Origin of the sequence: uncultured Chitinophaga sp. (assembly GCF_902168175.1) — a bacterium.
In the GTDB taxonomy this organism is placed as follows: Bacteria; Bacteroidota; Bacteroidia; order Chitinophagales; family Chitinophagaceae; genus Chitinophaga.
Genome location: NZ_CABHOU010000077.1, coordinates 1 through 57,671, shown reverse-complemented (window position 1 = coordinate 57,671; position 57,671 = coordinate 1). Strand labels below are relative to the sequence as shown.

Genomic DNA, 57,671 nt, shown 5'->3' with positions numbered 1-57,671 from the left:
AAAAGCACCTGTAATATTAAAATCTTCCGTAGCGGGCGCCGATATATAATAAACGCCCGTTTTCATCGGAAAAGAGTCGACGATCATATTATAAGTGCCGCCGGCAGACTTCACATCTTCGCGAACGCTGAAAACCACTTCCTGCGATGCTGCATTTTCCTGTTTGGCAGTACTTAATTCCCGGAACCGTCCATTCTTTTTACCAGACAGGTAAAAGGTTAAGCTATCGTTGCTGGCGGCCTGTAAAGATGGTTTGTGTTGCCAGGTATTAGTGCCCATCAGCTGGTAGTTGATTTTATCTTTCAGTAACGCGGGTTTGCCTTTGTCTTTCAGTGTGTAATCAAACCAGTCGAATACCAGTTGGTTTATATCCACTATGGCAGCTTCGTCTATCTGATATCCATTAATCTTGGGGGATGGGCTACCCTGAGCGCCGGTGTGGTCGTAGGGGCCTATCACCACATAATGATTAGCTGCGGGGTTCCATTTAAAATGTTCTTTCACATAATAGAGGCTCCCCAGTTGCTCGCCATCAAAGTAGCCCGCAATAGTCAGTACAGGGATATTGATATTTGCGAATTCCTTTTGATAAGGGATCATTTGCTGCCAGTATGGGTCGTAGGAGGGGTGCTTTAGCCAGCGCTGGAATACTTTGCTGGGTTTACCGGCTACGCTGTCAAGTTTAGAATAAGCGAGGCCGCTGGTGTACCATCTGGCAAACACATCGTCCCAGTATTGTGTATTGGAAAACTCCGCCCAGTCGGTGAGCCGGTTATTGGTCACGTTACGGATCCAGCGGAGCATGTAGGTGCTGTAAATACCGTTGTGCATCGGGAAATCGATGCCTGGCGCGGCAGCCACCTGTGGTACAATGGTTTTAAGTATGGGGTGCATGTATTTCGTGGCAGCCCACTGCGTAAATCCAACATAACTGCCGCCGTACATGCCCACTTTACCGTTGCACCAGCTTTGCCTGCTCAACCAGTCGAGCGCATCGTAAATATCTTTGGCATCGTGTTCCCAGGGCGCTATATCGGCCGTGGAAACGTATTTGCCACGGGTGTTCAGCATCATGCCTGTGTAACCGTGGGTTACAATCTCCTTTAACTGTTGCACTTCATCGGCACTGGCGTATATGTTGGCTTTCAGGATCACCGGCTGCGGCGAAGTCTGCTGCTTGTCCCGCACAATGACAGCGGCCAGCTGCACGCCGTCGCGCATGGTAATCATCACACTGTCCTGTATAACCAGGTTGTTATTGTCGATGGTGCGCAGCAGTTCTTTGCCCGCTGTTAGAAACGGGGTATACACCGTTAACTTCGCGTAAGCCTGGCAAAAGCTGATAGCCGCCGCTATGGGCACGGAGTCGTTTTTAAGGGCGCAGATGCGGGTACGTTCGTTCTCCCATCCGGTTTGCAGTACGGCAGCACTTTCCTGGTAGGGAGCAGTGGCATATTGCATACCCTGTCCGCTAAACTGCTGCATCACCACGGGAAACGACCATTTAAATAATGCCAGGTCCGACCGGCTGTCGCCATCGGCCTGCATCAGTCTAATATTGTTATAAATATCGAAGATGTTGTAGTAGCCTTCTGCATCTGCTCTTTTGATACCGGTTTCTTTTACCATGGCTACACGCAACCTTTCGGTGCTTTCCAGGCTTTCGTTGTATTGCCCGGCAAGGGTTTGCAGGGAGGCGAGTGCCTGGTAAAACAGGCTGCCTTCCTCATTTTTGATCTTTGAAAGTACATCTTTAGCCAGTGATGGCATGTATTTTCTCAGCGTAGCGGTGTCGTTAATTGTTTTGCATGGCAGGTATACCACCTGTGCGTTCGCCGGGTTAAAGGTTAACAGTATTATAGGAATGAGAAGTATTCGTATCATGTGGTGCCCGTAGAATTGTTTGTCGGCTAATATCAGGTAAAAAGCTGAGTGAAGCAATAGGGGGCGGAACACATGATAAGTATTATCCTCCCACAATATCATTCAGTGCCACCAGTAAGTTAATCGGATGCTCGGCTATCCTGTTGCACACGTACAAATACCACTCCGCCCCATATACAAAATACACTTTAGCAGGATGACCTTCGTCCCTCAGCGTAGCCAGTTGCCCGCCCTGTATACCGTACAAGCTTTCAAACTCGTACAGGCTTTTATCCGCGTTGTGCTGCTGCACGAGTTTCTTCACTTCCTGTTGAATATAATCGTGATGGGTAGCAATGGCGCATAAATGCCGTTCACGGAGCAGGGTATCTACATACTGCAAATACACATTGTCCAGCGCTGTGCCTCTTGGCATCGATAATCCTGCCGCTGTTTCGAAAGCGCCCTTCACCATTCGTATACGCCCCGGACTTTTAATTATTTCCTTAAAATCATCGGCTGTGCGGTACAGGTAGGCCTGCAGGGTGATCGATATATTAGAGAAAGACCTGGCCGCCTGCTGGTACACCGCCAGCACATCATCTGTTCTTTCGGTGCCTTCAGCGCTAATGATCACTTCTATATTCCTGGCAGCAGCGTCGGTACAAATCGCGTGTAAATGCTCTTCGCAAAGTGAACGCGATATGGCCAGACCTATATGCGACAGGTCCAGCGAAACGGTGGAATGTAAGCCATGTTCTTGTATGCCTTTTGTTATGTTGATGAATTCTGCTGTGGCTGACTGTGCTTCGGCAACCGTGGCGGTGTTTTCACCCATAAATTCAATCGAACACTTAAAGCCCTGTTGGTTTTGAACGGTGGCTTTGGCAATGGTTTCTGCAAGGGTTTCGCCGCCAATATAACGGTCGGCTGCTTTTTTAAGGGTATTAAAAAGAGGGGTATTTTGGAGGATGTAGTGTTTCGCCTCCTCATTCAGCGCCGCTTTACGGAGAGATGCGGCGGTAGCGCTAAGTAACTGGTCCATTCCGCAAAGGTACGGATCGGTTGCGGGCGGGAATGTACGGTATCCGTATTTTTTTGAACAAAAAAAGGCAGGCCGAAGCCTGCCCCCTGTATTGATTATCGTTATTGCCTGAAGGAAAAGCCAACCCCAAGGCTGTAATACATATCCTTGAAATCGATCATTTTACCGCCGGCCCTTATATTGAAGCCGTTCAGGTCTACTATGAAACCAGCTTCCACCATGGGTGTGATCTTTTTCTCGTCCGAATTTTTTACCCACTCAGTTTCTTTCAGTCCGCCGTTATCGTAGTAGGTCGACATTTCTTCCCATTGCTGGTACCAGTTGATACCGCCGCCTGCATATATCCACAGCGGCCAGGCAATCTTTTTGGTTAAACCGATGCCACCGTCAAAATAACCTTTGCGGATGCTGTTGGTGGCACGGATGTCTTCGTATACGTTACCATCAACTTCTCCCTGATTATTTACCGTATAATAGGCCGATTTGCTCAGGAAATGCTGGTTAAGCCTGCCCGTCATATAAAAACCCAGTTTACGGTTGTTGATGCCGCCAATGGATAAACCAATAGGCGTGAGGGTATCATAAACATACTGTACGAAGAAACGGTCGGGACGGCCATATCTTTTTTCTTTTTTCTTTGCCAGTTTAATATCGCTTTCGAGCGAATAGGCACCCGGGCAGTTAGCCTGGATGCTACTGTAATAGCTCAGTGCTTTTGACTGCGACCATGCATATTTATCCTTTTTTAAAGTATTGGCGTTCTTCAGGTATGTTTCACACATCAGCGTTTTAGCGGTGCCGGTATCGGCGCCATAGGGGTAATCTTTCAGGTATTTTTTGAGATAATAGTCCATCTGCTCAACGTCATTCTTCGCTGCCGATTCTTTACCGAAACGGATCAGTGCTTTTTTGAGTATCTCCTGTGCTTCTGATTTGTGTTTTTTCAGGGTGTTACCGGCCAGGTACGCGTCGAACGATTCGAGTGTGTTGTGCTGGCGTGCAGTACTCCAGGCCAGTTCGTCCTGAGCCAGTCTTTTTTGACTGGCGGCTTCAGCATCATTAGGTCTGAAGCGAAGTGCTTCGTCGATGTTGCTGATGGCCGTACTAAAGTTGCGCCTCTCAAAATTGCTGGCAGCCAGTTTCATGGCATCGTTATACCCGTTTATCTTAAACATCTCCGGCGTTTTGTTGATTTTGGCGCGGAGGTCGCGGGCGCCCTGGTCTTGCGAAAGAGCCGGGTCGTCAAGTATAGCAATAGCCTGGGGATAGTTTTTCTGCTCTACATAAAGCTCCACCGCATTTAATGCATAACTGATTTGTGTTTTATCCATTTCCCACAGCTTCTGCCACTCGTCGGCCGCGCGTTTGTTACCACTTTGTTCCTGCTTTTCGGCGTTTTCAAGTACCGTATGCGCCGTGCGGAATTTTTTGATGTCGGCTTTGAGTTCGTCCAGCTGCTTTTGAAGTTTCTCGTCCGCCAGCGCTTCCGCTTGCTGCAGGTACTCCTCTGCCTTGTCAGGCTGGTTTAATTTCAGGAATGCCAGCGACGTATAATAGTAGCCCTCACCCCTGGAAGGGTCTTCTATCAGCAGGTCGGGTGCAGTTACAAGCACTTCGTCCCACTGGCCGTTTTTAATTTGGTCTTTTATTTTTTTCTCCAGGTTACTAAATTCTTTCGATTGCCCGTAGGTGATGCTCACGCAAAGCATTATTAGGATCGTTAAAATTGACTTCATGCAGTAGGTATTAATTGGTAATTTTTTTATAGATCATGTCGTAACGGGTTTTGGAAGAGGTACGTTGCAAAGCTTCCATATCGGAGTCGCTGAGGCCATTTGCCAGTGAGTTAAAATGCTGGCGGTAAATAGCGCCTTCTTCTACGCAGCCATATACAGGGTCGCCGCTGAAATGTGCATTCTCCATTTCACCAACGCAGCCAAGCGTGCGGTTCCAGTTGCCGTTCACATCGCCCAGGGCGTCGGTGCCGTAGCACGAACAACCTGCTTTCTGACAGGCGCGCATCATACGTATGCGTTCTTCGTCCAGTTTAGCGGCATATTCCAGGTGTTTTTTTCGGTAGCTCTCGCGTTTGCTGCTTAACAGCGGACCAATATTGGAAAGGGAAGCCCTGCGGGCAGATAATGCGTCTTCCAGTATTTTGCGTTTGGTGGCAAAGGCGCTACGTAAGCCTTCCAGGGCCGTTTCCTGGATTTTGGAAAGACCGGTGGTAAGTGTCCATATTTTATCACTCAGTGTTTTGTTCTCGGCAGTTAAGCGCTGATGTTCTTTATTGTAACTGTCTTCGTACTCAGTCAATTGCTGGCGCGCGCCGGTGATCTTTGTTTCCAGGTCTGTTTTTTCTGATTCCAGTGCCGATACACCATCTGCCGAAAACTTTCCCGGATTTAACAGGTCGGCGTTTACGGAGGTAATCCTGGTTTGCCACTGGTTTAACTGGCTTTGAGCGCTGGCAGCTCTTTCGCGGTATGCCTGTAAAATTACTGGCAACTGCTGGTTGTTATCATTGATCTTATCCTGGGCTTTTTGTTTATCCTCGTCGGTTTTTTTCCTCACCTTCTCTTTCAGCGCCTCTGTGGCTTTGCTTTCTTCCTGCTGCAGGTCGCTGATCTTTACATTCAGGATGTTCACCCTGTCTTCTATAAAATGCTTCTCGGCTACCGTGCGCATAAGATCGCCTGCCCAGAAAATGTGCATTTTTTTAGCCTCGTCCAGCACTTTTTGTTTGAAGCTTTTGCTCAGTTCAACGATCTCTTCGCGAATACGGTCGTTGTTGTTTTTTAGTTCGTTTAATTGCCTGTCCCAATCATCCCTGCGGCGCGAAAACTCGTTCTCTTCAAACTCGAACTTTTTCACGGTGGCTTCCAGGGCAGCAATGCGGCGGTCGTATTCGGCCATCTTCTGATCTATTACTTCCTGTTTGGCCGGTACTGCCCGGCCATTCACCGAACGCAGGTGCGCCTGGAAGTTCTCGCCGCGGGCCTCGAATTCGGATTTGGGCGTGTTACACTGACTGCAATAGAAGCCGTTCTGCAACTCATACAAGGCCCTTGCTTTTTCAGCGCGGAGGTCAGAGAGTTGGCGTTTTAATTCCAGTAAACGATCTGCTTCGGCCGCATAAGACCCCATTCTTTTCTGGTTCAGCTCGGCAATCTTTTGGTCATTCTGAGAAATGGAATTGGCTTTGGACTCAATAGTGGAAACGGTTACCGCACCTGCCGTCTGGGAATGTGCATCCAGCAATGATAGCGATAAAACACACGTAAGCAATGCCTTACGCAGGTATAGGAGTAGGTGTAAATTCATGTACAGGGACGTATTTTATGCGTAGGCAAAGTTAAGGCCCCGGACAGGCTTTGCAATACCCAATTATGGGTATTTTATCATATGCATAGATAAGGCTGTTTTACAGTTTTGTGCCGGGCACCTGATGAATTATCATATTTTGATACAGCGTCCCGAATATTATATCGGTGGGTTGGTTTTCGCTTTTCTTTTCTCTGTAAGATACTTTCTCAACGGTTCATCAAAGTACCGCAGCGACAGATACGCAATACCGATCAGGACAGGTAAAGACACGCAAATGATCAGTGCCAGTTCGCCCGTACCAGGTTTGTATCTGGCATAATACCCGGCAAATATCCACATCACCATATAGTGTGTCATGTACAACGGATAAGATATGCGGCCGGAGAAATTACAAATGCCTTTCAGGCCGGTGCTTAAAGTAGCGCCCGCGCCCAACGAAAGCAGTAAGGGGAAATAGAGTACTACAATCCCCAGCTCCACCGCCCAGTTATATTTAAAGTATGGCATGAGCAGCCCTGCGAGTAACAGCAAACCTATCCCCACAAAGCCAAGTTTGTTCCTGATGATAAGGTTAAACCGGTAAACGATCATGCCTGCCAGGAAAGAGTAGGCCACACGTGCGCCACCGTCCCAGAACGTACCCGAGCTCCAGCCACCCACCAGGTTGCCGGCCCTGTACGCAACAATGCCCAGCCCCGCTGCCGCGAAGGCCAGCAGTACGGTGAGTACACGCTTGTCCAGCCGCCACAATACCAATCCGTAGAACATATTGGCCACATATTCCCAAAACAGCGACCAGGACGGGGCATTCAGATTAAAGAGATTATTGTAACGTTCGTTCACAATGGCATAGGGGATAAGGAGTGCAGAGGTGATAAATAACACCGCTGTTTGCCCTGTACTGTAAGCGGCTGCAGTAGGCGTGAACGGGTCGAACAGGAAGGCCAGCAGACCCAGTACGGAACCTAATACGACCAGCGGATGCAGGCGTATCAACCTCGACTTGAAAAACTCACCGACGCCCAGTTTGGCCACGCGATCGCCGCCATAGGCGTACGCAATTACAAAACCCGAAAGGCAAAAGAAGAAATCGACCGCAAGAAAGCCGTGCCCGGCAAAGTTGGTAGCCGGGTCGGTGTACACTATCTCCATAAAATGGAAAATCACCACAACAATGGCGGCAACGCCCCTTAACCCATCCAGTATTTCAAAATGCTGCCTGGTTTTTAACAGGTCCGGTTTTAATGTACCCATAGTTCTTTCTGGAATAAAAGGGGCAATATAGCAGGCGCAACCGGAATGTGCAAACATTTATACACCTGCGGCAAGTGGTCGGCTTTTTGTAAGCATGGTATTATGGCTAAAAAACAAAAGGGTCGTTTCTTTTCGGGTACCAGCGGACTGGTATTGCCCGTGCCCAATAAACTGTCGTACCCGCCGGCGTTCCAGGATAAAAGCCGGCTCGAATACTACGCACATCTGTTCAACAGTATAGAGGTTAACAGTTCGTTTTACAAGGTGCCGCAGGCCAGAACGGTAAAAAAATGGGCAGATATGGTGCCTGCAAACTTTCGGTTTACCTATAAGCTGTGGCGAGATATTACGCACGCAAAGGGGCTTGCATTTAAGGATGAGGACGTAGCCCGTTTTATGTCGGCAATCGACCCTGCAGGTGAAAAAAAAGGCAGCCTGCTCATCCAGTTTCCTCCCTCTGTTACCCTGGAAAAGTTCGGTGTGGTAGAACACCTGCTTGGTTTACTCGGCGAAGGGCACGGCTGGGACGTGGCACTGGAGTTTCGCCATAACTCATGGTACGCTGCTGAAACATATGAGTTGGCAGATGAGTACGACTGTAGCATCGTATTACACGATATCCCTAAGTCGCGAAACAACACCATCAAAAAGAAGACACCGTTTATGTACCTGCGCTTTCATGGGCCTACAGGCAATTACAGGGATAGTTATACGGATGAGCATTTACAGGAAAAAGCGTTGCTCGTAAAGCAGTGGCTGAATACAGGCAAACCGGCCTATGTATACTTCAACAATACAATGGGTGATGCTGTAAAGAACCTCTGCACTTTAAACAGCTTCATTAACAAAACGCGTTAAATCGTTAACCCAATTACCCTTTTCGTTAACCCACCTTCTCCACTTTCAGCGCTGCGCTACATCTTTGCATCATTCCACGAGTAAACCATCGCAGACTGATTAAACAATTTTTATAACCCTCCCCAATTAAAATTCTATGGAGAAGATTAAAACACCCGAAAACACCACAAAGCCCGTTATTTTACAGGGCACCATTGCTACCCCAACTTTGGCCGCCCGCACGCAGCAGGCCAGGGTACTCGAAGACCGGTTGAAAACGCGCTTTGGCTTGAGCAGCGTAAAGGTAGAACCCAGTACAGCTTATACAAAAGAACTGCTGGAACCGGTAAAACAGATCCTGAAAAAACTGGGTATCAAAAAACTCAGCGATCTCCGTGATATCAAGCTCAATGAGCCGGTTAAGATCAACAGGGGCACTCATTTAATTGCGGCAAAAAAGCCTGTCCGAGTAGGCAGGAAAGGTATAACCCCGGAAACGAACGCGCAACAGAAACTGCCGGTAGGTACTTCTGTCATTATCGCGAATGTGCTGGATTTAACTAACACCACGCTGGAAATTCACCCCGAAGTAGACACGCTGCTCATTATTGCAGACAAAATGATTTGCGGTAAAAAAGCACTCATCACCTGGAAACGCCCCGGTGGCAGCACACCCGCCCGCCTCGACGACTCCGATCTCGATGGTCGTGGTTACACTGGTATTCAAACTAAACCGGGCAGCCGTCATGGACTGGATGGTGAAAATGGCAGAGCAGGCAGCGATGGGATCAATGGTTCTTCCGGTACTGCAGCTCCTTCTGTGGAACTGTGGGTGAAAGACCTGTCTAACATTCCCAACTTCGACCTCAACGGTGAAAATGGCATAAAGGGCGGTACAGGGCAGGAGGGCGGCTGTGGCGGCGACGCAGGTGATGGCGCCAATGGTCAGTATTGGACAGTAACTAAAAACTGCATGCGGAAACATCCGGCCGGCGACGGCGGCCATGGAGGTGATGGTGGTCGTGGTGGTAATGGTGGCCGTGGTGGTAACGGTGGCGCTGGCGGCAATGTAACCATCGGTGTACTGGAAAATACCCTGGCCGATTCGGTGAAGGAAGATACATTTAAGATTAAAACACAGGGTGGCAATCCCGGCCGTGGTGGCGACGGCGGCAGTGGCGGCAATGGTGGCGCAGCAGGCCGCAGTGGCAACGGTTCGTATTGTAAAAACGGCCGCGACGGACAAAAAGGAGCAAAAGGACAACCGGGGGCTGATGGCAGCGATGGTAAACTGGCGGGTGAAGATGGTGAGATTGGTTTCTTCGAATTTACGGAAGACGCCTGGGACGAAATGCTTACCCGACCTTATATTACTGAAATCAACCCCTCCACTATATTCCCCGGCGATAAGATCAATATTAGCGGTACCAAATTCGTGAAGAACGATAAGGTGATCATACAGGGAATGAGCGGTTATAAATCGGTGGTGAACGCCGACGAAAGCATCACGGTAACCATTCCTGCCAAAGTAGCGGGAGGCGAGTACAGCGTGCGTATACAAAGGGCGGCAGACAAAACGGAGAGTAATACTTTTTCCATCAGGATCAAACCTTTCATCGATAAAATTCCTGATCAGTTAATAGGAGGTAAAGAATTTACGATTACCGGTAAAGCTTTTTTAGCCGGAGCCACAGTGTTGGTGAATGGTAAAGCTACGCCCGCAATAAAAGTAACGGCCACCGGTATTACGTTCAAAATGCTGCATAGTACTGGCAAGGCCTTTGCCGGTAACGCGCGCAGCCTGCAGGTGCGCAATCCCGATGGACTGGTTAGTAATACCAAGATGGGTGAAGTTGCGAAGGAAGTGGGTATCCCTTTTAAGTACGGTGTACATAACTTCACGTTTTTTAACCCCAACGATGGTGTGCCCAGCTGGAAAACATACCAGGATACCTTTGGTAAAGCTGAAATAGGGATCGAAGCGGCTGTGCTGCACCCGGTACTTACTTTTGCTTTTTATGGTTTCTATAAAAAATACCTGAAGGGAACGGATAATGGCGGTTATGCTACTGGTTTCTGTACGGCTATGTCCAGCCTGATGGCCGATAAATTCTGGCAGGGCCATACAGATGGTTTTAAAATCACCAAGGAAATGATCCATAAGGAACTTACCAGTGTGCACGGCCGCCTGTTAAGCCGCGAAAGTCTTATCCATTTTCATGATCAGAGCCGCGAAGGATTGAAGCGTATAGAACGTACCGCCCGTGAAATAGAAACAATCTTCCTCAAAGGTTGCAACAGGCAACAGGCGCCACTGCTGTTCTTTATTCCTGCCGGTGCAGTGTGGGATGCCGGTTACGTGAAAAGCATTAAATCCACGCATTGTATCATGCCCTACAAATTTGTGTATCCCAAGGGCCATAAGGGCGGCAAGCTCAATGCGGACGGCACCAGCACGATATCAGACCTGAAAGATGTGAAGATGTATTGCTGGGACTGTAACAATCCCACTAACCCGGAATGCTGGATTCAGTTCAGGAAGGTGGGGTCAGTGCTGCATTTCGACTATCATGTAGAAGGTAAGGGCATCAGTTTTAGCAGCAGCAATAACATTACCCTTGGTCACATGAGTAACGGTGCGTACCTGCTCAGCGATCACGATCTGCCGTTCAGTGGTGCTTTTGGTCTTAGCAGTTTTGTGATCGATTTCCTGTTAAGCCCTGCCGATATGCAGATACAAGATGCGGGTAACAGACGTTTGGGCAACTTTAATGGTAAGATTTACGCAGAAATTCCTGACGCACGCCCTTGTTACCTGGCGCCCGGTGCATATATGCTGCCTCTTGGTCAAACCTATAAACGTAAGATCGTAGGCACAGGCACCGGTGTATACACCTTCAACAGCATTATGCCCGACGGCACCACGGTAAAACTGGAGAATGTACAAACCAAACCTGGTCAGCAGGATGTGCTGGAAGTAAACGAAGATGCTTCCGAAATCAGCTTTACTCCGCACGAAGAAAAGGCTTTCACGCTAACTTTTTCAAGGCTGGTAGGCGAGCAGGTGCGCTCGCTGTCCATCAGCGGTGTAGGCGGCGGACCGGGTAAGGAATGTAAAGTAGCCGTAGCGGAAAACTTAAGTGAGTTCCGGTTGGGAAATAAAAGTGCGTTGAAAAACGTAGCCGTAAATGCATATTCGCTGGCCAAAAATGCGAATGCGCCTGTAAATAAACAGTTGGCGGTTAAACTGCCCGTAAACCACAACCTGGTAGTGAAGGTGAATAACTGGGATGTTGTGGATATGCAGGCAGCCACAGAAGCTTTGTAGAATAGCGGTGTTGATTGCAGGCAGCCGTACCCGCACTCCTGTGGGTACGGCTGCCTTTTTTTAATCCCTGTACGGGTCCATAATGTCTGTAGCCCGATGCCCCTCTTTTGTTTTAGGATCAAACTGTTCTTTGTTGATATAGGTTACGATTTCGTTGGAGATGAGCTGTTGTTGCCCGCCTATCGATAATGTATATCGTAGTTTAGTTTTAAAGTTGCCTTTGAATACCGGTGTGGCAAATGACCAGTACTCGTTCTGCGCCAGCGTTATCTCGTGGTAACTGTTGCCACACCAGCTGCTGGGAAAATACATCACCGGTTTCCATTTTCCTTTATCATCAAGCGCCTCGGTCATGATACGGATGTAACTGTCGCTCGCATTCAGGGTGAGGTTTGAATCGGCGGTGTTAACCAGGTACAATACGTTGCCGCGGTAAGTCCTGTCCAGCGTTACCGTTTCTTTTTCATTGATATAGAGATAAATACCTTTACGTTCGAACGTACCATCTACAGGCCGGGCAATATTATCAGAATGCCCTTCGCCATTGGATGGTTTTGCGAACTGGCTGCTGCTGTAAGCGTGTATCATGCTGCGGTGCTGAAATTTAATGTCTGTACTGTCTAACCGGGCGATTTGTGCAGCGGTGAGTTTAGTACTGCGGGCAACACCTTCTACAGGGCCATTAGCCGGCGTGGCGGCAATTGTACAGCTAAACATTGTACCCAGCAAAAGGGTTGGTAAATAGTAATAGGTCATGGTGATGTATTTTCCTGATGATGCGGCGTTTCTTCTGATTCCATAAAAATAACCGGTGCGTTGGCATGATTTTCCTGACACATCAGTAAAACCGATAGCCATGACAGATAAAGAAAAAGAAGAACGCAAATCAGAAAAGGAAAATGCTGATTCTCCTATCCAGCCAGATCCTGAAACACTGGGTCCTAATCCGCAGGAGAAAATGGAAGGCCCTATCTCGTCTTTGATAAAAGGCCTCGCCGAAGAGGGCGACGAAGCTGATCCGGAAGAAGATATTAAGGAGCAGGAGCGGAAAAAGAAGGAGGAAGAATAGCCTTCGTGTTTGAAATGCCAGTTAATGAACACGATAAATAATTTTTGATGCATTAGTGGTGTACACCATGTGTGGAACCACTAATGCAATCTGCTATTACACAGATGTATACACCGCCTCCTGCGCTACAACCCAAAGTGAGGCTTTTCCACCCCATAATTCTCCCTTTTTAATCACCTGTTACACACAGGTTCACAGGACTATAAATTGTTGCCAGCTTTTACTATCTTATCTTCCCATAGGAAAACCATCACGTCATGATCAAACCATTTCTAACTCTTACGCTGCTCGTTGCGGCGGCAATGGGTAGTATTCATTTGCTTAACGGTAAACCTGCATCATCACCTCCCGTAAAACCTAATATCATTATCATCCTAAGCGATGATCTGGGGTATGGAGATATCAGCAGCTTTGGCGGTAAAGTGTTGCCAACGCCCAACATCGATCGCCTCGCTGAAAGCGGAATGAAAATCACCCGCTACTATAGCGCTGCACCTATCTGTTCTCCGTCCAGGGCTGGAATATTAACAGGCATGTATCCCGGCAGGTGGAACTTTGCTACTTATCTCGATAATAAAAAACACAACCGGGAGGCCGAACAAACTGATTTTCTCGATACCGCCGCGCCCACCATGGCCCGGATGTTTAAGAACGCCGGTTATGCAACAGGCCACTTCGGCAAATGGCATATGGGCGGCGGCCGCGATGTGAAGGATGCCCCCGGCTTCGAACAATATGGTTTTGATGCCCACGCCAGCACCTACGAAAGCCCCGATCCCGATCCATTACTTACCGCCACCGACTGGATATGGTCGGATAAAGACAGCATCAAACGCTGGAACAGAACTCAATACTTTGTAGACAAAACCCTCGCCTTTATGCAGCAGCATAAAGGCCAACCCTGCTTCATCAACCTCTGGCCCGATGATGTGCATACTCCCTGGGTGCCGCAGCCCGACGATGAAGCACCATCAGGCCCACAGTCGGAAGTGGCCTTTAAAAACGTATTGAAAGAATATGATGTACAGATAGGCCGCCTGGCAGAAGGTTTGAAAAGGATAGGGGAAGATAAGAATACGATCATCATTTTTACCAGTGATAATGGGCCTTTACCCAGCTTCAGGGGCAGCAGGGCTGCAGACTTAAGAGGTACGAAGTTATCGCTGTACGAAGGTGGTATACGCATGCCTTTTATCGTGAGCTGGCCGGGTCATATACCTGCCGGCCGCAGCGACGAAACCTCTGAAGTACACGCCACTGACCTGTTACCTTCGCTGCTCCATATTGCCGGTATTAAAGTACCTGCGGATTACAAAGGAGATGGTAAGGACAGGAGTGGGGTGTTCTTAGGCAAACCATCTGAAAGAGGAAAAGATATGTACTGGGAGTACGGAAGAAATGATATTGCCTACAAATACCCCGGTGCAAAAGACAAGAGCCCCAGCCTCGCCATGCGCTCCGGTAAATGGAAGTTGCTGATGAACGCGGATGGGAGCGATGTTCAGTTGTACAACATGGATAAAGACCGGAATGAAACAACGAATGTGGCTGCGAGTGAAGTAGCCGTAGCGGCGGGGTTGAAGAGTAAGCTTACGGTGTGGTGGAGGGGTTTGCCGAGGTTGAAGTAATGGTGGGGGCGAGGTTTTGCCCGTACAGGCTTTTATGTTAGTAGCGCTTTTTACTGGAGCGACGGGTTGCTTCGCTTCGCTCGCAATGACGGCGGGGGAGTATTGCCAATGCGGCGTTTCATCGTTTCGCGTAATGTTTTCCATTCACTTAAATGAAATGCTTGTGTCAGAATGAATGGATGCGAAGCGTTACACCTTGTCGTCATTGCGAGCGAAGCGAAGCAACCCGTCGCTCCAGTAAAAAACGTTGCATGCAACGCGCGTACGAAAGCAATATCCCCCTGACTTCTTTACTTCCCCAAATCCACCGGCAACACTCCCAACTGCTGCATAAACATTAGCCGATCAGTAAACACATTCGTAGCCACAACCTTCCCGTCTCTGAAGGTGTATACACCCATGCCGGTGTTGGATACCTTTTTACCGGTAGGGGCGATCTGTTGAAATGTACCGCCTGTATGTGTACCCTCGAATTTCCAGCGGATGTATACCTTTTCTCCTTCGGCAATTACTTCTTCCACTATCCATTGCGCATCGGGGAAGGCTTTAACAATAGCGTCGGTGGTGGAGGCGAAGCCGGTAGGGCCTTTCACACCATTGATGGCGGTGTAATCGGGCGAGATGTAATCGTTTAACAGATCGAAACGATGTTTGTTCAGGCAGTCCTGGTAAAGGCTTAAGATGCTCGGTTTGTTGGTCATAACTTGTTCTTTTTTAGTTGAATGATGCTGCGCAACGGAATACCCGGCTGGCAGTAGCAGTGCAATAAGCAGTAGTGTACGGCTATTCATAAATTGCTTTTTACAAAGCTATTAAGTGGGGCGAAGCTGGAATTGTAAAAAATCAGTGACTTACCAGGAACGGGTGGCAGTAAAGAACTGGCGGGGTGTTTCGCCGGTGAAGAGCTTGAAATCTTTGATGAAGTGGGATTGATCGAAATAACCTGCCTCATAGCTGGCGGCAGTAAGGCTGGCATGGGAAGGGTATTGCGCAATGAGGTGGCGTAAGCGTACGATAGAGGCAAATTGTTTGGGAGATGCGCCTATAAGTGTCCTGAACCGCTTTTCAAAAGCATCCTGGCTGATGTAAAGGGAAGATGCCAGTTCTTTGATCTTCACAATGCCATGCCGCGCTTTAATCACTTCCACGGCGTGAAGTACCAATGCATCGGGTGTGTGATCGGTCAGTTTATCCTGCAAAAATGATTCGATAATATTGATCCGTTGTGAGGGGTGCGTCACATGCGCCAGCTGATCTGCAACGTTATTAAGTTCATCTGCCGGGAACAGGTGACCGGCGGAAATGTGAAGGTCGAATAAGGTGTGTGCGGGCGTTGGTTTAAGCATAAAGGCATTCATGCCTCCCTCCCTGAAAATAACCAGCAGGTTGCCTGAACCTTTAACATACTTAAACAGCCGGAAGGATTTTCGTAATCCGGATAAGGAAAGCGGTGACAGGTTCTCGCCTGTATCCCCGGCCTGCAACTGCACCAGCCCTTTGTACCGGAAAGCCATCACCAGCGAGGTATCTGGCAGCGGCTTATTCCACACATCCTCATCACTCTCAATCAATAAAAACTCCTTGATGTAAGGAGCCAGTTTTGCTGTGGGTGGAAAATGTTTGACGGTCATATCGGCCTAAAAGTACGAAAAATGTAAAAAGGTCGCACCGGTAACGGCGCGACCTTCCTCATTCTATCTTTGAAATGATTATTTCTGCAACTGTATATATACCGGCCCTTCACCAATTGTTACGGCAATCTCGGTATCGCTTTTCTTCTCCCAGTTTGCCTCGGCCGGCGCCGCTGAAGTGGTGGCCATCGCTTTTACACTCACTGGTTTGCCAGGCAAACCGCTCAGGGTAATACGGGCTTCTCTTGGTTTGTAACCATTCTTTTCATGTGACTTTACACCTGTAGGCGACCATGCCACCCAAACGCGGTTGTTGGGGTCGGAGCCATGCCTGAATTCGTATACGAACACATCGCCTGTTTCTTTTTTAATAACCCGTGCAAAACGGTATTCACCCAGCGTGTTGTATAACTGCTTCACCGCGTAGAAACTCATCTTCGGTACAAACTTACGGGTAAGGCCCGATGCTGCATGAAACGCTGCTTCGTCCTCATCGTTAAAGTAATAGAGGTAAGCACGGTTAATGTCCATCGGCGCAAAGGCCAGGAACGAACGTACCAGGTACTGTGCCTGCTGTAAGTCGGTATGACCCTGCCAGTCGAGTTCCAGGAACCAGCCGGTACGGTTTTTCATCGCGGCTTCGGTGGGGGCGTCGTACCCGAATTCGGTAATCCATACCTGTTTGCCGGGGGCGGTGGTATTACGCCAGTCGATTACTTCCTGCGCTACTTTCAGGTAGTTGGCCGAAGCATCTTCGGGGTAAGTACGGTTCCAGGAATTGGGATTACCCGCGCCCTGGGGCAGGGTGGGATAAGTGTGTACGTTTAACACATCGTACAATGGCAGTATGTCTGCCTGCCCGTAAAACGTTCTCACATCCTGCGAGTAATCGTCCGCCGCCCTCGCCTGGATGGTAGGTGTAACGATCTTTGCCTTGGGGTCGCCGTCGCGGATGCCTTTGGCCATCTGTTTAAAGATGGTCTGGAAGGTAGCCGCATCCACCCGTTTGCCTGGCTCATTATCTATTTCAAAGGTGGTAGCCAGTTTCTCCGTACCGGAAGGGCCAAAATACTTAGCCATGGCCTTGGTATAATCGTAACTCCACTGCTCTTTACCTTTCCAGATGGTCTTAAAGTTTTGGTTTTCAGCACCAAAGCTGGCAAACTGGATACAGATATCGGTTTCAAAACCGGCATTCTTCCAGAACAGGTACAGGTCATTTTTCCAGTCAACCCCATTAATGGTGTTGGGAATGGTGATCGGATCGCCGGGTTTGGCTACGTCCCAGTCCACATTATGATAGTTACGTACCTGCTTTACTACCTGCTTGTAAAGGTCTGGTTTAAACTGGAAATGCCCGTTAAGGCCCATAAAATCCTTCATCAGTGGCTTGTTGGCCGCTGCTTCGTCGGGAATGTTGTTGGTGGTGTCCGGAAGGTTAGGTTTGGGCTCTTTGCTATCCGCCTTACGGCAGGATACACTCATCATAACCGCCGCAGCGGCAACTAGCGCTAGCATAAGTTGTTTCATGTTTGACATAGTTAAAATTCTCGCGCACTCGCTCAAAAAAGGTTCTTCAATGTGCTTTATAACGCCACGGTAGTGCCCGTATTGTGTAGCTTATTCCTTTATTTTCCGCGCCAGTGGCTCACTGCAGTAATTATGCAGGGTGAAAAAATAACTATTGTGAAGTTTCTTCATATAAGTATCAGTGCAGACAGAACGGTCCTGCCATACAGTTACATAACTGTCAACACGAACTTACCGGGAAGTAATATAAGGATTCTATCAGGATAACTAACCACCAGTGACGCATCAGCAGCCCATAAGTAGTGTATATACACAACCTTCGGAGTGCGTTTTACGTTGCAGAACAGTGGGTACAATGCACTGGTACTGGCTGATGTGGACGGGCAACCGGAGGAACTGCCGGAAACGAAGGAGGTGCTGCTTTCGGATAGCAATAATTGCTTAATTTGCACGGACGAAAAAATAACTGAACCCTTAGTAATTACTAATAATACACCGATGGCACAGAGCAACGTTTTTTATTCAGCAGCCGATAACCCGGAAATGATTGATGCTTTCGAGAAAGCGCAGGATACGTTTAAATACTTTTGGAGGGAGGTGTCGTGGGAAGCCCGCAGGATAGTACCGGGACTGGACCTGGCCTGTGTAAAGGTGGCCTTCATGCAATATGCACCCGGCCGGCAGGAACCTAAAGTGGAACATATGTGGATCAATGATGTGGAGTTTGATGGCGAGCAGGTGAGTGGTACGCTTATCAACGATCCGGGTGATATTACGAATGTGAAGAAGGGCGATTTTATACGTGTGCCTTTAAGCCAGATCAGCGACTGGTTATTTGCCAGTCAGGATAAGACTTATGGCGGGTTTACGATACATGCTTTACGCGCCGCCATGTCTGAAGAGGAACGCCGCGAACATGATGAAGCGTGGGGACTCGATTTCGGCGACTTTAACAACATTGAAGTGGCCGCCAGGCAGGATGAGAACCCGGATAATCTGATAGAACATCCGATGAGTATCAATATGAAGGAAAGTTTTGTAAAGTTCCTGCAGGAGTACCCCGCGGAAATTACGAACCAGGACGAGGCCGGGTATACGTTGCTGCATCGCGAAACCATTGCTGGTAACAAAAGCATCGTGGAAATATTATTACAGTTCAAGGCAGATAAAAACGTAAAGGCCGCCAATGGTAAGTCGGCGCTTGATTTTGCGAAACAGGTAGGGTGGGAACATATTGTGCCGCTGCTGGAGAACTAACATGCCGTATATTTGCCGTCAATAATAACGGAAATGGCCAAAAAGGAACAACAGCAAATACATCGGTCGGGGTTCGATTTCCTGGCGAAGCTCGGTAAAAATAATAACCGCGACTGGTTTAATAATCATAAAGACCAGTACCTGCAGGAATTAAAACTGGTGGAAGATTTTGCAGATGCATTATTGCACAAGCTGAGCGGGCACGATCTCATAGAAACGGCATCCGGCAAAAAAAGTATTTACCGCATTTACCGCGACACCCGTTTTTCTAACGATAAAACGCCGTATAAAACCCATTGGAGCGGCAGCTTTAAACGTGCTACCCAACAGCGGCGCGGTGGTTACTACTTCCACATTGAAGAAGGGAATAGCTTTGTGGCCGGTGGTTTCTTTGGTCCTGTGCCCGAAGATCTTAAGCTGGTGCGTGACGATATTGCCTTTGATGCCTCGCCCTTGCGGAAAATACTGGCGAACAAAACATTTGTGTCCTACTTTACATCGCTGCGTGGCGAACAGTTGAAAACCGCCCCCAAAGGCTTTCCCAACGATCATGAAGCCATCGATTTGTTGCGTTACAAGCAGTTTTTACTTGTCCGTAATTTTACCGATGAACAGGTGTTAAGCCCTACCTTCCTGGAGGAGGCCGACAAAACGTTTAGAGCCATGCGTCCGTTTTTTGATTATATGAGCGGGGTGCTTACCACGAACGCGAACGGGGAGTAACTTGAGTCTGTTAACGGCAGAGGTACTGTAACATCCTGCTTACGTCGGATGTAGAGGATGGTAACGCTCCACCATTGATAAATGCCTGGTGGCAGGTTAACAGCACCAGTAACAAGATCAGTAAAATTAATATTTTCATGCGCTGCAAGTTTATCGGGGTAAAAACTTATTAGCCGGGCCGGCGTGTTAATACTGAGGGTGCCTTTCCGACAGTTTGTTCGTCTATATCGTCTGTTTAGCCATCATTCTATCCAAATGTACAATAATTGGCATGGCTTACACAGTTAAATCGTAAGGGGGAATGCCTGTTTGTGATAGTTGCCTGTCAACTAATTGTATTATAGTATGTTATGTAAAAATCAAAGGCCCCGTCTTAACGAAGACGGGGCCTTTGATTTTTTTATTGGTCCGATTATTTAGAGATCGTAAATGTGATCGTATTTGCCTTCTCTAATCCGCTCATACCGCTGCCCTGGTAAGTGCCGGTGTATAGTCCGGGAGCAGCGAGGTTGTAGCCCCTGGTAATGTCGATGTCTACACTAACACTGTCTTTCGCAGGCACCTTAATATAAGACTCCGGTGGCGGCGGCATAATGCGTTTGGCCATTGCGCCGCGATAGTCTGCCGGCTGGCCATTGGCTGCTTTAATGTCCAGGAAAGTGCTCATGAAACCTTCAAACGGCGTATGCCATTTGCAGAAGCTTAATTCGCTTTTGGTAGGATTATACACCGTGAAGTGCAGTATTACGGGGTTACCTGTAGGGGTAGACCGTGGTACCGACATGTGGGTGAGTAACTGGCCAGGTTTTCCACTGGTTGTTTTTGTGCTTTTGCAGGCGGCTAACGATAAAAAAAATAGCCCGGTGGCTGCCATGATTCCGTACTTTCTCATGTAATCAAAAAATGGTTTGAGCCGGGAAGGTAGTTTTTTCCTGGCAGATGGGGCTATATCATCTGTTAATTTATTCCGTATTGCGTGCCCTTACAGTCCTACAGGGGAATCGGAGCGATAGCCCTGGTGCGGCATGTTGCCCCGGCTCTCCGGGTAAAAGCAGTATTGTGATCGAAAGGCCGGCAATGTGATGTCGTTTATTTTCATAAGTGGTATGCGTTTTTTTGTAAAAAGAAAGGTAAAGAATATCGTCTGAAATATGGATTGTGGAAAAATAAAAGTTGCCGAAGCGGTGTATATACAGCATGCGATTTCACGCAAAAAGTACAATCAAAAAAAATACTATTTTCGTTAAAACGATAGTAATACATGCCTTACAATCCAACAACTGTAGCCAATTATTTCATATCGAAATATGCCAGGGTGGGTAGTCTTACGCCGATGAAAGTTGTTCAGTTAACCTACATTGCTTATGGCTGGTATCTGGCACTCACCGAAAAAACGGAGAAATTAACTGACGAGCATCCTGCCGCCTGGGATTTTGGTCCGGTGTTTCCATCATTGTTTAACAGCTTGGCAGAATATGGAAAAAAATATATAACAGGGGTGCTGCCTAATGCTGTAGGAAATAACAAAATAGCAGACCTCGACAAGAAATTCCTGGATGTAATCTGGAACAAGTACGGTAGGTATGATGGTGCGTACTTAAATGCAATCACTGGTCAGGAAAACACTCCTTATGAGAAGGTGTATCGCGCGGGTTATAATCTCACAATTCCTGATGACGATCTGTATGCGTTCTATAGGGGGCACATGGAAAAAGTTCCTGCAAATTAAGTTAACCCTGATTATATGTCCATTGATAAGTTAACCAACCTGAACCGAATTTCGGAAGCGGGAGAAAATTCTTGATCCTTTAATTGGAAGTGTTTTAGTGGGTCGAGGTAGAAATGTTGTTATGGATGATCGTTTAACCCATTCCATGATAAAAAGGTTTGATATAGATACTTTACTCCGAAAGCACCTGGCCTATTATTTTGTGCTAATAATATTTCTCTGGTTCGCATCGGTGGTTTGTATTTTATTCTTTAATGATAATCTCTTAGACCTGAATTTGTCTGATGCTGTTTTGATAACATTGTTAACCACAACTTCCTTTAATGTGATCGGTATGATGATCATAATATTGAGGAATTTGTTTCCGCTAACGGGAGAATTTACATGCAGCAAATAGTACTCTTGCTTTGTAAAGTTTCGGCTGGAAACAGAAGCCTCGCAGGCCACCGGCCTGCAAGGCTTTACACATCTACCAGTCGATCTTTTCCTGCTTGTGGAAGAAGCCACCACTAGGGCCATCGTCGGGCAAAGTGGCCAGCCATGAAATGGTTTCCACGCCCTCAGATACTTCCATGGGTGCATACTCCGTACCCATATCTGTTTTAAGCCATCCCGGGTGGGCGGAATTTACCTTTAACGGCGTATCGGCATAGGCGTTGGCCAGGTGAACGGTATAGGCGTTTAAGGCCGTTTTACTGCTGTTGTAGGCGAAGGTCTTCATCAGCGGGGCACGGTTGGAGTGCATGGTAAGCGAGCCAACGTTCGACGATAAATTAACGATACGCGGGGCGACGCTTTTCATGAGCAGGGGCAGCAGGTAATTGGTGAGTTCTACCGTGCCGAAGAAATTGGTAAGGAACGATTGTTTTAAAATACCAGGTTTTACATTGTGGGTGGAATCGGCCATGATGTCTTCGTCCAGCATCACGCCGGCATTGTTGATCAGCACGTCCAGCCGGCCGTGTTGCCCTTCGATGTACGAGGCGGCGGCAGGAAAGGTGCCGGGGTCGGTCAAATCGATTTGCAGCGAGGTAACGGCATGGTCTTTTAAAGTACCGGCGGCCATCTTGCCCTTACGGGCATCCCTGCTACCGATGTAAATAATATGACCCTGCGCGGCAAGCTGCCTGGCGGTTTCCAGGCCTAATCCACGATTGGCACCTGTAATAAGAATAACTCTTTGATTCATAAAGGATATTTGCATTTAAATTAGCATGTACGGCGTGACGGGCAACATTTTACAGCCGGATTGTCAGATACTGCGGTTGAACTGTGGATTATGATGCCGGTGACGTAATTGCCCCTTATATTGCCGCTTTAACCCCCGTTGTATCAACCGGGCAGGCAATAAATTTGCATCATCATCAATATTCCCACTTATGTATCGCCTTTTAATAATTATCTTTTTGCTGATAACAAACCTCGATATGAACGCACAACCCTCTGCCGGCCACTATGCTAAAATAAACGGCCTGGATATCTACTACGAATTGCATGGCAGCGGTCAGCCGCTGGTATTATTACATGGCGGTGGTTCCACCATAGAAAGCAATTACGGCCGGATATTGCCCGTGCTGGCCAAACATTTTAAAGTGATAGCGGTGGAGTTACAGGCGCATGGCCATACGAAAGACAGGGGTACTCCTTTAAGTTTTGAGCAGGATGCGGACGATGTGGCGGCATTACTTAAGCACCTGAACATCGGTAAGGCATCGGTAATGGGCTTCAGCAACGGAGGTACTACCACCTTACAATTCGGTATACGCCATCCGCAGATGGCAGATAAACTGGTGGTAGCATCTGCCATCTACAACCGTGCAGGCGTCATAAAAGGCTTTTTCGATGGCTTTGAAGGCGCTAAACTGGAATGGATGCCTAAACCCCTGGCCGAGGCTTATTTGAAGGCCAACAACGATCCTAAGGGCCTGCAAACTATGTTCGACAGAGATGTGGAAAGGATGAAAGGTTTTAAAGATATTCCCGATGCACTGATTAAAGGAATACAGTCGCCTGTGCTGGTGATTAGTGGCGATAAAGACGTGGCAACTACCGAACACGCGGTAACCTTATCACGCCTGTTGCCTGGTGCAAGGCTCGCGATATTGCCTTCCGGGCACGGCGATTACATTGGTGAAATTTGTGCGGAGAAGCAGGATGAGAGCTTACGTGCATTGGTAACAGCGTTAATTGTGGACTACCTTCAGAAATAGCTGGTGTAACCTATTTCGTGCTTACAAATGCGTGGTGAAACATAGCCTCAAATTCGCGCACACTAATAACTTTCACCAGGCGATGCGTTTCGCTGGCGGTCAGGCCACCTTCTGTGGTGCTGAATACCTCACCTTTGCCTTTGGCAAGTACATGTTTTACGATAACTGTACCTTGTTTATTGCCGTCAGGCCCCGGTATACCCAGTTCAATTTTGGAGATATGAACGACCATAATGCAGTTGCCGGGACTATAAGGCCTGGTTATCGAATGGTCGGTTATGTATTCCACATGCCCCAATGTGGTAAACTTTGCAGGAGCGCCATAGAGTTGGGTGGATGCAGTGAAATTGTAAGTGGAGCTGTCGCTCGTTAATGGTTGTAACCAGGGCACGATCTCTTTGCCGTACGTGATATAAATGGTATCTGTAAGGTTATCTCCCGTGAGTGTGTACCCATTGATCTGTTGAAATCCACCCGTAACATAACGTACGCTTTCAAGGCTGGTTTGCCGGCCGGCACTGTCGTAACTTCTGATTTGCCGGATGGTATCGGCCAAGGTGAATAACTGGTATTTGGTATACTTGCTGATCTCACCGGAGTTGTCGGCATAGCAGAATACTTTGCCCGATACCAGGCTATCGTCAGGCATATAATAGTCGCGGATGTTCACCTGCATGATATCGTTTGCTGGTTCGCCCGCCTGTGGAGCGCATGCGGCAAGGAGTACCAGTGAAAGCGACAGGCCGCGCATGTATTTGTTGGAAAGATTCATGTTAATTTAGTTTGAACGCAAACGGTACGATGTAAAATACTTTGCCAGCACTAACAGCATGGCCGCGCAAACGAGTATGTTCCTGAGCGGCTGCCGGTGGTAATGATTTTTTTATGACGAAGTATTGAAAGGCGTTCCGGTGTAAAGCAGACCACTATATTGATCTTTTTCATATTAAACAGGTTGGGATCAGGTGTTGTTGGCCAGTAATAAAGCGATAGCTTAAACCGAAGTTGCCTGCTGCGAATGGGGAACCTGTGTTTATCCCGACCGGCCAATATGGTGGAATGCTGCTTTAAAGTAGCAAAAAATATCCATAATGCGGGGTAAATGTTTGATATAATGATTTTATATCGATAGCATTTTTTGCATATGTTGGACCGGTGCCATGTTACTTCACCTCTTTATACACCTTTATCCAATGCGTACGTATCGAATCGGGCGTTGGACTTTGCTTCCCGTTAGTCAAAAGCGTGATAGCGCTGGATGGGGTGGCCGGCATGTGGCAGTCGATGCAGTTTTGTTGTAACGTGGCAGCCGGCACTGTTTTTAAGGTGCAGAAGTTAGGGCTGCCTGCCATGTGGCAGCTCATGCAGCGCTGAGAAAATACCTGCATGTTCTCCCGTTCTGTTTTATGTGGACTGTGGCAACTGGAGCAGGTCATTTGTTTACTGCCGGTAAAACATTTGCTGGCAGCGAGCAATTGAAGCTGGTTGCCATGTACGTCGATGCGCGAAGTAGGGAAGGGGGCTGTTGGCATTACGAAGTCGGCAAGCGCATCGCCGGGTTTAAATTCGGAGGCGGGTTTTAACATGGGTTTGAGGCCCGAGTGACATACCGCGCACATGTCGATCTGCTGCTGGGTATTAAGGGCACCGATCTTCGCCATGAAATGCGCTGTTTTTTCCTGCGGATGTTCTGTTTGATAATTCACATGATCGGCAGCCGGGCCATGGCAACGCTGACAGTCGATACCTGCTACCAGTTTGTTCTGCTCAAATTCCTCCTGCATCTCTAACCCCTGCGCCGATACCGATTTGATACCGACCATAGAACTGTGGCAACCGAAACAGGTGCTGGGTATCGCCCGGTCGAACTTCGGATGATCGGCCGGGAAACCCGGGCTGTTCGCCCAGCTGTTGGCCGGTACAAACCAGGAAATGGGCAGCTGCATGTATTTCCCTGCCTGCCAGTATAGGAACGTTTGGGCCTTCCTGCCCGAACCTACTGCTATATCAAATGCCTGTTTTTGTTGTAATGCGCCGTTCGAATAGGCAGCCTGGTACAGGCGGCCGTCTTGTTGTTCCATCACCACCTCAGTGCCATTACCAAATACAAAGCGATTGGCGGGTGCGGTAAGTGTACCCTTTACTGTTTGCGCGTTGGCTAAGCCCGAAGTATGGGCATGCGCGGTAGACTGATAGGAATCGTAAATCGCCTTGTGGCAGCTTTCGCAGCTGTTCGCGGCGGCATATTGCGGTCCCCGCATATCGCCGCCTGCCGGTTGTTTGCTGATGCACCGGGAAAGAATAACCAGGGCGCAAATGATAGCGCTACAGATAATGAGTTGTCTTTTATTCAAAAAGTGGAATTATACTTTAATATACAAAATTCATTGCATAGATGCCGAAGAATTAACCCGCGGGAAGTTTAACGCCAACGCATATATATTCAACTGTATTAATGTATATCCGCTGCAACCGTACATCTCAGCACTATTGTTCACGTTTCTTTAACCTTCCCTTAACGCGGCCTTAACATAGCACTTCTACTTTAGCGCCCTGAAAAATAGGACCAACATAAGCGTAGAATACACGTCATTTCATTCTGACTTTTTTTATAGAGAATTATTACATAAACAATAATTGTTGATGAAACACTTTTTACTATTTATCACCGGGCTGCAAATATGCGCAACCAGCATGGCGACCGGACGAACAGCATTTACTCCCCCCGTTATCAATCACCCGGCCTCGGTTTTTGCCATTACGCAGGCAGAGGAAGTAGTGGTGCGTGGTAAAATAACGGACGATAAGGGCGAGGCGCTCTTTGGTGTAAGTGTACACCCTAAGAATAGTACAAAGGGTACTACCAGCGATAAGAACGGTAACTATCTTATTACGCTTCCTCCCGGTGGTGGTGTGCTGGTGTTTTCTTACCTCGGTTTTATAACCAGGGAAGTAACGATTAAAGAAACGCAACGGGTGAACATATCGTTGAAAGAAGATCAGAAAGCGCTGGGTGAAGTAGTGGTAACAGCGCTTGGTATCAAACGTGAAGAAAAAGCGCTGGGTTATGCCGCTACGGTTGTAAAAAACGAGCAGCTCACCAATGCGATCTCCAATAACTGGCTGGATGCCTTGTCTGGCAAGGTGGCCGGCCTTAACCTCGTTAGGTCTAATGGCGGCCCCACCGGCTCTATCAAAGTAATTCTCCGCGGCGAAAATAACCTTACCGGTGATAATGAAGCGCTGGTAGTGGTAGATGGAGTGGTAATTAACCAGGGCAGTGCGCGGCGTACGGCTATTGCGGGCGAAGCTGCTTACGGTACCAGCAGTGATAACATGCCTGCTGACTATGGTAGTGGTTTGAACGACATCAATCCGGAAGATATTGAATCTGTAACGGTACTGAAAGGCCCGGCTGCTTCCGCCTTGTACGGTCAGCGTGGTGCCAACGGTGCTTTGATCATCACTACAAAATCTGGTGTAACTAAAAATAAAAGAGGCATAGGGGTTACGTTTACCTCTAACGGCTCTATGGAAGATATTAACCGCTGGCCAGAACTTCAGTACGAGTACGGCCAGGGTACTGGTGGCGCCAACTATTATTCCTATGGTACTTCCGAAGACGGTTCCTCTACCAGCGGCACCAGCTCTGCCTACGGCCCTAAATTCGACGGACAGTCGTTTTACCAGTACGATCCTAAGACGCAAACAAGAAGCACGGAGCGTACGCCATGGGTGCCGTACAAAAACGGTATCCAGAATTATTTCGAAACAGGTAAAACACTTACCAACACAGTGTCTGTAGACGCGAGCGGCGATAAAACATCTGCACGTTTCTCTGCAACCAATGTGAAGAATGACTGGATCATGCCTAACACGGGTTATGACCGTAACTCTTTCGCTATATCTACTAACTCCAGGATCAATGAGAAACTGCAGGTTAATACTAAAGTTAACTACACGATCAAGAAGAGCGATAACCTTCCTGGCAGCGGTTACGGTAACCAGTCTATTATGTACTGGTTCATTTTCTGGCAGCCGAATGCAGACCTTAACTGGCTGAGAAACTATTGGGTAAATGGTTCAGAAGGTCAGCTGATCAAGTATCCATTCAGTTCGTTCCCTGAAAACCCATACGCTATTGCCCATAGCTTTATTAACCGTACTAACCGTCACAATGTAACCGGCAACATACAGGCTACTTATAAATTCAGCAATGAACTGAGCCTGATGATCAGGTCTTCCATGGACCTCAGTAATGAGCAGCGTGCGCAGGAGCGCCCGTTCGATGCGGGTTCTAAATTGCCTAAAGGTAGCTTTCGTACACAGAATATTTATTCGCGCGAGCTTAGCACCGACTTCATGTTAAGGTATAACAAGAAGTTCAGAAACGATATCGATATCAGTGCAATGATAGGTGGCAGCCAGTTGAAAAACCTCTATAATAAGGATGAACTTCGTGCAGACTCCCTTAAGATACCAGGTATCTATTCCATGGCGAATGCCAAAGGTCCGCTGGTAAGCCTGCCTTATAAATCACAATATGCGCTTAACAGCTTCTACGGCCTCTTTACATTTTCGTATAAAGATTACCTCTTCGTAGACCTTACCGGCCGTCAGGACTGGAACAGTGTACTTGCATTGCCTTCACGCCTGGGTAACTCCGGCTTCTTCTATAACTCAATGAGTACCTCGGTTATTCTTTCTGAGCTAACCAAACTGCCTGATGTGATCGATTTTGCGAAGGTGCGTTTGTCTGCAGCTTCTGTGGGTAGCGGTACTACCACTCCATACATGACCTCTTACGGTTACGATGCGCCTACAGGTTTTACCGGTGGCCTGTCTAACCCAACTGTATTGCCTAACGATGAGTTAAAACCACTGAGGACTACCACATTTGAAGCTGGTATGAATGTTCAGCTCTTCAAAAAGCGCATTGGTTTGGACCTGGCAGTTTATAGCGGTAATACAAAAGATCAGATCCTTACCCGTGTGCTTGACCGCGCTTCCGGTTACTCTTCTGCTTACTTCAACGCAGGTAAAGTTCGTAACAGTGGCGTTGAGATAGCGCTGAACGGCACACCGGTATCAACAAAAGACTTTAAATGGAATACCAACATCGTATTCTCCGCTAACCGTAACAAAATCGTAGAACTGCCCGATACCAATATCGTACTGAGAAACGGCCCTGTATCCGGTGCCCAGATCGTAGCGCGCGTTGGCGGTAGCATGGGCGATATGTATGGTAACGGTTATATGAGATCGCCTGACGGACAGATCGTATATGACGAGTCTACTGGTTTTGCTAAACTGGCTGATAACGTAGTATACCTTGGCAACACCATTCCTAAAGGTAAGCTGGGCTGGACCAACGATTTCAGTTACAAACAATTCCGTTTGAACCTGCTGTTCGACGCCCAGTGGGGTGGTGTAGCACATTCATTGTCGCACTACAAGCTGGCAGAACAGGGTAAAACGGTGAATACACTGCCTGGCCGTTACAATGGTATCATTGGTAAAGGTGTTATTCAACAGGCTGATGGCAAATACATTCCAAACAATGTAACTGCAACTGATATTGATGGTTACTACCGCTCGCACTTTGGCGCCGATAACGCAGAAGGCAGCACTTTCAGCACCGACTTTATCAAATTCAGGGAAGCAAGGATCGATTATACCTTCAAACCTGCCATGATGAAAAAGATCGGTCTGCAGCGTGCATCAGTAGGGGTGTATGGACGTAACCTGGCTATCTGGTCGCCATGGCCCATATTCGATCCCGAATTTGGTACGATCAGCGGTACAGATATCATCCAGGGCTTTGAAATTGCCCAGTTCCCATCTACCCGCTCATTTGGTTTTAACCTGATAATTGGACTTTAATCAGCACGATCATGAAGAAGTTTATCAATATTATTACAGGCGTAGCACTGCTTTCCGGCACCATGCTGTCTTCCTGCACAAAAGATTTTACTGCTATTAACACCAATCCTAATACTTCACCTATCGCACTGCCAGAACAGCTGTTGCCTACGGCGCTTGTAAGCACGCTTACCACCAACATGGTGCGTAACCGTAACTTCAATAATGAGCTGATGCAGGTAACGGTAGACCAGAACGATGCTGAAGGAAAGGTGTTTCGTTACGATTTTAACAGGACCTGGGCTGATTACAGCTACAACAACTGGTACCTGCAGCTGACGAACTTTAAGGACATGTACAGCGTGGCCAGCCAGCCGCTGACGTTCAGCAAAACTTACCAGGGTATTTCCCTGATCTGCCAGTCGTACGTATATTCCCTGCTCACCGATACTTATGGCGACATTCCTTTCACCGATTCCAATAAAGGAAAGGATACCCTGAATTTTGAGCCGGCATTCAATACACAGAAAGAAGTGTACTTTTCTATCTTCGCCAACCTCGAAAAAGCGAATAGCCTGTTGTCGGGCGCGCCGAACGTAGACAATACCGACCCGGTTTTCGGAGGTGTTGCCCTTAGCTGGCGTAAGTTCGGTAACTCCCTGTACCTGAGGCAGCTCATGCGCCTTTCTGGTAAAGCGGAAGTGGCCGATACGGTGATAAAGAAAATTAAAGAGATCGCAGAAACGAAAACCGGTACTTACCCGATCATCTCTACTATCGCTGAATCTGCGATATTAAGATGGACTGGCGCAGCGCCTTATGCAAATCCATATGTAACCGCAGTAAGGGAACAGGATTTCAGGTCGCCGGCCATTGGTAGTTTCTTCATCGATAACCTGATGGTATGGAGCGATCCCCGTATGAATATTTCGCTCGGTGCCGACGGTATTAACAGGTGGGCTATTGCACAGGGAAGCCAGGGTTTCAAAGGCGTTCCCAGCGGTTATTCTCCTGGTACCGGCACGCCTAAACAATCTTACTTCTACTCTAATACCTCCAAACGTTCTATGCAAACGGAAGAACTGGGTATGATACTGAACTGCGCGGAAGTGAAGTTTATGCTGGCAGAAGCGGTGGTGAAAGGTTTCATCAGCGGTAATGCACAAACACATTACAATGCGGGCGCACTGGCCAGCATACAGCAATGGATGCCAACATGGGTGAACGATATCCAGGCTTACCTGGTAGCGGCAGACATCAACTGGGATGAGAGCCTGAGCCTGGAAGAGAAAATGGAAAGGATTCACTTGCAGAAATATTATGCGCTGTTCATGTGCGACTTGCAGCAGTGGTTCGAATACCGTCGTACGGGTCACCCAACCTTACCTAAAGGTGTTGGCCTGGCTAACAATGGTGTAATGCCTGCAAGGCTGAACTACCCTGTGTATGTACAGTCGACCAACCCAACCAACTATAAACTGGCAGTGGCTAATCAGGGTCCGGATGAAATTTTCACAGAAGTGTGGTGGCAGAAAAAATAAGCGGTCCTAATCATTAAACATGAAATCTAACGTAATGAACAATTTTATAAAATATTCCTGCTTCTTAGTCCTGATGGCTGTAGGTGTATGGTCGTGCGAAGAAGACAAAACTTACCCGGGCGGCGTATTGTCCGACTATATCTCTATGCTCGATTTAAGAGATATATACAAAGGGAAGGATGTAGTGCTTACTGAAGCAAACATGGCCGGTGCCACCTATATTGCGGGCCTGGTAGTATCCGATCACTCTGGTGGTAACCTGCCTGCAGGACTGTTGGTAGTACAGGATAACCGCCGTCTTGGGCTTATCCGCGGTATTTCCCTGCAAATCGGTGCTGCTGCCGATACCTATTTCCCTGGCGACTCTGTTGTTATTTCAGTAGAAGGAAAAACACTCACAAGGATCGATGGTATTCTTCAGATCACTGGTGTTACACCGGCTGATATTAAGAAAGTAGCGTCCAATAAGCCTATTCCCATCTATAGGGTAAACAGCAACCTGATGTTGCAGTTCCCCGACCGTTACGAAAGCGTGCAGGCGGTTATCGTAAAAGGCGGTTTTAATCCACTGCCCGCTAAAACCGACCAGTTTAAAGGTGAATGGAAGCTAAACGATGGTTTCGGTAACATCACCCTGCACACCGAAGCCGGTGCGCAATTTGCCGACAGTGTGCTGCCCGTAATGGCGAACTACTACGGTATCATGTTCAATAAAATCGGTGCTGACGGAAAACAACGTCCTGAGTTCCGTTTCTGCAAAAGCAGCGATTACCGCATACTTAGCTCCGAAATCGAGATCCAGTCGATCCTGATCACTGGTATTGCGACCGACGTAAAAGGTGGTGATGGTAACTACGAGTATGTGCAGATGATGGCAACAAGGGATATCGACTTCTCCGTAACGCCATTCTCCATCGTAACAACCAACAACGCCGGCGCGTCTAACCCTACCGGTTTCCCTACTCAGGGCTGGGCCACGGGCAACATGCGTACGTATAAAATCAATATGACATCTGGTTTAGCCAAACAGGGTACTTACTTCTATGTGGGCGGTACCGGTAAACGTATTAACGGTGCTAACTCTAAGAGCATAGCCGAATCTAACTGGATAAGGGCATACGATTACGTGAACCTTGCTGGCGAAGGTTTTGGCGCCAAAACCGGCGGATGGTTCGCTAACAGCGGTAACGCCACTGGTGTAGCGGTGTTTGAAGGTACTACCGTTACTAAAGATACCAAACCCGTAGACGTGATCTTCATCAGCGGTGGCGGTAGCCTCTTCCAGGCAAGCCCCGAATATGGTTACCGTATCACCAATAACGACTGGTACGATGTGCTGAACCCGATCACCCTGGCAAGTCAGCCGTACTACAGGGCAGGTACCAACACCCTGTTCCTGTCATACAACACCGCCGACCTGGGGTACTTTTATGTACTCGGTGGTGAGTACACACTTAGCCTCGGCAGGTGGACAAAAGCAAGAACGCAGATGAACTACCTGATGGACACTGCTACTGTAGCAGCTAACATCCAGGACTCCACTGCTACCCAACTGAAGTTCTAAGATTTAAGCTGTGAATAAGTAAGGGCGTATCCAAAAGGGATGCGCCCTTTTTTTATGGGATAGATATTGTTAAAGTATACCGCTCAACGGCTCTTAAAAGTTTATGGGACTATAGCCGCCGTGCGTATTAACCAGGCGGTATCCAGGCTTTTATTCCTGGTAGACGCGTTTACGAACTTGCCGTCGAGGCGGGTAACCTTGTAGGAGGGAATTGTTCTAATGATGTTATAGGGGATACCTGCTGAGTCCAGGGCCGTTTTGCCCTTACGCGCCGTGTATAACAGCTGGCCCTGGCCTTCCCATTTCACCCTTCCTTTATAATAAAAGTCTAAGCTGTAAGACGTGATGCGGTAAGGATATACCGGCTCCTGTATGTGCTGCCGGTTAAGCCATCTGGCAGCCGTTGTGCCACCTTGGTATTGTAACAGGTGCGGATAAAAAAATACATTCAGAAAGATGGCTAATGCAATACTGCCCGTGGCGCTTACGAGCACAATGTTGCGGGTGCCGCGCCGCAGCGACCATACAATTACAGCTGCTCCGGCAACGGCCAGGTAGGCCCACCAGCCTGGTCCGCGGAACAATATATCAATACCTGCCGCCAGTACGATCATGATCATGGCTACTACGCGCTGTATGATCGTAGCAGTTCTCAATCCTTCTTTCTGTAATCCCTGCAACCAGGCGGCCAGCATAATGGCAAAATAAGGGAACAGGATATTGAGGTAATGAGGTAACTGGAAACGTGATAAAGAGAATACGATGAGTGTGAGTAAACCTGCGCCCAGGGTAATCCATTCAACCCCTTCCTTTATTTTGCGCAAACGCTGGAAAAGTGCGGCGTAAAACAACAGGCTCCAGGGTAAAAAGGCCCATAACAGGGTATGCAGGAAGAAGGTAGGGTCGCCCTTTCCCTTAATGGGGCCGGTGTTAAAGAAACGTCCGAACTGGCTGTCCCACAGAAAAAAACGAATGCCTGAAACGCCCTGTTGCCCGAATACTAACTGTTCGGGTTTCGCATCAAACTGTAAATAAAGGCAGATGATTTCAGGGGAGGTGAAAATAGCGGTGAGTAATAACCACAGGTACCAGCGCGGATTATAGAGTTGACGCCAGTTGCCGGTCATGGCCCAGTGTAAAAACATGCCTGCTCCAAGCGGAATAAGGACGAAGGGGCCTTTGGTCATTAATGCAAAGGCCGTGAACAGGGCCGCCGGTATTATATGGATGCCCTGTTGCATCGCTTTCACCAAATGGTAAGAAGCTGCTATCAGGAACAAGGTTAAATAAGGTTCGGCACGTACATCGTTACTGCTGATCACCGCATGTAAAGCGCAGAGATAAATAAGGGCCGATACTTTGCCTGCATGTTGCCCGTAGAAATGGCGTGCGAACTTAAATGTATAAATAGCGCCGATGAGCCAGCAAATAAATGCAGGCAGTTTCCAGGCAAATGCGTTGATGCCGAAAACAGAGAAGCTTGCCGCGCCCAGCCAGAAGGGGAGGTGAGGTTTATCCAGCCAGTTGGCACCATTTGCGTACAAATTGATCCAGTCGTTCCGTAACACGATCTGTTTGGATATACCTGCATACAAGGCCGCATCCGGCTCCATGAGCGGTGTAAAGAGACCTGGGATAAGGCTGGCAATGATAGCTGCAATAAACCAGGGATAAAATTTATCGAAAGAAGTGCTTTCCATAGGTACTAAGATACAGTATCGAACTGGTTCCGTTTGTGTAAACGGAGGCCCGATTTATCCCACCAGGTAAACAGGCGGAATACGATAAAGCCGGTCAATATGCCGAAAGCGGCACCGGCCAGTATGTCTAACGGATAATGTTTGCCAACGTACACCTGCGCATAACCGATCAGCACCGCCCATATCCATACCCAGTTCCAGTAAATGCTTTTGATACCCATGTAACGCATCACCCAAAACCAAAATGCGGCCATCGCAAAATGATTAGAAGCATGCGAAGAAGGGAAACCGTATTGTCCGCCGCAGCCAATAAGATTGCGTAAAAAGGGAACCAGGTCTTCGTTATGACAAGGGCGCAGGCGCTGGAACAAAGGTTTAAATACACTGGCGCTGCCATAGTCGGCAATAGCGAAACAGATGAGCGTGCCGATAAGAAATGCCACCGCTTTATTAGGCCTGTATTTGATCACAAAGTATAAAACAAATGCATAAAGCGGTACCCAGGTAAGTGCATTGCGCAGCAGTAACATTACCGGGTCTGCCAGTTCACTGGTGCCGTTATAGTGAATAGTAATAAAGAGCGACTCATCGATCTTCTGAAGCCAGTCCATCCATGTCATGTGCAAAAGTTATAGGTTGATTAAAGTTCCTGATGGCAGGTTGCCTAATCGTTACCGGAACATGAACAAATCGTTACAATGAGTCGTCGCGGTTCTCATGCAGCTTACGCGCTTCCGCAACAGGGTCTTCTGTAGTGTCTGGTGGTAATAATTCCTTCTTGTCGCGTTTGTTCCTGATTGCCAGGAATATCATCAAAGCGAGTGCCATCGCGATTACTGCGATAATAATAGGCCAGTTGAGGTGTTGCATCATTTACAGGTTAGCACAGCAATTGTACCAGTTTCGGTATGCTTTTGAGCGAGCCAGGGGGCGGGCGGAGAGATAATTAACCTTAATTTATTTTTAGGTGTGAACAGAGCAGGCAGTACTATAACTATTGTGGAATTGCCTTCGCGGTGGTGGGGTGTTAGTTACACGGTAACTTTTGTTCATGTAAACTTAATGGTTCCTTAATATTCCCGGTTAATTTTTGCAGTTATGTTTGTGTGCGGAAAAAGGTGGCCAAGCTATGGGAATAACGTTACCGGAATTACCAGATGATTTATTACTCGACGAATGCAGAAAGGGCAATACCAAAGCCTTTGATGTATTATTTAACCGTTATTCCGGCAAGCTTTACCACTACGCCCTTAAATACACATCAGACGAAGCGCGCGCCGAGGAGGCCATGATGGACCTGATGTTATGGGTATGGGAAAAAAGAGAACAGTTACCGGCCGACATCCAGTTTGCATCTTACCTGTTTCGCGCCATGAAAAATGCCGTTATAAAGATCGTTACCCGGCGGCAGGGGCGCACCATTCCTTTAGAACATATCGAAGAGCAGTTAACTACCGGCGCCTATGAAGCAGGTAGCCGCGTTGCCTGCAATGAACTTAACAATGCTTACCAGCAGCAGCTCGATCAGTTGAGCAGCCAGCGTCAGAAAGTATTTATTCTCAGTCGTCATAACAATCTTTCGCATGCCGAAATAGCGAAAGAAATGAACCTCTCGCCCTTTACAGTCAAGAACCATATCAAAGCTTCCCTTTCTCATTTTCGTGATCATCTTAAAGATTATGCAGACATCAGCACCCTTATTTTACTATGCTGTATGCTCGGGTAAAAATTATTTTCATTTGCATTAGCCCTTCCTTCTTTTTTATGGCCTTTATATAGTAGCAGGCATCAGTTTGCCTGCATACTGATAACACATGGCAAATCCTGTAAATAAAGCACTACTACTTAAATATCTCGATCATCAATGCACGCCGGAAGAGCAGCAGCAGGTAGCAGCCTGGTTACAGCTGCCCGGTAGCAGCGATGTGCTGGACGCACTACTCACCGCGCGCCTGGATGCAGATATGGAGGAAAGTAGCGACGTGGAGGCAGCGCAAAAGGCGTTGTGGTTGAACGAAATGCACGCACGTATGGGGGCGCCGGTAACAAAAGTAAAACGCATGCGCGTTTGGAAGCAGGCGGCCGTTTGGGCAGCGGTATTGATAGGGGCAGGCAGTTTTACCATTTACCAGCTGCAACAACGCCCTGTGAGCGCCACACTGGCAATGGTAGCAAAGCAGAACCCAGCCGGGCAAAGGGCCACCATTCAGCTTACAGACGGATCGGTAGTACACCTGGGCGCAGGCAGTTCGCTGCAATATCCCGAAGCTTTTAAATCGGCAACCAGGGATGTGTTCCTGGATGGGGAGGCCTTTTTCGAGATCGCGGAAAATAGCGAAAAGCCATTTGTAGTACACACAGGCGATATACAAACAACCGTATTAGGGACTTCTTTTAAAATAAGCGCCTTCGGAGGCGTGCCGCTTTCGGTAGCGGTGGCAACCGGCAAAGTGAGAGTGGACCATAAGCAGGGCAATACTTTAACACAACTGGCCGTACTAACACCCGGTCGCCAGGTTACCTGGGAGCCGGCAGGTAACCATACCGAACTTGCCAAAGTAGAAGTTGCAGATGTGGAGGGTTGGAAAAGGGGAAGACTCGTATTTAATAACAAAACCTTACAGGAAGTGGCGCTCGACCTGGAACGCTGGTACGATGTGAAGATCAGCTTTGGTACCACCCGTAAAGCCAGTGAGAAAATTACGGTAACCCTGTTCGGCAGTGCCGGACTGGAGAGGAATCTTCAGCTACTGGCCGCCGGCAGCAACTTTAAGTACACGGTGAACGATCGTAATATCATTATTCATTAACCAAAAAACAGAGAATGAACTAACGCTACCACAAAAAAAATGCTCCCGCCAGCATTGGACCGCAAGCAGGAGCAAATGTATTTTTTCTCTTACCCGTTATGTTTTCGACGACCAACAGGTGAGGGAACAGTACCAGGCATTGTTGTGCCTGGACGTTAACAGATTCCCGGTTGTGCCGGGTTAACCAGTAACATTTCAAAAGTATGAAAAAAGGATTAAAGTATGATCCTTTAGGATTTATCGTGCAACCTGTGCCCGTTCGCTTTGAGCATGTGTTAAAAGCTGAAAGGGAGGCAGGTTTGCAGCCTTCCCGTAAGCATTTATACAAAATTTATTTCCTGATGAGATGCTCATTTATCGTTTTGGTAGCACAGCTTACGTTTATAAGCCTATTGTTTGCAGACCATGTGAAGAGCCAGGACCTGAGCCTGAAAGTAGACCTGCAGTTGCAAAATGCAGGTGTTCGGGAAAGCCTGTTAAGTATTGAGGAGAAAAGTGGTGTACGGTTTTTATTACCGGAAGAACTGATGGCCTCCACTACTAAAAAGGTAACCCTGCATGAGAAAGGGATTGTTGTTAAAGATGCTATCAAGGGCATACTTAGCGGCACTTCGCTGGAATACAAATTACTGAACGGTTATGTGGTGATTGCCCGTAAGCCTGTGCCCATTAAATTAAGCGGCCGGGTGATAGAGGGCAAAACGAAAGACCCGCTGCCCGGTGTGTCTGTTCGCATAAAAGGTGGTACGGGCGGTGCGGCAACCGATGCCAATGGTTACTTCACGCTGGATATCCCGGAGGAGGGCGCCACACTCGTGTTAAGCCTGATGGGATATGAAGCGAAGGAAGTGAAGGTAACCCGCGCATCAGCCGGTATGATCATTTCTATGTCTGTTTCCAGCAGGCAGCTGGGTGGTGTTACCGTTGAAGCAAGGCGTAAAACCAATACGGAAATTACCGTACTGCAGGAAAGAAAGAATGCCGCTATCGTGCAGGATGCGATTTCGGCCCAGCAGATAGAAAGAACGGCTTCTATTACCACTACACAGGCGTTACAACGGGTGAGCGGTGTAACGGTAACAGATGATAAATATGTAGCCATTCGCGGGCTGGGCGACCGTAGCGTAATCGGCCAGCTGAACGGCGCAAGGCTTGCGTCCTCGGATCCCGACAGGAGCACCATTCCATTGGACCTGGTGCCTGCATCGCTGCTGGACAATATCACGATCTATAAAACGGTAACGCCCGACAAACCAGCAGATGCCGCCGCCGGTATCGTGGAGCTGAAAACGAAGTCTGTGCCCGAGAAGGCCACACTTGAAATTATTGCCCAAACTGGCTTTAATTCGAATATAGGCCTGGGTGGAAAGATGAATAGCTTCTATAACAGTGAACTCGGATTTTTCGGCAACAACGTAAAAGATAAAAACCTTACGTCAGCGTTCCTGAATCTTGCTAAACAATACCCGGGGGGCGCATCTCAGATACAACAAATGATCGCGCAGAGTAATGGCGATCCGGCAATGCAAAAGGAAGCTGCGCGTATCAATAAAGTGATGAACAGTTTTGACCCGGTGATGACTACGCGTTACCAGGCAGCGCCGCTTAACCAGTTGTATTCCGCTACCTACGGTAACAGTTTTAAAGTATTTAAGGATAAAACAATCGGTATAATTGCCGGTGCTAACTATTACCGTCGCAGTACCGATGTTTACGGCGGCGATCTGACGCAGTACAGTATTTACCAGGGAGTGATCACCGGTAACCCGGATGTGTATAGTCCGCGTAACATCCCGAATTATATCACGCCGAATAACCTCTATATGGGTAAATATCAAACCTATAAAGAGAATACCGGTACCGAAACGCTGAATTACGGTGCATTGGCAGGCCTTACGTTCCGGTTTAATCCACGCCACGAGATCAGTGCGCAATACCTCGGTAGCTGGGGCAGCGAAGCGCAGGCGATCAATATGTATGGTGAGTACCAGTACACCGGTTTGCCTGGTGAGGTGAGCAGCACGATTTACTCCCTGAAACAAACCCAACGCCACCTGAATACCTTCAATCTCCAGGGCGAACACAAGTTACTGGAAGGCGCTTATTCTCCGCGTTTAAGTTATAACCTGGCATCATCTGCATCGGGACAAAACGATCCGGATTTCAGGTTTGTGACGCTTACGGATTATAAGCCAAGGAATGGCGGTTACTACTGGAGGCCGTCTGTAAGCGCCGCCAATGGGCAGGGTGAATATGTATCTACCAATCACCTGTACGCGCTTAATTCCGGTTATGTAAATGGATATGGTACCTATGGTATCATACAGGCTGAGCCTAATGGACGCCGCTGGAGAAATCTCGACGAAACAAACTATAACTATAAAGCCGACCTGGTGTTCCCTTTCTCCTTCATTGGGCAGAAACAGGAACTGAAAGTGGGCTATAACTACCTGAACCGTGACCGTACCTTCCGGGAGAACATGTTCTTCTTACCGGGATCCAATTTCGCTCCTAATGGCGCTATTTCGCTCTACGATGTAGCAGGTAATCTCGACCGGCTGGTAGGACCCGAAGTGATTGGCGTTCATCCCGGATCGGGTAGTACGGGCGAAGGCGCCGATAAGGTGGGTGGTTTTCTTTATAACAGCCAGAAATCTCCCAACAACTATAACGGCTTCTTCGAAACCAATGCATGGTACACGATGCTGGACCTGCACCTGTTGAAGAACCTGCGTATAGCCGGAGGTGTACGGTTTGAGAAAACCAATATTCAGTCTTCAGTAGATACATCCAACGTTTACCTCGATCCCGCGCTAACGACCAAAGATGCCGACGGACAAACGATACCGGTGGTACTCATCAACCCCAACACTGTGTATAAGACAGGTTTTAAACCCTACTACGCTATAAATGCTACCTACACCTATAAGGACGATATGAACTTCCGTATGGCGTTTAATACCACCCTGGCGAGGCCGGAGCTACGGGAACTGACGAACGTATTTGAATTTGACGCCTTTCAGATGGGCCTCGTGGTAGGTAACCCTAACCTGGTTAACCAGCATACAGAAAACCTAGATTTCCGTTGGGAATGGTTCCCCGCGGCGGGAGAGGTGATTTCTGCATCGCTGTTTGGTAAAAGGATCAATAACCAGCTGGTGAAAGTATTCAGTCTCAAAACAGACGGACTGGCCGCGAAATACCCTGAGTATCCTACCATCCAGTTCCAGAACGATCCTAACACGGGTACGGTATGGGGTATGGAGCTGGAGCTGGTGAAAGACCTCGGGAAGATCTCGCCGGTAATGCAAAACTTCTTCATCGGTACTAACCTGCTGCTGGCACAGAGCAATATCAAAAAAACAACAGCACGTTACAACGCCAACAAATCACTCGACAGGCACACGCCGGATAACAGTCCGTTGTTCGAACAGGCGCCGTATTCGGTGAACGGATGGCTGAACTATAAAAACAGTCGCTCCGGTACAGACCTCACCGCCACATTTAACATGGTGGGCGAGCGCCTGGTGCAGATCAACCTCACCGGTGAGCCAGACCTCTACACCCGGCCGGTGCCTATGTTTGATATCGTATTCTCCCAGCAACTTGGTAAAAAACTGTTGTTTAAGGGATATGCCAAAAACATCCTGAACCCTGCTGTCGAAACCGTGTATGCCAATCCAGGCACCGGTGGATTATGGTATGGTAGAAAGTATGTGAACCGCAGTTACAAACGTGGTGCAGAAATCATGATGGGCTTTACTTACAGGCTGCTTTAAGTGATCACTGAAAAAAGATATTTTATGCGTTATACATATTTTGCCGCAGGACTGTTGCTCATCGCTGCCAGTTTTGTGTCCTGCAAAAAAGATAAATCAGATTTTTCCTACGATAACCGTCCGGTAACAGACGTGCAGGGCAATTCGCTGTTGCGTATTGTAAACCTGGCAGGGCATAGCCAGATGATCGCGAACGGCGATACGCTGACCAGCTTTGCGATCATACTGCCGAACCAGGAAGTTCGTTATCCGTCTACCTATTATTTCCCGGAAACAGGAAGGCTTGGCACTACCTGGAACATTCCCCGGTCCATACTGCGGTCGGGTAAAGCGACATTACAAACAGAAACCGCCGTGTACCAGCAGGTGCCCGACAAGTATAAGTTTGATGTGGAGGAAAAGAACAATGCGCCCATGGATTACTACCTGTTGCAGAGTGACATGTGGACCATCGGTACATTGCCTGCCGTATTGCCGGTGCCTCGTTCAGTGACAGCGCCTGCCAAAGCCGGTTATTTCAAGATCAGGTTACTGAACCTGGCAGATGAACTGAAGCCACAGTCGGACGATATGGAAAATGTATCCGGGCCATTAACGCTGACTTATGCAGATGGTACGCCGGTAAGCCCGGCCACTTCCAACATCACACTGGGCCTTGCCTCCGATTATATTGAAGTGCCTTATGGCGTTTACCAGTTTAAAGTGCTGACACCCGCCGGTATACAGGTGACAGGAGGCGGAGGCAGCGCGCAGGAGAACACACATATGATCGATCCTGCTACATCCACCCTGGTAAAGGGTGTGTCCGGACGGCCACATACAGTGAGTACGCATCTTACCTATGCGCCGGTAAGGACCTATCAGCCAGGCGGCGTGTATACGATCGTGGTGGGGGTAGACAGGTTTACGACGCCCTATTACAATGGTCAGCCTGGTGAAACGACCAGTGGTATGCAGAACGCGTTCCGCGTGATGACTGATGTGAGTGAACCGGAGAATGTGAACTATACGCGTTTGCAGGCCGTACATGCGCTGCCCGGCAGCGGCAAGGTACAAGTGAGGGTGAATGGCAGGCCGCTCGCAGAATTGGCTTATTCGGGCCATAGCGAGTACGGCATATATGTGAGTGGGCAGTCAAAAATAGAAGCGCTGGATGACAAAGGGAGCGTCATCGCATCGCATGATGCTTTGTTAAGCGCAGGACAGAATTATACCGCCTGGGTATACACTGCGCCCGATGGCAAACCTGCCATTTCCCTGGTGTCGAATAACCTGAGTGGCGGTTACTATTTTCCGGGTGCGCAAAATCCGGACGATGGTACTTACACCCGCATACAACTGAAATACCCTTTCCAGTTCCGGTTTATGAACTTTTGTGCCGACCTGCCTTATGTAAGTTTTACCACAGATAACGGGCAGCCTTTTACGGGCACCACATCTGCCAGGAACCTGCAACCGGGTAAACCGCTGCTCGACCTGCCTTATGTAAGTTATGGGCAGGAGCGTGAGCCTTACCAGATCATGGCTTTCCGCTCATCACCCGCTGTATATCCGGGTACCTGGTTGTCGGAAATAGCTACGCTGAACAGTACGGACATGATAGCGCGCAGGGAATTATATGTACGCGGCGAACTGCCCAATCATGAACCCGGTGTGTACACCATAGCGCTGGTGGGCCAGCTGAAGGGCGGGCAACCGGAAGCACAAAAGGCAAAAATGATCATTGTAAAACATACGAAGTAAAAGATATGAAGCTGAATAATCTGATGATGTTATGCGCCGTACTGTTTGGGCTTTCGGGCTGCAGTAAGGTCGACTACACGGAAATTGACAAACCTGCTTACCTGCGTGTGTTCAATAACCTGAACCTGAAAATAGGATTGGAAAATAAGGATGAAGAGCGCCCGTTCCTCACGATGCTCATCGATCCTGTACTGGATAAAGACGGCCTGCCAACAGGCGCTGCGATTAAGGGCGACTTCCTCGATCAGCGTGCGCCTTACGCGCCGCCTTATCCTTCACACATAGGCAGCAATAATTCTGTTAATAACCCGGAATATCCCGGTAAGGAAAATGTACTGGTAGGCCCGGTACTGAACGGCTTCGACCTGTCGAGCTGGGCACAGATACCTTCGGGTACGCACCGTATTATGTTCCTGTACCGCCCTACCAACAGTATTCCTTTTTTTAACCTGGAACCAGGACTGCGTAAAAAAGTATTGGTAGATACAGTACTCACGTTCGGTGAGCGGGATGTATATACCATGCACGTATTGCAGCGGGATTTTACTACGAAAGAAACGGGCCTGCTGCTACGTAAGGAAGTGTTTCACACACTGCCTTTGTCGGACTCACTGGTGTACATGAATTTTTATAATTACAGCTCGGATGGTTTCTGGCAGGCAGATAATAGCCTGAAGAAGTATCAGCATAGCTCCGGTCTGTTACAGAACGGTATCAGGGATGACATGAATATCTGGTTATCTCTTTGTAAAGGCACCAGCACAACTCCTTTGCCCGGTCAGCAATTTGGCTACCTGGGCCAGGTAGTAAGGGATGCCCGCTCGGGTAACGTAACGCCTTATTACAGCTTCCCGCTGTTCGCAGATCCTGCGTCGGACCATATCAGTACTGATATATGGGGCCGCTTTACACTACTGGCACCGGGCATCGATCCAGAACGTAATCCTTATGGCGATGTGTCTGCGGACACGGAAGGTGCGTACGCTTTTATTTCCTGCAGGGGCAATGGCAGCGCGATGAACGAACAGGGAGCGCTTACCTTACCGGGCCTGATCGTCAATATCCATTCCGGTAAATATAACCACCGCTCTTTCGCCACTGTCAACACCATCGAAATCGTGAATGGTAATGCTTATCTCACCACTGTGCAGCGGAAGTACCCGCCGCCGGTTTATTGATCTGCTATCCTCCTCACTTAAAAAGAAAAATTATGCTTAACGCAATACGTTCATATATCGCAGTAGCATCGCTGTTACTGCTGTTTACGGCCTGCAGTCACGACGACCTGGAAGTCGTGCCGGAAACTACCAACTACCGGCCTGCTGCCGATTTTATAAAGAATAACTATGACCTCAGCCTGTTTTACGCGGGCCTGCAACACGCAGGCATGCTTGACGAACTGAATGGTAAAGGCCCTTTTACAGTGCTTGCGCCCAACAATACAGCGTTCAACGATATCGGTATCCGTAATCCGGGAGATTTTGATAAACTAAACGCCGACAGCCTGCGTAACATGCTGCATCTCCACATCCTTAACCGCCGCCTGCTGGTGAGTGAGATCCCGGTAAACGGGGTAGACATCCGGTATGCTTCGATGTACAATGGAAAGGAACTGTATGTGACGCTTGCCAGTTATGCCGCCGGCAGCGGTGCTACCAGTGGTCCCAACTACCTGTTCTTTAACGGTGCTTTTGCAGTAAAAAAGGAAGTAACACTGGCCAATGGTACCATGCACGTGCTGGACAAAGTGATGAAATACAAAGAGGGTAAAGTACAGGAATGGCTCGAAAGCCGACCTGAATATGCCATTTTTGTGGCCGCATTGAAGAAGTTCGGTTTCTGGGAGCAACTCTCGGGCCCGGGGCCTTATACTGTTTTTGCCCCGGATAATGATGCCTTTATTGCTGCCGGTTTGGACCTGGCCACCGTGCAGGCAATGAGCGTAGATGCCTATGTGAAGGAGCGGTTGTTCGGCCTGTACGTGTTCGCCCACCAACGTTTTTTCATCTCTGACTTCCATGCTTTCACCACGATTTACGGTACCGGCGGCTTTACCCAGAAGATCACCAATGACAGCTACCACCGGAGTATTGCAGGCAATAAGAACTTTTTTACAGGGGAAATGAATTATGTTTTGTCTTACGGTAACGCCTCCAACACTTACATAAATACGGTGAACGCCACAGTTCCCGGCCGGTGTGATTATTTGTCGGATAACGGCATCGTACATCACCTGCCTGGACTGGTAGTGCTGCCGGCAGATGCCAAAAAATAACTGATAACGAATTAATTCATGGATATGATGAACAAGAAATTAACAGCCTTATTCCTGCCATGTTTGGCAGCGATATTGTTAGCGGTTGGTTGTAAAAAAGAAGAGTTTCAGCAGCTGCCGCATGGAGAGCCGGTGCCTTACATAGACACGGTGAAGCACGACCTGAACATATTGCTGGCAATGTCACCCTACAAGTTGTTTTACGCAGCCTGGCAAAAGAGCCATGTAAGTGAGGTGATGACGGCTAACGGAGGATCTTACAAATACACCGTCCTCGCCCCGGACGATGCAGCGATGCAGGCCGCCGGCTTTACGGCGGATGCGATTGGGACTAAAACGGCGGAGGAGCTGGACAGCCTGGTACTGTTTCATGTACTGGAGGAACAGCTGGATACGCTGGTGTTACGTAAACAAAAAGGGAACACGCGCAAGAAATCGCTGCTGTACAATAGAGATCTGAAAGAAGACCTGAACACCATTGGTTCGAACGTTACCTACCCGGTCGATTATAATTACAAACATTATGTAAGCACAGCGGCAAACGGCAGTTTGGTCGTGGATGGTAAAACCATCGGCGCAACAAAACCATTTTATGCCACTAATGGCGTGATATGGCCGGTGAATGCATTGCCACAGCGCCCCACACAGCACGTACTGGATTTGATGGCTACGGACCCGCGCTTTTCTGTATTCTCGGAGTTGTACCGGCAAACGTTCGACCTATGGCTGGAAGCAAGTATGGCCTCATTCCCCCGCACTACGTTTGCGAACCTGGAAACGGTGGATGGCCTGGTGCGCACGGAAGCCTTTTTCGCGCCAACAAACGAAGCGTTTCGGAATGCAGGATTTAACTCAGTAGCCGACCTGATGACCTTAAACGAACGCTCGATGCCTTATTTCGACTGGGATTATTTCGAAATGAGAAATGGCATGTTCGTAACGGACACACTGCTTAGCTACCACGTATGGGGCAGGTTTTACGCACCAACCGGCGGTTGGGGCCCGGGCGCCACTTCGTTCGCAGTGTTCTTCACCAATGAACTCACTAATGAACTGATCGGCGATTTCTCCGTAAACACAGTGACTTACGATGGCCTCCCCGCCTATAAAATGCCGCTACTGTTCGGCAAAACATCATCCGGACAGATCAGCGTAAAAGCCAAAGGCAGCACATCGCCCGATGCTATTATCACCGAAGGAGATATTATGACCTTCGAAGGCCCGGTGCATGCAGTGGACCATTTGCTCATTCCTAAAGACCTGCGCTTAAACTAACTATAACAATGAAGAAGATCACTATAAAAGCCATGGCCGTCTTCCTGGTATTGGGAACGGTTACCGGTTGCAGTAAGGATGATAGTGGAACGCCAGTGGATAACAACCGTATTCCACAGGTGCTGAAAGATAACTTTAGCCTGTCGGTGATGGAAACGGTATTAAGCCGTTCGAGCCTCCGGGAGCAATTGTATAATCCTGGTCCCTATACCGTGCTGGCGCCATCTGACGAGGCATTTCAGAAGGCTGGTTACGGCACGCCAGCTGCCATACTGGCTGCCGGCCAGTCTTTTATCGGTCGTATTGCCAACTATCATGTACTGGAAGGGAATTATGACCTGGGTAAAATGCCATTCCTATTTAACCAGGAGATACAATCATACAGTGGTAAACTGTATGTAACGCGCTGGATCAAAAACAATGATACGGTGCTAACGGTCAACGGAAGCCGCCTGTTATCTGTCGGTATACAGGCCTCCAATGGTTTTGTGCAGGTGATAGACCGTGTGCTGGCCCCTTACCAGCACGAGCTGCTGGCTGATGCACTGGCTGCCGAAAATGACCTTACGTTGTTTTACCAGGCCGTACAACGTGCGGGTATGCTGGACCTGCTGAAAGGTAAAGGTCCCTTTACGGTATACGCCGCTAATAATGCGGCGATGAAGGCGTATGGTTACACTACTGTGCAGGCGATCAATGAGGCCGATCCGGCTGTGCTGGCAGCGTTGCTTCAATACCATATTGCGGCCGACCGCAGGTTTGTGAACGACTATATCCTCACTACCGGGAATTCGGGTGTTAGTACACAGGGCATGCTGAACAACAATACGGTAATGGTAACGCTGGTGCCCAATTCATCGCAGCCGGGCAGTTACAGCGGTATTACATTGAAAGGCACCGGTAACACCAGCGCGGTAACGCTACTGCGCCAGGACCTTATCACCGGCAACGGTGTTTTGCACATCACCGACCAGGTATTGCGCATTAACCAATAAAAAACTTAAATGAACATGAGCTTTTTTACAATCCCACATATACGCTTTTTCCTGTTGTTGCTGATGCTGCCTTTTGCTGCACTGGCGCAGGAAACAGGCGGCGGCCTTACCGGTAAGGTACAGGACGGAAAAGGCGAGGCATTACCCGGTATAACGGTAATAGCCTTACACACGCCTTCGGGCACAAAGTACCCCGTGATTACCGACCCCGGCGGCCGGTATCGCCTGTCGGGCCTGCGCATTGGCGGTCCCTATAAAGTAACGGCCACCATGATGGGTATGAGCCCGCAGGTGCAGGAAAACATCACCGTAAAACTCGGTGAACCGCAGTTGCTGCATTTCACAATGACAGATGAAAGTAAAAAGCTGTCGGAAGTAGTGATCAAAGGGGCGAAGTCGGGGCCACGTGCTAACAACTACGGGGCAGGACAGAACATCAATCGCACGCAGTTGAATAATATGCCTACAGTAAGCCGCAGCATCCAGGATATTACCAGGCTGGTACCGCAGGGTAGTAAGGATAACAGCTTCGGCGGTTCCAACTTCCGCTATAACAACGTGACCATTGATGGCGCCATTAATAACGATGCTATCGGGTTTAGTCCTTCGAGTGGTGGGCAAAGCGGTACCTCGGGTCAGCCGGGCAGCAGCACACGTACCAACCCGGTTTCGCTGGATGCGATTGAGGATATGCAGGTATACCTGGCGCCTTATGATGTGAAAATCGGCAACTTCACCGGTGGTAGTATTAACGCCGTTACCCGCAGTGGTACCAATACTTTCAGCGGTTCGGTATATGGCTTTGGCCGAAATGCTGCTTTGGTTGGAAAGGATAAAGTGGGCACGCTCGGTAAAATGAACAGCGATTTTGAAGATTACCAGGCAGGTGTGCGTTTGGGCTTCCCCATCATCAAAAACAAACTGTTCTTTTTTACGAATGAAGAGGTCACCCGCCGTACAGAACCTGCGCAACTGCTTGCTGGTAAGGACGAAACGGCTAGTATCCTCAGCGCGAAAGATGCAGACGATATCCGTAACGAAACCATCAGCCGTTATGGCAATGTATTTGATCCGGGCACTGCCGGGGTGTACAATGCTTCTTCGGAATCGGAAAAGTTCTTTAACCGGGTAGACTGGAATATCAATGATAAACACCAGTTATCGGTACGCAACAATACCATCCGTTCCAGGGCTATTAATCTTGATCGTGATCAGCAGGACTTCCGCTTTAGCAGCATGGCCTTCAAACAAACGAATAACCAGAGCAGCACGGTGGCAGAGCTGAAAAGCCGCCTGTCCAACGCCGTTACCAACAGCTTCGTAGCCGGCTTTAGCACCGTACACGATTACCGCGACCCGCTCAGTGATCCTTCGCTGCCGCAGGTACAGATCATGGGCCGGGCACCGGGTACTACTATTTACCTGGGTACCGATCGTGAAGCGGCGATCTTTAACATGAAGCAACGCACTATCGAGGTAAGTAACAACCTTTCCTGGAGCCGTGGTAAACATAACTTCCTGTTTGGTACGCATAACGAGTTGTATCATATCGACTATGGTTTTGTGAACAGCTGGAACGGAAGGGTCGATTACCTGAGTATCGAAGATTACCTGTCTAATAATCCGTACAGGGTGAGAGGCAGTTATAACTATACGAATAACAGCCGCGACTATATCATGGCAAATCCCGGGGCGGTATTCAACATCAACCTGTTCAGCCTGTATGTGCAGGATGAAATACAGGTAAATGATAAGTTGAAGATCATGCCAGGCCTGCGTGCAGACTATACGCATCTGCCCAATAAACCAACATTGAGCGATAAAGTGGCCGATGCCATGGCCGATCCGAACTTCGGTACTACTTATCATTACACACCGCTAAGCCGTTTGTCGAATGATTACCTGGGTAAAGTTAAATTATCGCCACGCTTAGGTTTCCGGTACGATTGGTTAGGTAACCAGTCATTGGTGTTGCGGGGTGGAGCAGGTTTGTTTACCGGCCGTATTCCGTTTGCCTGGCTGGCTTATGCCTATTACAATAACGGCGTTAGCTACGGCTCATTCGATCAGCGTGCCGATCAGAAGCCTTTTGCCGACGGTTCTGACGCTATTAAGCCCGGTAACAATGGGATTGCAGATTTTATTGAGCAAAACGGGAACGTGATCAATAATCCCAATTCAGGTAAAACGCAGGTAGATTTAGTAGATAACAATTTCTCTATGCCGCAGGTGTTGAGAGCCAGTATCGGTCTTGACTACACCACCGCTGACCAATGGAAGTTCGGTATGGAAGGTATTATTACCAAAAGTTTGAAAGATGTGTTTTTCCAGCAGGTGAACATCAGTGATAACCCGCGTTATTACGGTTATGACGTGAACAAACAGCAGCCCATATATTCCGGTACGGTGAATCCTTCTTTCTCTAACGCTTACCTGTTAAGCAACACGAATAAAGGTTACCGTTACAGTATTACCGGTACCATCAGCAAAACCTTTAATGGTTTGTTGCTGTCGGGTGCTTACACTTTTGGAGAGAGTAAAGATGTATTTAACGGTATCAGGAACTCCATGGAATCTAACTGGCAGCTCAACCAGTCTTTGACACCCAACAATCCGGGAGTAGCTTACTCCAACTTCGACATCCGTCACCGTATCATTGTAAATACCAGTTACAAAAAGGCGTGGAACGATGTGCTGGTGAGCAGCTTCAGCCTGTTCTTCAGCGCACAGTCGGGCAGTCCGTTTACTTACGGTATTGTCAATAACAGCATTCAGGGCCTGCCGCAGCAGGTGAGCCTGGCCTACATTCCGCAGGCGGCCGACGCAGAGAACTTCTTCCAGGACAGGATGGTGAACGGGCAGGTAGTAACTGCTGCTGCACAAGCTTCCGCCTTTAACGCTTACATCGATGGTAACGAATACCTGAGTGGCAGGAGAGGGCAGTTTACAGAACGGAACGAGGGACGTACGCCCTGGAACATACAGGCCGATTTGCACTTTGCCCAGGAGTTCCATTTCCCGGCGTTAAAGACTCACTTCATCAGTATTACCGCCGATGTAATGAACCTCACCAATATGCTTAACAGCAGCTGGGGGCGCCAGTACTTTTCACCCAACACGTTTAACAGCACGGCCAGCGTAGGGCTTACCCCCGTACTGTTTCCGCCGGCGCAAAGTAAAGAGGGTTATCCTGTTTATACGTTCAACGAACCCGGTAAAGCTTATTCTATCGATTATCTCGGCTCCAGGTACCAGGTACAACTGGGTGTGAGATATACATTCTAAACAGAACTTATGAAAAGAACATACTTATATTTTCTCGTACTGTTACTGGCCGGTACTTTTGTATTGCAGGCCTGCCGTAAGGAAGACAATAAGCCCAACGTTGTGTTGGCAGTAAAAAACTATTATCCTAACAGCGGTAATGCCGGTACGCTGGTAACCATTGCTGGCAGTGGTTTCACCAATAGCGACGACGCTACGGTATCATTTGCCGGTACGGTGGCCGAGGTCATCAACCGGAACGATACCATGATGGTGGTGCGCGCGCCGCAGGCGGGGCAAAGTGGTAAGATCAACTTAAAAGCAGGAGAGAAAACGATAGCGGTAGGTGATTATACTTACCAGGAGTTAAGCGTGCAAAGTTTCTTCCCATTAAACGGCCCTGCAGGTATGCATATCCGTATTAGCGGTGCAGGCTTTAGCAGTCTTAATGGTCCGGCAGAAGTATTGATCAATGGAGTAAAGGCTACAGTGGTAAGTGCGTTGGATACGCTCATTGTAGCAGAGATACCGGTAGATGCGGGCACGGGCCCCATTACGGTGAAGGTAGATGGCAAAAGCTCAACCGGCGCTGCTTTCCGCTTTCAGTCCATTACCGGTATTAAGCCTCTCACGGGGGCTGCGGGTACGAAGGTAACCGTAAAGGGATCGGGTTTCGATGAATTAGCAGCGGGCAACCTCGTAGACTTCAACGGTAAACTGGCCGAAGTAGTAACAGCCACAGCCGGAGAGTTGGTGGTAATCGCTCCCGCAGACGTGTCTACCGGTCCGTTGTCGGTAACCATAGCAGGACAAAAAACAACAGGGCCGGCCTTTACCACGGTGCCGCCGCCGCAGATATTTACGGTTAGTCCGCTTAGCGGTCCCGCCGGGCAGGAAATGACCATCAATGGGCTTTATTTCAGTGCAGAGAAGGACGAGAATGTGGTGAAGATCAACGGACAGGCTGTAGCGGTTAAAACAGCCGCCGGTAGTAAACTGACACTTACCCTGCCCGGTGGTACTGGTAACGGCCGTATAGAAATCATCGTGAACGACCAGCCGGTACAAGGACCGGAGTTTAAAGATCAGAACCTGGGTATAAATACGATGCTGCCGCTTAATGGTATGGCCGGTACAAAAGTCACACTCACCGGCACTGGTTTTAGCGCCAACGCTGCCGAGAATGAAGTAACCTTTAACGGGGTAGCTGCAGTAGTGGAAAGTGCATCAGAAAACACACTCGTGGTAACAGCGCCTGCCGCTTTATCGTCTGGTGTGGTGAAAGTGCGCAGGGCCGCACTGGAAGCACAGAGCCCTTCTACGTTTCAGCGTGCAGGTATAATGACGTTGGCCGGAGGGCCTTCTGCTCCGCTGGGAGGAGATATGAGAGGACTTGTGGTAGATTCCAAAGGCAACATCTTTATTGCCGATCGTAGTAGAAACGTGGTGTATAAAGTAACGCCGGCAGGAGTGGTGTCGGTATTTGCAGGTAGTGGTCAGTACGGCACCCAAAACGGTACCGGTACCAATGCCAGCTTCTCCGCACTTAACAGCATCGTGATCGATGCACAGGATAACCTGTATGTGTCTGATGGGGGCGGTGGGAATGCAAATGCTATCCGTAAAATAACGCCGGCTGGTGTTGTTACCACTCACAAATCCGGCTTAGCACAAATACCTGGCGTATTGTTGCTGGATAAGGCGGGCAATCTGTATGTATCACAAAGCTATAGCGGCTTAATGCGCATCTATCCTGATGGGGCAACCGACGTTACTTACCGCGGGGCGATATCAGAGTTATGCCGCCCTGCAATAGATGCCGCAGGTAACATCTACTTTGCTGCAGATGATTACGAAGCGTTCCTCGGACAGTATACCGCTGGCGGAACAGGCATTTATCGCTGGATGGGGTCCTCTGTAGGTTACCAGGACGGCCCGGCGGCAACCGCATTGTTCTCCTACGGTATGGGAGGCCTGCTCATCGGCGCTGACGGTAACCTGTTGATTTTCGACAGGACGAACTTCGCCATTCGTCAATACAACTTAACAACGAAGGAAGTAAGCACGGTGTTGAGGCTCAGTAGCGGTTATGCAGACGGCAGCTTTGAACATGCTAAAATGTCATTCCTTACTAACGATATGGCCAGCGACAAAGATGGCAACATTTACATCCTGGACAATGGGAATAAAGCACTGAGGAAGATATTTTTAAGATAGCGATAGTTTATGTAAAAATTCTCTAATTATAACCCGCGCAGATCTCGCATCTGCGCGGTTTTTTTATGCCGATGACGGGGTATGGTACGTTATGTATCGCTTATTTCAACAGGTCGATAATATCTTCCCTTTTCCTCAACTCTGCGAGCGATAGCGCTGTATAACCCTGTGCAGCCATTGTTTTATCAGCACCTGCCTGCAGCAGTAAGACCACTGTATCCGTTAGTCCCAGTTCGGCTGCGCGATGCAGGGCGGTAAATCCGCGATTATCGGCGGCATTTACATCGGCACCGGCTTTGAGCAGGAATGCAAGTTTCTCCGCATCTTCACCCTGTACTGCATTCATGAGTGATGTGGCACCTTCGGGCGAGCGGGCATCGATGTTAGCGCCCAGCTCCAGCAGGAGTTGCATGATGGTAGTGTCTTGCGCCCAATGCAGTGGTGTATTGCCATCGGCAGCGGTGGTGTTGATATCTACGCCCTGGTTGATTTCGTGTTTAATGGCGTCTGCATCAGCGCGGGCTACCGCTATGTGGAGCAGGGAATTGCAGCGTAGCGGTTGTTTGGTGCTGGCGATGTAAGGTTCAAACACCCCGTAGCGGGCAAGGTTGCCGAAGCCGGAAAATGCCCATATGGCCGCCTGCTGTGGCGTGTCTGCGAGTTCTGCGGGGATGGGACAGGGGCTGTCATCTTCCGTTACATGGGTAATCAACAGAAAACGGAGTATAGCGCTGGCTGTTTCGGCATCCTCTTCGCCTGCAAAATCCCCTTTGATACTGGTGATGTGAATGCTGCCCGGCTCCCGGTGTACGCTGGCCGTAACATATACCTGCCGTTGCCAGCTGCGTACAAATATGATCTCATCCTGGTGGAAGAAGATGGCCCATTTATGTTCCATGGCAGCAGGGGTGAATAATACGCCGTAAGGCAGTAATCCATCGGTGACGAGACGTATATCGGTATCGAACTGTATTGAGTTTACGGGTTGCTGGCCGGCAAAGGCACGGCCATCGTCGCCATTGTAGGATACGGCATTAGCGGCGGCCTGCGGATCTTTGGAGGATGATAAATAGGTTTCTGTTACGGGGCGGAGGTCCAGCACCTTTACGCCCCAGCGGTTATTGGCTGCTGCTATCCAGATGAGTGGTGTTTCTTCGGGTTGGCGTGGTTCTTTTTTGCCGAATAGTTTTGAGAAGAATGACATTGGTGTATAAGTTAGAAAGCGAAAATTAAGCAATTATCATCTAGGAACAGAAAAACCTCCGTACGCAATAGTGCATACGGAGGCAGGGGTTCACAGGATGATAGAGATAAATGGGAGCAGACTAGTTTTCGAGGTATTCGGCGATGACCGACTTTACCCTGATGCTGCCTTCATCTACAGAGGAGCCGTAAGTATAGGTAAAATGGCCTGTCATCACTTCGTCTGTATCAGCATCGATATACGCTGCTCTTTCATGAAGGTTAGCGCTACTGTTGAGGGTCGTGGCAATTATTATCGAATTGCTTTCAGGATCACTTCCAGTGCCTACGGGGATATTCAATGTTGCGGTGAAGAGATTATTTGCCGACGTAATCAGCACATCATGTAAAACAGCCACCTGCAGGTTGAAGACGTTGGGTTTAGACAATACCAGATTAAGGCTCAGTGCCTGGTTTAATACAGTAGGATTGAAGTAACCTGTGATGGTTATACGTAAGTACCCCGCTTTTTTACAATAAGCAGCAGGCTTGAAGCCCATAAATGAAACGTTCTGGCCACTTACCCATCCGCCGGCAGATTGAAGAATACCTGAAGTGCCAGCCTCCGGATTGCCATAACTGCGCTTGTTCGTTGAAATAATCATAAATCGATCTTTATTTAAATGATGAAAAAACAGGAGAATTTGCCGGGGCTATCAGTGGTCGTACGATAGCCCCGGCTGCTGAAATGTGTCTTTTAATTGGCGATCAGCAGGTTAACAAATAAGGGGTCACAAACATTCCATTTTTTGAGGTTAACTGATTGTTTTATAAGTGGTTAACAATACAAAGATAGCCTCCCGATACGTGCCCTATCTGCGTAGCGAAAAACAGTTAAAAATTCTTTTTTCACTACCCGTTCACAGGAAGCAGGTATTGATTGCGATGTGCGTACGCTCAGGATCACCGCGGGTATTGTTATCGGTACAGGCGGTGCTACCAGCAGCCAAAGCTCTCCCGCGTTCAGTAATGTTGCTGATTGTTGTATATTGGCATCATCCACAAAAAAGAAACCATGAGGACACTGTTGTATTTCCTACTGTTATGCCCGTACGTACTTTACGCTCAGCAACCCGCTATCCGCATAAAAGGTGAAAAAGCAATGAAACTGAAGATCGCTCCGCCCATTGCGGGCGCCTATTTCGTGATGTATGCTGAAGATACGGTACTCAATACCTCCGGGGAGTTGTTGTTGCCTAACCGCGTGAAAGCGCCGGCGTTATATACTATCGATCAGGGCAAACCCTTTACGCTGTTGGTGCAGCCAGGAAAAAGCTACGATCTTACACTCACAAGGGAAGGCGTAACGGTGGAAGGTGGCGATGCAGCAGGGCAGCAGGCGTTGAACCAACTGCAACTGCCATTCTATCAAACAGCCGGTATGAGCTATTACAAGGCCGATACCGTTTTTGCGAACAATAAACAGCGTGTACTAAAAGATATCGATTCGTCACTGGCCCCGTTTAAAAAGCTGCTCAACGAAAAACAGATTACCAATGCGTTCTATACTTACACGGAGCAGCTGCTCAGGGCGCATTATGCGAACGTGCTGGCGGTAACGCTGCTGCCACCGTTAATGAAAGTAGTGCCTTACAAAGACAGTACCGGCTACGATGTTGCCCGGCTAAAGCAGTACGAAAGTCAGTTGCTGGAAGCCTTTTCCATAGCGGACCCCAAGGGCGCGAACATTCCATCACTTAGCACAGGTACCTGGTACAGTCTTTTTTACACCGAATGGTACCTTCGTTACCTGCAGCCCGCCATTAAAGGCACCTATCAGCCTTATAAAGCAGGTGAAGATGGCTGGATGAGGGATTATGAACTGGTGAAGAAGTTTTACAAAGAACCCGCCCGCGAATACATGATGGCGAACCTCATTTACATACTCACGCAGGAAATGAAATTCGAGGCCTATATACCCACCTGGTATGATGCCTTTAAAAAAGAATACCCCAAAAGCGGCTACACCACCTTCCTGCAAAAGCCGGTACAGGTAGTGCGCAACTATCACGCGAAAGCTACATCCGGTTTCGCCGCCGGGCAGCAGTTTGTTGATAACCCGGAAGCTATTAAATCTGTTGCCGAACTGGCGCAGCGTTTTAAGGGCAAAACGGTGTACCTCGACCTCTGGGCCACGTGGTGCGGCCCATGCAAAGCGCAGTTCGCGTATAACGATGGCTTGAAGGCATTTTTAAAAGAGAAGGGAGGAGAGGTTTTATATGTGTCTATCGACGCCGACAATGCCGATAAACGGTGGAAAGAAATGATTATCTACTATGACCTGCAGGGCAGTCATATCCGCGCTTCAAAAGCACTGCGCGAAGATATTACGAAGGTGTTCGGGAACAAAGGTTCCCTGTCTATTCCGCGTTACGCGGTAATACAGGATGGAAAGCTGGTACTGGACCGGGCGAAGCAGCCGGAGGAGGGGGAGAAGTTGTATGAGCAGTTGGGGGCTTATTTTTAAAAGGTGATATCTGTTATATACAAAAGTGAAGCCCCGGCATTATACCGGGGCTTCACTTTTTATATGTCTTTTTGTCCTTACAATTTATCCGTATCCGCCTTAGTCGTATTCAGAGAAACCGGTGCATGCCTGCTACGCAGCCTGATGTTCAGCAACTCTACGATCAGCGAGAAGCCGAGGCAGGAGTAAATGATACCCTTGCTTACTTCCTGGTGGAAGCCGCTGGCTACCAGTACCACACCAATTACAATGAGGAACGAAAGTGCGAGCATTTGCAGGGTAGGTTGTTTGTTGATGATGCGGGTTACCGGGCCTGCGAACAGCATCATGATAATGATGGATACAATAACCGCGATGATCATGATCAGTACATTGTCCACCAGCCCCACGGCGGTGAGGATGGAGTCGAAGGAAAACACGGCGTCGACCAGTACGATCTGTAAAATAACAGAGGTTAAGGTCTTGGGCTTCTTTACTGTTTTGCCTTCGCCGGCGTGGTCTTCCTGTAGTTTGTGATGTATTTCGAGGGTGCTTTTGACGATCAGAAAGATACCGCCGGCCAGTAGTATGAGGTCTTTCCAGCTGAGGGCAATGAGCATGTCATTGATCCATTTGAAACTGACCACGGGATCGGTAAGGCCGATGATCCAGTTGATGCAGAGCAGGAGTCCTACACGGAAGATCATGGCCAGGCTAAGACCAACGATGCGGGCTTTACGTTGCTGCGATTCGGGCAGTTTGCCGGCCACAATAGAAATAAAGATAACGTTGTCGATACCCAATACGATTTCCAGGAAGCAAAGGGTGACTAAGCTGATCCAGACCCCGGGGTCTGCAAAATTAGGGAGGATGATATCCATGAGTGTGGTAAGATTTGCAGCGTTACAGCAAAAATCGGCCCGAAAGATGAAGCGGGCGGTTAGAATCTGGTAAGAAGTGAAGAGCGGTAATGGCAGCGAACTGCCAGGCAGGCTCGCAGTGAACGGAACGGGAAACACCCGCCTGGCCCATCCACCAGTTTCCGTAAGGATAGCTTCGTACCTCGCTATGAACGGGTTGGGGAATGCCCGCCTCTATATTATAGACGAGTATTTAAATGCCGCTGCGGGGAGTGACTTTTAGATGAGAGCGCGGTGTGTACACCGCCGCAATGAAAGAACTGAACCTTGCCCAATATTGTTGCTGCGGCTGAAGGGAGTACCCTATTACAGCGAAAGCCCCTAAGCAAGCCTGATTATTCTATTGTGGCATCACCCAGACCGTCACCGGGCTGGTTACTCGCGGTGACAGGGAGAAGGTTGCCGCTGAAGGGAGTGACCTTTAGGTTTGTTGCGCGGTACAACAGGTTATTGCGTAGTGCGAGACGCTGCGGATGCCAGACTATATTGTGTGCCCGCGTTAGCGGGCATCACCCTGCCCGTCATGGCGAGGAACGAAGCCATCCTCCGCTCCAGTCTCCGCACGAGATACGCATGGTCTACATGACTATTAGGTAATAGCAACATG

The 57,671-nt window shown here is 48.6% G+C and carries 43 protein-coding genes and 1 pseudogene (1 of these 44 running past the window's edge); 24 read left to right on the top strand and 20 right to left on the bottom strand.

Annotated features, from left to right (window positions below; translation table 11 throughout):
* The 5 genes from QZT80_RS18675 to QZT80_RS18655 form a co-directional block, all read right to left on the bottom strand.
* Window positions 1-1,884, bottom strand: partial view of a CocE/NonD family hydrolase gene (locus tag QZT80_RS18675; RefSeq protein WP_295125532.1) — the 5' portion only. It extends 387 nt beyond the left edge of the window; only the first 1,884 of its 2,271 coding nucleotides appear in the window; the start codon lies at window positions 1,882-1,884; the stop codon falls past the left edge of the window.
* 82 nt (window positions 1,885-1,966) lie between these two features.
* Entirely contained in the window at window positions 1,967-2,908 is a 942-nt protein-coding gene (locus tag QZT80_RS18670) for a proline dehydrogenase family protein (protein ID WP_295125530.1), read from the bottom strand.
* A 101-nt stretch (window positions 2,909-3,009) separates the two neighbouring features.
* On the bottom strand, window positions 3,010-4,644 hold the full coding sequence (locus QZT80_RS18665) for a hypothetical protein (protein WP_295125527.1): 1,635 nt from the start codon (window positions 4,642-4,644) through the stop codon (window positions 3,010-3,012).
* Between the two features lie 10 nt (window positions 4,645-4,654).
* The gene (locus QZT80_RS18660) at window positions 4,655-6,232 is read right to left on the bottom strand and encodes a hypothetical protein (RefSeq protein WP_295125524.1); all 1,578 of its coding nucleotides are present in this window, start codon (window positions 6,230-6,232) and stop codon (window positions 4,655-4,657) included.
* A gap of 159 nt (window positions 6,233-6,391) precedes the next feature.
* Complete coding sequence (locus QZT80_RS18655; RefSeq protein ID WP_295125521.1) at window positions 6,392-7,489, bottom strand: acyltransferase; 1,098 nt, start codon at window positions 7,487-7,489, stop codon at window positions 6,392-6,394.
* A gap of 102 nt (window positions 7,490-7,591) precedes the next feature.
* Here QZT80_RS18655 and QZT80_RS18650 point away from each other — a divergent pair, with 102 nt between their 5' ends.
* Both QZT80_RS18650 and QZT80_RS18645 read left to right on the top strand, forming a co-directional pair.
* Window positions 7,592-8,347: a DUF72 domain-containing protein gene (locus QZT80_RS18650; RefSeq protein ID WP_295125519.1), complete on the top strand. Its 756-nt coding sequence runs from the start codon at window positions 7,592-7,594 to the stop codon at window positions 8,345-8,347.
* Window positions 8,348-8,483: 136 nt separating this feature from the next.
* Window positions 8,484-11,654, top strand: coding sequence for an IPT/TIG domain-containing protein (locus tag QZT80_RS18645; protein ID WP_295125516.1), 3,171 nt, complete (start codon window positions 8,484-8,486; stop codon window positions 11,652-11,654).
* Window positions 11,655-11,714: 60 nt separating this feature from the next.
* Here the strand turns inward: QZT80_RS18645 and QZT80_RS18640 are convergent, their stop codons facing one another.
* Window positions 11,715-12,410, bottom strand: coding sequence for a hypothetical protein (locus QZT80_RS18640; RefSeq protein ID WP_295125513.1), 696 nt, complete (start codon window positions 12,408-12,410; stop codon window positions 11,715-11,717).
* Window positions 12,411-12,510: 100 nt separating this feature from the next.
* On the opposite strand from QZT80_RS18640, the gene QZT80_RS18635 reads away from it, so the two are divergent.
* Window positions 12,511-12,723 carry a hypothetical protein gene (locus QZT80_RS18635; protein ID WP_295125510.1) on the top strand — a complete coding sequence of 71 codons (213 nt, stop codon included), beginning with the start codon at window positions 12,511-12,513 and terminating at the stop codon, window positions 12,721-12,723.
* A gap of 257 nt (window positions 12,724-12,980) precedes the next feature.
* Window positions 12,981-14,351 (top strand): sulfatase-like hydrolase/transferase, encoded by a 1,371-nt coding sequence (locus tag QZT80_RS18630; RefSeq protein ID WP_295125507.1) that lies wholly within the window; start codon window positions 12,981-12,983, stop codon window positions 14,349-14,351.
* A gap of 290 nt (window positions 14,352-14,641) precedes the next feature.
* Here the strand turns inward: QZT80_RS18630 and QZT80_RS18625 are convergent, their stop codons facing one another.
* The 3 genes from QZT80_RS18625 to QZT80_RS18615 all read right to left on the bottom strand — a co-directional run bounded on the left by QZT80_RS18625 (window position 14,642) and on the right by QZT80_RS18615 (window position 17,500).
* Window positions 14,642-15,142: an ester cyclase gene (locus QZT80_RS18625; protein WP_295125504.1), complete on the bottom strand. Its 501-nt coding sequence runs from the start codon at window positions 15,140-15,142 to the stop codon at window positions 14,642-14,644.
* A 60-nt stretch (window positions 15,143-15,202) separates the two neighbouring features.
* Complete coding sequence (locus QZT80_RS18620; RefSeq protein ID WP_295125501.1) at window positions 15,203-15,982, bottom strand: helix-turn-helix transcriptional regulator; 780 nt, start codon at window positions 15,980-15,982, stop codon at window positions 15,203-15,205.
* Window positions 15,983-16,060: 78 nt separating this feature from the next.
* Window positions 16,061-17,500, bottom strand: coding sequence for a hypothetical protein (locus tag QZT80_RS18615; protein WP_295125498.1), 1,440 nt, complete (start codon window positions 17,498-17,500; stop codon window positions 16,061-16,063).
* Between the two features lie 336 nt (window positions 17,501-17,836).
* On the opposite strand from QZT80_RS18615, the gene QZT80_RS18610 reads away from it, so the two are divergent.
* Window positions 17,837-18,769 (top strand): DUF2314 domain-containing protein, encoded by a 933-nt coding sequence (locus QZT80_RS18610; RefSeq protein WP_295125495.1) that lies wholly within the window; start codon window positions 17,837-17,839, stop codon window positions 18,767-18,769.
* A 33-nt stretch (window positions 18,770-18,802) separates the two neighbouring features.
* Window positions 18,803-19,492, top strand: coding sequence for a DUF2461 domain-containing protein (locus tag QZT80_RS18605; protein ID WP_295125492.1), 690 nt, complete (start codon window positions 18,803-18,805; stop codon window positions 19,490-19,492).
* A 10-nt stretch (window positions 19,493-19,502) separates the two neighbouring features.
* Here QZT80_RS18605 and QZT80_RS18600 read toward each other — a convergent pair whose 3' ends face one another.
* Both QZT80_RS18600 and QZT80_RS18595 read right to left on the bottom strand, forming a co-directional pair.
* Window positions 19,503-19,631, bottom strand: a complete 129-nt coding sequence (locus QZT80_RS18600) for a hypothetical protein (RefSeq protein WP_295125489.1) — start codon at window positions 19,629-19,631, stop codon at window positions 19,503-19,505.
* A 273-nt stretch (window positions 19,632-19,904) separates the two neighbouring features.
* Window positions 19,905-20,384, bottom strand: a complete 480-nt coding sequence (locus QZT80_RS18595; protein ID WP_295125487.1) for a hypothetical protein — start codon at window positions 20,382-20,384, stop codon at window positions 19,905-19,907.
* Window positions 20,385-20,753: 369 nt separating this feature from the next.
* On the opposite strand from QZT80_RS18595, the gene QZT80_RS18590 reads away from it, so the two are divergent.
* On the top strand, window positions 20,754-21,221 hold the full coding sequence (locus QZT80_RS18590) for a Panacea domain-containing protein (RefSeq protein ID WP_295125484.1): 468 nt from the start codon (window positions 20,754-20,756) through the stop codon (window positions 21,219-21,221).
* Between the two features lie 469 nt (window positions 21,222-21,690).
* Here the strand turns inward: QZT80_RS18590 and QZT80_RS18585 are convergent, their stop codons facing one another.
* Window positions 21,691-22,410: an SDR family oxidoreductase gene (locus tag QZT80_RS18585; protein WP_295125482.1), complete on the bottom strand. Its 720-nt coding sequence runs from the start codon at window positions 22,408-22,410 to the stop codon at window positions 21,691-21,693.
* Window positions 22,411-22,648: 238 nt separating this feature from the next.
* Between QZT80_RS18585 and QZT80_RS18580 the strand changes: the two genes are divergently transcribed.
* Window positions 22,649-23,431, top strand: a complete 783-nt coding sequence (locus tag QZT80_RS18580) for an alpha/beta hydrolase (protein ID WP_295125479.1) — start codon at window positions 22,649-22,651, stop codon at window positions 23,429-23,431.
* A gap of 10 nt (window positions 23,432-23,441) precedes the next feature.
* On the opposite strand, the gene QZT80_RS18575 is transcribed toward QZT80_RS18580, so the two are convergent.
* Both QZT80_RS18575 and QZT80_RS18570 read right to left on the bottom strand, forming a co-directional pair.
* Window positions 23,442-24,203 carry a hypothetical protein gene (locus tag QZT80_RS18575; RefSeq protein WP_295125476.1) on the bottom strand — a complete coding sequence of 254 codons (762 nt, stop codon included), beginning with the start codon at window positions 24,201-24,203 and terminating at the stop codon, window positions 23,442-23,444.
* Window positions 24,204-24,594: 391 nt separating this feature from the next.
* The gene (locus QZT80_RS18570; protein WP_295125473.1) at window positions 24,595-25,785 is read right to left on the bottom strand and encodes a multiheme c-type cytochrome; all 1,191 of its coding nucleotides are present in this window, start codon (window positions 25,783-25,785) and stop codon (window positions 24,595-24,597) included.
* 289 nt (window positions 25,786-26,074) lie between these two features.
* Here QZT80_RS18570 and QZT80_RS18565 point away from each other — a divergent pair, with 289 nt between their 5' ends.
* The 3 genes from QZT80_RS18565 to QZT80_RS18555 are packed head-to-tail and all read left to right on the top strand — an operon-like array spanning window position 26,075 to window position 32,398.
* A complete protein-coding gene (locus QZT80_RS18565; RefSeq protein ID WP_295125470.1) occupies window positions 26,075-29,314 on the top strand; it encodes a SusC/RagA family TonB-linked outer membrane protein in 3,240 nt (1,079 codons plus the stop codon).
* An 11-nt stretch (window positions 29,315-29,325) separates the two neighbouring features.
* The gene (locus QZT80_RS18560) at window positions 29,326-30,834 is read left to right on the top strand and encodes a SusD/RagB family nutrient-binding outer membrane lipoprotein (RefSeq protein ID WP_295125467.1); all 1,509 of its coding nucleotides are present in this window, start codon (window positions 29,326-29,328) and stop codon (window positions 30,832-30,834) included.
* Between the two features lie 19 nt (window positions 30,835-30,853).
* On the top strand, window positions 30,854-32,398 hold the full coding sequence (locus QZT80_RS18555) for a DUF5689 domain-containing protein (RefSeq protein ID WP_295125465.1): 1,545 nt from the start codon (window positions 30,854-30,856) through the stop codon (window positions 32,396-32,398).
* Window positions 32,399-32,499: 101 nt separating this feature from the next.
* Here QZT80_RS18555 and QZT80_RS18550 read toward each other — a convergent pair whose 3' ends face one another.
* The 3 genes from QZT80_RS18550 to QZT80_RS18540 form a co-directional block, all read right to left on the bottom strand.
* Window positions 32,500-34,098, bottom strand: a complete 1,599-nt coding sequence (locus tag QZT80_RS18550) for a glycosyltransferase family 39 protein (protein ID WP_295125462.1) — start codon at window positions 34,096-34,098, stop codon at window positions 32,500-32,502.
* A gap of 5 nt (window positions 34,099-34,103) precedes the next feature.
* Entirely contained in the window at window positions 34,104-34,718 is a 615-nt protein-coding gene (locus QZT80_RS18545; RefSeq protein WP_295125459.1) for a phosphatase PAP2 family protein, read from the bottom strand.
* Window positions 34,719-34,791: 73 nt separating this feature from the next.
* Window positions 34,792-34,971: a hypothetical protein gene (locus tag QZT80_RS18540; protein WP_295125456.1), complete on the bottom strand. Its 180-nt coding sequence runs from the start codon at window positions 34,969-34,971 to the stop codon at window positions 34,792-34,794.
* Between the two features lie 256 nt (window positions 34,972-35,227).
* On the opposite strand from QZT80_RS18540, the gene QZT80_RS18535 reads away from it, so the two are divergent.
* The 11 genes and pseudogenes from QZT80_RS18535 to QZT80_RS18490 all read left to right on the top strand — a co-directional run bounded on the left by QZT80_RS18535 (window position 35,228) and on the right by QZT80_RS18490 (window position 52,456).
* Window positions 35,228-35,824 (top strand): RNA polymerase sigma-70 factor, encoded by a 597-nt coding sequence (locus tag QZT80_RS18535; RefSeq protein WP_295125453.1) that lies wholly within the window; start codon window positions 35,228-35,230, stop codon window positions 35,822-35,824.
* An 88-nt stretch (window positions 35,825-35,912) separates the two neighbouring features.
* Complete coding sequence (locus QZT80_RS18530) at window positions 35,913-36,908, top strand: FecR family protein (RefSeq protein WP_295125450.1); 996 nt, start codon at window positions 35,913-35,915, stop codon at window positions 36,906-36,908.
* Window positions 36,909-37,111: 203 nt separating this feature from the next.
* A pseudogene (locus QZT80_RS26755) lies at window positions 37,112-38,170 on the top strand (carboxypeptidase-like regulatory domain-containing protein); the annotation flags it as partial.
* Window positions 38,171-40,539: 2,369 nt separating this feature from the next.
* Window positions 40,540-40,617, top strand: coding sequence for a hypothetical protein (locus QZT80_RS26750; protein WP_367112877.1), 78 nt, complete (start codon window positions 40,540-40,542; stop codon window positions 40,615-40,617).
* A 94-nt stretch (window positions 40,618-40,711) separates the two neighbouring features.
* Entirely contained in the window at window positions 40,712-42,430 is a 1,719-nt protein-coding gene (locus tag QZT80_RS18520) for a hypothetical protein (RefSeq protein ID WP_295125444.1), read from the top strand.
* A 5-nt stretch (window positions 42,431-42,435) separates the two neighbouring features.
* Complete coding sequence (locus tag QZT80_RS18515; protein ID WP_295125441.1) at window positions 42,436-43,608, top strand: hypothetical protein; 1,173 nt, start codon at window positions 42,436-42,438, stop codon at window positions 43,606-43,608.
* Window positions 43,609-43,640: 32 nt separating this feature from the next.
* Complete coding sequence (locus tag QZT80_RS18510; protein ID WP_295125438.1) at window positions 43,641-44,705, top strand: fasciclin domain-containing protein; 1,065 nt, start codon at window positions 43,641-43,643, stop codon at window positions 44,703-44,705.
* 24 nt (window positions 44,706-44,729) lie between these two features.
* Window positions 44,730-45,980, top strand: a complete 1,251-nt coding sequence (locus QZT80_RS18505; protein ID WP_295125433.1) for a fasciclin domain-containing protein — start codon at window positions 44,730-44,732, stop codon at window positions 45,978-45,980.
* Window positions 45,981-45,988: 8 nt separating this feature from the next.
* Complete coding sequence (locus QZT80_RS18500) at window positions 45,989-46,975, top strand: fasciclin domain-containing protein (RefSeq protein ID WP_295125430.1); 987 nt, start codon at window positions 45,989-45,991, stop codon at window positions 46,973-46,975.
* 15 nt (window positions 46,976-46,990) lie between these two features.
* Window positions 46,991-50,260 carry a carboxypeptidase regulatory-like domain-containing protein gene (locus tag QZT80_RS18495; RefSeq protein ID WP_295125427.1) on the top strand — a complete coding sequence of 1,090 codons (3,270 nt, stop codon included), beginning with the start codon at window positions 46,991-46,993 and terminating at the stop codon, window positions 50,258-50,260.
* Window positions 50,261-50,269: 9 nt separating this feature from the next.
* Window positions 50,270-52,456 carry an IPT/TIG domain-containing protein gene (locus tag QZT80_RS18490; protein ID WP_295125424.1) on the top strand — a complete coding sequence of 729 codons (2,187 nt, stop codon included), beginning with the start codon at window positions 50,270-50,272 and terminating at the stop codon, window positions 52,454-52,456.
* Between the two features lie 100 nt (window positions 52,457-52,556).
* On the opposite strand, the gene QZT80_RS18485 is transcribed toward QZT80_RS18490, so the two are convergent.
* Window positions 52,557-53,660 (bottom strand): ankyrin repeat domain-containing protein, encoded by a 1,104-nt coding sequence (locus tag QZT80_RS18485; RefSeq protein ID WP_295125421.1) that lies wholly within the window; start codon window positions 53,658-53,660, stop codon window positions 52,557-52,559.
* Window positions 53,661-53,781: 121 nt separating this feature from the next.
* Window positions 53,782-54,303: a hypothetical protein gene (locus QZT80_RS18480; protein WP_295125418.1), complete on the bottom strand. Its 522-nt coding sequence runs from the start codon at window positions 54,301-54,303 to the stop codon at window positions 53,782-53,784.
* Window positions 54,304-54,713: 410 nt separating this feature from the next.
* Between QZT80_RS18480 and QZT80_RS18475 the strand changes: the two genes are divergently transcribed.
* Window positions 54,714-56,165, top strand: coding sequence for a redoxin family protein (locus tag QZT80_RS18475; RefSeq protein WP_295125415.1), 1,452 nt, complete (start codon window positions 54,714-54,716; stop codon window positions 56,163-56,165).
* A gap of 77 nt (window positions 56,166-56,242) precedes the next feature.
* On the opposite strand, the gene QZT80_RS18470 is transcribed toward QZT80_RS18475, so the two are convergent.
* Window positions 56,243-57,025 (bottom strand): TerC family protein, encoded by a 783-nt coding sequence (locus tag QZT80_RS18470; RefSeq protein WP_295125413.1) that lies wholly within the window; start codon window positions 57,023-57,025, stop codon window positions 56,243-56,245.
* A 76-nt stretch (window positions 57,026-57,101) separates the two neighbouring features.
* On the opposite strand from QZT80_RS18470, the gene QZT80_RS18465 reads away from it, so the two are divergent.
* Window positions 57,102-57,287, top strand: coding sequence for a hypothetical protein (locus QZT80_RS18465; protein ID WP_295125410.1), 186 nt, complete (start codon window positions 57,102-57,104; stop codon window positions 57,285-57,287).
* Window positions 57,288-57,671: the final 384 nt, after the last annotated feature.

What these genes read in the sequence shown, in the direction of transcription:
- QZT80_RS18670 (WP_295125530.1), bottom strand. Translation starts at nt 2,908, where the DNA reads ATGGACCAGTTACTTAGCGCTACCGCCGCATCTCTCCGTAAAGCGGCG.
- QZT80_RS18665 (WP_295125527.1), bottom strand. Translation starts at nt 4,644, where the DNA reads ATGAAGTCAATTTTAACGATCCTAATAATGCTTTGCGTGAGCATCACC.
- QZT80_RS18660 (WP_295125524.1), bottom strand. Translation starts at nt 6,232, where the DNA reads ATGAATTTACACCTACTCCTATACCTGCGTAAGGCATTGCTTACGTGT.
- QZT80_RS18655 (WP_295125521.1), bottom strand. Translation starts at nt 7,489, where the DNA reads ATGGGTACATTAAAACCGGACCTGTTAAAAACCAGGCAGCATTTTGAA.
- QZT80_RS18650 (WP_295125519.1), top strand. Translation starts at nt 7,592, where the DNA reads ATGGCTAAAAAACAAAAGGGTCGTTTCTTTTCGGGTACCAGCGGACTG.
- QZT80_RS18645 (WP_295125516.1), top strand. Translation starts at nt 8,484, where the DNA reads ATGGAGAAGATTAAAACACCCGAAAACACCACAAAGCCCGTTATTTTA.
- QZT80_RS18640 (WP_295125513.1), bottom strand. Translation starts at nt 12,410, where the DNA reads ATGACCTATTACTATTTACCAACCCTTTTGCTGGGTACAATGTTTAGC.
- QZT80_RS18635 (WP_295125510.1), top strand. Translation starts at nt 12,511, where the DNA reads ATGACAGATAAAGAAAAAGAAGAACGCAAATCAGAAAAGGAAAATGCT.
- QZT80_RS18630 (WP_295125507.1), top strand. Translation starts at nt 12,981, where the DNA reads ATGATCAAACCATTTCTAACTCTTACGCTGCTCGTTGCGGCGGCAATG.
- QZT80_RS18625 (WP_295125504.1), bottom strand. Translation starts at nt 15,142, where the DNA reads ATGAATAGCCGTACACTACTGCTTATTGCACTGCTACTGCCAGCCGGG.
- QZT80_RS18620 (WP_295125501.1), bottom strand. Translation starts at nt 15,982, where the DNA reads ATGACCGTCAAACATTTTCCACCCACAGCAAAACTGGCTCCTTACATC.
- QZT80_RS18615 (WP_295125498.1), bottom strand. Translation starts at nt 17,500, where the DNA reads ATGCTAGCGCTAGTTGCCGCTGCGGCGGTTATGATGAGTGTATCCTGC.
- QZT80_RS18605 (WP_295125492.1), top strand. Translation starts at nt 18,803, where the DNA reads ATGGCCAAAAAGGAACAACAGCAAATACATCGGTCGGGGTTCGATTTC.
- QZT80_RS18600 (WP_295125489.1), bottom strand. Translation starts at nt 19,631, where the DNA reads ATGAAAATATTAATTTTACTGATCTTGTTACTGGTGCTGTTAACCTGC.
- QZT80_RS18595 (WP_295125487.1), bottom strand. Translation starts at nt 20,384, where the DNA reads ATGAGAAAGTACGGAATCATGGCAGCCACCGGGCTATTTTTTTTATCG.
- QZT80_RS18590 (WP_295125484.1), top strand. Translation starts at nt 20,754, where the DNA reads ATGCCTTACAATCCAACAACTGTAGCCAATTATTTCATATCGAAATAT.
- QZT80_RS18585 (WP_295125482.1), bottom strand. Translation starts at nt 22,410, where the DNA reads ATGAATCAAAGAGTTATTCTTATTACAGGTGCCAATCGTGGATTAGGC.
- QZT80_RS18580 (WP_295125479.1), top strand. Translation starts at nt 22,649, where the DNA reads ATGAACGCACAACCCTCTGCCGGCCACTATGCTAAAATAAACGGCCTG.
- QZT80_RS18575 (WP_295125476.1), bottom strand. Translation starts at nt 24,203, where the DNA reads ATGAATCTTTCCAACAAATACATGCGCGGCCTGTCGCTTTCACTGGTA.
- QZT80_RS18565 (WP_295125470.1), top strand. Translation starts at nt 26,075, where the DNA reads ATGAAACACTTTTTACTATTTATCACCGGGCTGCAAATATGCGCAACC.
- QZT80_RS18560 (WP_295125467.1), top strand. Translation starts at nt 29,326, where the DNA reads ATGAAGAAGTTTATCAATATTATTACAGGCGTAGCACTGCTTTCCGGC.
- QZT80_RS18555 (WP_295125465.1), top strand. Translation starts at nt 30,854, where the DNA reads ATGAAATCTAACGTAATGAACAATTTTATAAAATATTCCTGCTTCTTA.
- QZT80_RS18550 (WP_295125462.1), bottom strand. Translation starts at nt 34,098, where the DNA reads ATGGAAAGCACTTCTTTCGATAAATTTTATCCCTGGTTTATTGCAGCT.
- QZT80_RS18545 (WP_295125459.1), bottom strand. Translation starts at nt 34,718, where the DNA reads ATGACATGGATGGACTGGCTTCAGAAGATCGATGAGTCGCTCTTTATT.
- QZT80_RS18540 (WP_295125456.1), bottom strand. Translation starts at nt 34,971, where the DNA reads ATGATGCAACACCTCAACTGGCCTATTATTATCGCAGTAATCGCGATG.
- QZT80_RS18535 (WP_295125453.1), top strand. Translation starts at nt 35,228, where the DNA reads ATGGGAATAACGTTACCGGAATTACCAGATGATTTATTACTCGACGAA.
- QZT80_RS18530 (WP_295125450.1), top strand. Translation starts at nt 35,913, where the DNA reads ATGGCAAATCCTGTAAATAAAGCACTACTACTTAAATATCTCGATCAT.
- QZT80_RS18520 (WP_295125444.1), top strand. Translation starts at nt 40,712, where the DNA reads ATGCGTTATACATATTTTGCCGCAGGACTGTTGCTCATCGCTGCCAGT.
- QZT80_RS18515 (WP_295125441.1), top strand. Translation starts at nt 42,436, where the DNA reads ATGAAGCTGAATAATCTGATGATGTTATGCGCCGTACTGTTTGGGCTT.
- QZT80_RS18510 (WP_295125438.1), top strand. Translation starts at nt 43,641, where the DNA reads ATGCTTAACGCAATACGTTCATATATCGCAGTAGCATCGCTGTTACTG.
- QZT80_RS18505 (WP_295125433.1), top strand. Translation starts at nt 44,730, where the DNA reads ATGATGAACAAGAAATTAACAGCCTTATTCCTGCCATGTTTGGCAGCG.
- QZT80_RS18500 (WP_295125430.1), top strand. Translation starts at nt 45,989, where the DNA reads ATGAAGAAGATCACTATAAAAGCCATGGCCGTCTTCCTGGTATTGGGA.
- QZT80_RS18495 (WP_295125427.1), top strand. Translation starts at nt 46,991, where the DNA reads ATGAGCTTTTTTACAATCCCACATATACGCTTTTTCCTGTTGTTGCTG.
- QZT80_RS18490 (WP_295125424.1), top strand. Translation starts at nt 50,270, where the DNA reads ATGAAAAGAACATACTTATATTTTCTCGTACTGTTACTGGCCGGTACT.
- QZT80_RS18485 (WP_295125421.1), bottom strand. Translation starts at nt 53,660, where the DNA reads ATGTCATTCTTCTCAAAACTATTCGGCAAAAAAGAACCACGCCAACCC.
- QZT80_RS18480 (WP_295125418.1), bottom strand. Translation starts at nt 54,303, where the DNA reads ATGATTATTTCAACGAACAAGCGCAGTTATGGCAATCCGGAGGCTGGC.
- QZT80_RS18475 (WP_295125415.1), top strand. Translation starts at nt 54,714, where the DNA reads ATGAGGACACTGTTGTATTTCCTACTGTTATGCCCGTACGTACTTTAC.
- QZT80_RS18470 (WP_295125413.1), bottom strand. Translation starts at nt 57,025, where the DNA reads ATGGATATCATCCTCCCTAATTTTGCAGACCCCGGGGTCTGGATCAGC.